Raw genomic sequence first — 54983 nt, forward strand, 5'->3', positions numbered from 1 at the left:
CCTGTGAAAGCTTAGTGGGCGATCACAGGGGGCGGCGGGGGTAGCCATTTCATTATTCCGAATGTGCGAAGTACAAAAAAACCCCATGATCGCTCATGGGGTTTTGTGTTTTCAGCGTCGGGTTTTATGCCGGGGCCGACGTCCGGATCAAGTGATCGAATGCGCTCAGGGAGGCTTTGGCGCCCTCGCCTACCGCAATCACAATCTGCTTGTACGGCACGGTGGTCACGTCACCGGCAGCGAACACACCTGGCATCGAGGTTTCACCACGGGCATCGACGATGATCTCACCGCGAGGCGACAACTCAATGGTGCCTTTGAGCCAATCAGTGTTGGGCAACAGACCGATCTGTACGAAGATCCCTTCCAGCTCGACGCTACGCAGCTCCTCCGATTGGCGATCCTTGTAACGCAGGCCGTTGACCTTCTGACCGTCGCCCATCACCTCAGTGGTTTGCGCACTGGTGATGACGGTGACGTTCGGCAGGCTGTGCAACTTGCGCTGCAAGACCGCATCGGCGCGCAGCTGTACATCAAACTCCAGTAGCGTTACGTGGGACACGATACCCGCCAGGTCGATGGCCGCTTCGACGCCGGAGTTGCCGCCGCCAATCACCGCCACGCGCTTGCCCTTGAACAGCGGACCGTCACAGTGCGGGCAATACGCCACGCCTTTGTTGCGGTATTGCTGCTCACCCGGGACGTTCATTTCACGCCACCGCGCACCGGTCGCCAGGATCACTGTCTTGGCTTTCAGGGTCGCGCCGCTGGCGAAGTGGACTTCGTGCAACTCGCCGTTTTTACCCGGCACCAACTTGTCGGCGCGTTGCAGGTTCATGATGTCGACGTCGTATTGCTTGACGTGCTCTTCCAGCGCCACAGCCAGTTTTGGCCCTTCGGTTTCCTGCACGGAGATGAAGTTCTCGATGGCCATGGTGTCCAGCACCTGCCCACCAAAACGTTCAGCCGCCACACCGGTGCGAATGCCTTTACGGGCTGCGTAAATCGCGGCCGAAGCACCGGCCGGGCCACCACCGACGACCAGTACGTCAAACGCTTCTTTGGCGCTGATCTTCTCGGCCTGACGCTCGATACCGCTGGTGTCGATTTTGGCGAGGATTTCCTCCAGGCCCATGCGGCCCTGGCCGAAGTTCACGCCGTTCAGGTAAACGCTTGGTACGGCCATGATCTGACGATCATCGACTTCGGCCTGGAACAGTGCGCCGTCGATAGCGACGTGGCGGATGTTCGGGTTGAGCACGGCCATCAAGTTCAACGCCTGGACGACGTCCGGGCAGTTCTGGCAGGACAGCGAGAAGTAAGTCTCGAAGCTGAACTCGCCTTTGAGCGAACGAATCTGTTCGATCACTTCAACGCTGGCTTTCGAAGGGTGGCCGCCGACTTGCAGCAACGCCAGCACCAACGAAGTGAATTCGTGGCCCATCGGGATGCCGGCGAAACGCAGGCTGATGTCGGCACCCGGGCGGTTGATCGAGAACGATGGCTTACGCGCATCGTCACCGTTGTCGAGCAACGTAATCTGGTTGGAAAGACTGGCAACGTCTTTCAGAAGTGCGAGCATTTCCTGGGATTTCGCACCGTCGTCGAGGGAGGCAATGATCTCGATCGGCTGGGTGACCCGTTCCAGGTATGACTTCAACTGGGCTTTAAGATTGGCGTCCAACATACGGGCGATTTCCTTGATTTTGTAAAAAGTCGATTCGAAAAAAAACGCCCGAGCGAATCTCGCCCGGGCGTTTTTTAAAGGGCGGTTGCAGCTTACTTAGGTGCGGAAACCCGCCCTGGTGATGCTTTTGTCACAGACTTAGATCTTGCCGACCAGGTCCAGAGACGGAGCCAGAGTGGCCTCGCCTTCTTTCCACTTGGCTGGGCAAACCTGGCCTGGGTGAGCAGCGACGTACTGAGCTGCCTTGATTTTGCGCAGCAGTTCGGAAGCGTCACGACCCACACCGCCGTCGTTCAGCTCGACGATTTTGATCTGGCCTTCAGGGTTGATCACGAAGGTGCCACGGTCAGCCAGACCTGCTTCTTCGATCAGCACGTCGAAGTTGCGGGAGATGGCGTGAGTCGGGTCGCCGATCATGGTGTACTGGATTTTGCCGATGGCTGGCGAAGTGTTGTGCCAGGCAGCGTGGGCAAAGTGGGTATCGGTGGAAACGCTGTAGATTTCGACGCCCAGCTTCTGGAATGCGTCGTAGTTGTCAGCCAGGTCTTCCAGTTCGGTCGGGCAAACGAAGGTGAAGTCGGCTGGGTAGAAGAACACCACAGACCACTTGCCTTTCAGGTCAGCGTCCGACACTTTTACGAAGTCGCCATTTTTAAAGGCGTCAGCTTTGAACGGTTTAACTTGGCTGTTGATGATAGGCATCGATGACTCTCCGTCAGGGTTGAAAAGTTTGGTTGAGAAGTTGATGGAGTGAATCCTACCGACTCGATTACCGGATGGCTCATTGGCAAAGCTCATGCTGCTCATTGGTTTTCGCTATTAACCGAACGTATTAATAGAAGAAAACTTACTTAGCAGCGCCAATGGTTTTTTCCGCGAGGGGCGTCATCCCGAGAAACGGGCTGGGTTCAACATAGCGCATGGCGGACTTCATATCCTTCCAGCCCACGTAACTCATCAACGACTTCAAGTCCCACCCACTCTGATGGGCCCAGGTGGCAAAACCGCGCCGCAAGGAGTGACTGGTGTAGTGCTCGGCCGGAATGCCGGCGCGCTCCAGCGCCTGGCGCAGTAACGGGATCACGCTGTTGGCGTGCAGCCCCTCCTCGCTCAAGTTGCCCCAACGGTCGATGCCCCGGAATACCGGTCCACGGACCAACGCTGATTCAGTGATCCAGTCGATGTACGCCTGCACCGGGCACAGGCGCTGCAACGCTGGTGTCTGGTACGTTTTGCCGAGGTTTTCGCGGTCGCTTTTGGTTCGCGGCAAATAGAGCGTAATGCCTGAGCCGACAGCGGCTTGAACGTGCTCGATCTGTACCCTGCACAACTCATCGCTACGAAAGCCGCGCCAGAAGCCCAACAGGATCAGCGCCGTGTCTCGCCTGGCCCGCAGGAGTGCAGGTTGATCATTTTGAACCTTTGCTTCTGTAGCCTCCCGCTCCAGCGAGGCAACCACCTGCTCGAGATGCTGAAGCTGCAATGGCTGGGCCTGTTTCTCCTGAGCCGGGTGTAGCGCGCGAATGCCCTTGAAGACTTGGCGCACCACCGGCGCCTTGGTCGGGTCGGGAAAACCCTGGCTTTTGTGCCATTGCGCCAGTGCTGACAAGCGTAACTTCAAGGTATTGATCGACAGCACGCCCGCGTGAGCCACGAGGTAGCGCGCCACACTGTCGCTAGTCGCGGGCAGGAAGCCGCCCCAACTGACTTCGTAATGCTCGATAGCCGCCCGATAGCTGCGACGGGTGTTGTCGCGCGTGGCGGCCTGCAGATATCGATCCAGCTCACTCATCGGCTCAACTCTCTAAAACGTACCGCTTTGGCGGGTGAAAACGCGCTACAGCACTTATCACACGGGGTAATATCAGTATATCCCGTATCAACAACTTACATTTTTTATCTTTCTTCATAGAATGGTACACTGTGTACCTTAGTGGTATGTACCACAGTACGAAATCGTAGGAGAAAACATGGCTCGCGGCGGCGTTAATAAAGCAGTAGTGCAAGCGGCACGTTTGGCGATCCTCGCCCGAGGCGAAAACCCCAGCATCGACGCGGTACGGATCGAGATGGGCAATACCGGCTCAAAAACCACTATCCACCGCTATCTGAAGGAGCTGGATGACGGCAGCGAGTGCGCCGAAACGCCTTCTGAGCCCATTGATGATGAGCTGGCAGGCCTGGTCTCACGCCTGGCGCAACGCCTCAAGGAGCAGGCGCAAGAACCCATCGACCAGGCACGCGCGCAGTTCGACCAGCAGCGAAAAGAGTTGGAAATACAGCTGACCGAAGCCCAACAAGCCAATACCGAATTGCATCAGCAATACGAAATTCAAAGCCTGGCACTGACTCAGGAATCCGAGGCACTGCAAGAAACTCGCTCCATGCTGCAGACCGAGCAAACCCGCAACGCCGGACTGAACCAGGCATTGGCCGATTTCGAGTTACGCTTGAAAGACAAGGACGAGCAGATCCGCTCCCTTGAAGAGAAACACCTGCATGCTCGCGACGCACTGGAACACTACCGCAACGCTGTTAAAGAGCAGCGCGAGCAGGAGCAGCGCCGCCACGAAAGCCAAGTGCAGCAGATTCAGATGGAATTGCGCCTGGCCCAGCAGAGCGCATTGGTGCGCCAGGATGAGATCACGCAACTGCACCGCGACAACGAGCGCTTGTTGACGGAGAACCGTGGCACCTTGAGAGAGCTGAGTCTGCTGCAGGATCAACTCAAACAAACCAATGCTCGACAGGATCAGTTGCTGGAACAGGTCAACCGCATTGACAGCGAACGCACCCTTCTCCAGGAACGCTTGCGCGCGGCTCTGCTGGAAAGCCAGTCGCTGAAGCAGAGCGTCGACGAGCAGTCGCAGATAAATAAAGGGTTGGCAATTGAGTTGCTCAAGGCTCAGGCGAGCCTGGATGAGAGCGTGCGCCTGGCGGCCGTCATTGCGACAGCGCCAGAAGCATCAGCGCCCCAAAAGGACGATTAACCCGCGACCGGCGTGCGCAGGGTGACGAACTCTTCGGCGGCGGTGGGATGCACGCCAATGGTTTCATCGAAATCGCGCTTGGTGGCGCCCGCCTTCAAGGCAATTGCCAGGCCTTGAACAATTTCCCCGGCATCCGGACCGACCATGTGGCATCCCAGAACCTTGTCGGTCTTGGCGTCCACCACCAGTTTCATCAGGGTGCGCTCCTGGCATTCGGTCAGGGTCAGCTTCATTGGACGGAAGCGGCTTTCGAAGATCACCACCTCGTGCCCGGCCTCTCGGGCTTCCTCCTCGGTCAAGCCGACCGTGCCAATGTTCGGCAGGCTGAACACCGCGGTCGGAATCATCTTGTAATCCACCGGGCGATATTGCTCAGGCTTGAACAAGCGTCGCGCCACGGCCATGCCTTCGGCCAGCGCGACTGGTGTCAGCTGAACCCGGCCGATCACATCGCCAAGCGCCAGGATCGACGGTTCGGCGGTCTGATACTGCTCGTCGACCTCGACAAAACCTTTCTTGTCGAGTTTGACGCCGGTGTTTTCCAGCCCAAGATTGTCGAGCATCGGGCGTCGACCCGTGGCGTAGAACACACAATCCGCCTCCAGCACACGGCCATCCTTGAGGGTCACCTTCAGGCTGCCGTCGGACTGCTTGTCGATACGTTCGATATCGGCGTTGAACTGCAGGTCCATGCCGCGCTTGGTCAGCTCTTCCTGCAAGTGCTTGCGCACAGCACCGTCGAATCCACGCAGGAACAGCTCACCGCGATAAAGCAACGTGGTCTCGGCACCCAGACCGTGGAATATCCCGGCGAATTCGACAGCGATGTAACCACCACCCACGACCAGAACACGCTTTGGCAGCTCTTTGAGGAAGAACGCCTGGTTGGAACTGATCGCGTGCTCGTGCCCCGGAATCTCCGGAATCTGCGGCCAGCCGCCGGTAGCAATCAGGATGTTTTTGGCGGTGTAGCGCTCGCCATTAATCTCGACCTGGTGCGGATCAACGATTTTGGCGTGGCCTTCATGCAAGGTCACGCCGCTGTTAATTAGCAGGTTGCGATAGATGCCATTCAAGCGATTGATCTCGCGATCCTTGTTGGCGATCAGCGTCGCCCAATCGAACTTCGCTTCGCCCGGCGTCCAGCCAAAACCTTGCGACTGCTCGAAGTCTTCGGCGAAGTGCGCGCCGTAGACCAACAGCTTCTTCGGTACGCAGCCGACATTCACACAAGTGCCACCCAGGTAGCGGCTCTCGGCCACAGCCACTTTCGCGCCAAAACCGGCAGCAAAACGCGCAGCCCGCACACCGCCGGAACCGGCGCCAATCACATAAAGGTCAAAATCGTAGGCCATTTTTTCAATCTCCTCGGCAGTCCACAAGCATACCCGCAGACATCCGTTGGGCAAGCACTGCAAACGATATGGGGACAGAAAATGAAAAAGCCACCCGAAGGTGGCTTTTCAATACAAGTGGGTCAGAGGCTATCAATAAGCCTTGCCAGTCTTGTAGAAGTTCTCGAAGCAGAAGTTGGTGGCCTCGATGTAGCCTTCAGCGCCACCGCAGTCAAAACGCTGGCCCTTGAACTTGTAGGCAATCACGCAACCGTTTTTCGCCTGCTTCATCAGGGCGTCGGTGATTTGAATCTCGCCGCCTTTGCCTGGCTCGGTTTGTTTGATCAGCTCGAAAATATCCGGGGTCAGGATGTAACGACCGATGATCGCCAGGTTCGACGGTGCGTCTTCCGGGGCTGGTTTTTCGACCATGTTGCGAACGCGATACAAATCATCAGCGATCAGCTCGCCGGAGATCACGCCGTACTTGTTGGTTTCCTGCGGATCCACTTCCTGGATCGCAACGATGGTGCAGCGATACTGCTCGTACAGCTTGACCATCTGGGTCAGGACGCCGTCGCCTTCGAGGTTGACGCACAAGTCGTCCGCCAGCACTACCGCGAACGGTTCGTCACCGATCAGCGGGCGGCCAGTCAGGATCGCGTGGCCCAAGCCTTTCATTTCGGTCTGACGGGTGTAGGAGAACGAGCACTCGTCCAACAGTTTACGGATGCCGACCAGGTATTTTTCCTTGTCGGTGCCCTTGATCTGGTTTTCCAGCTCATAGCTGATGTCAAAGTGGTCTTCCAGCGCGCGTTTGCCGCGACCGGTGACGATGGAGATTTCGGTCAATCCAGCGTCCAGTGCTTCTTCGACGCCGTACTGGATCAGTGGCTTGTTTACCACCGGCAGCATTTCTTTGGGCATGGCTTTAGTCGCTGGCAGGAAGCGAGTGCCGTAACCGGCTGCTGGGAACAAGCATTTCTTGATCATATAAGTCCTTGAAAGGGCTGTGTGTACGAGTTTCGGCGCAGTCTAATCAGGCGGCGAGCACCTTACAATGCCCCGCACTAGCTAACCAATGCCATCATAGAGAAATATTCTCGCGGATAGTTCCCGAGATAGCTCCGCAGCCTTTATAGATAGCACAGACCACCAGATCTGCACGGCTGCGAATCGCACCACCCTACACCATCAGCCCCCGTTGAGTGCATTTGGCGCTATCATTGCGCAATTGAACCAGCCAACGAGGCAGATAGATGTCGGTAGCAAAAAGTGTCAACGGGTTCCTGATCAATCAGGCGAAAGACGGGCAATGGTGGGTAGACAGCGCCAGCGGCGAGAATATCGCCGGACCTTTCCCTACCGAAGCGTTGGCGATTGAAGTGGCATCCGTATTGGAACTAGAACACCCAACCGTCAAACGACGCGGCAAAGATAATACTTGATCTGAGTCCAACTCTTGACCAAGCCCTGCTGTAACGCAGGGCTTTTTTGTGATTACCTGCAAAGAAGTGGCCATTCGCTATAACCTTTTGATGCCAGCGCTGTCACAGGCTTAGCCCCATCATCCTGACGACGACAACGACATGAATAAATTTTTGCCACTGATTGCGGTACTGACCCTGAGCGGCTGCGCCACTTCCGAAACGACCTACCTGAACAACGGCGAGCAAGCCCTGGCCATCGACTGCTCCGGGGAAGCCAACTCCTGGGCGACCTGCTACGAAAAAGCCGATGCCTCTTGCGCCGGCACCGGCTATCGAATCGTCGGCACCGACGGCACACCTTCGACCAAGGAAAGCGACAAGACACTGGGCGTCGACGTCGGTAACTACAAGAACCGCAGCGTCGTGGTGGTCTGCAAGTAAGGGGAGCCCGCAGGATTCGGAAAAAATCGTACGCTAAAACTTTCGGACGCTAGCGGCGGGACATATTCAAGGCTGTCTTGACCGTATCGATGAGGGGCCAACTCAGGTTGTGAATGCCCATGTCTCACGGGTGATGGCCGTGATGGTGACAGCCAAGGCCTCGGACGGGCCTCCCGCGACTAAGCAACGTTGCCATGGATCTGCCTCAACAACGGCGTTTTTGCCGTCGCTCGCACGACCACGAAGGCTTTGAAACCAGGCGGTGACTCTTCGATTTTTACATCCACTCATAACTGGACGGCAAACCACGATAGCGTAGCGACAGCAGCCGGATCGCATCGTCCAGCTTTTGCGTGGGCTTGAGTTGCTGAGACTGAATCCCCAGCAATTGAGCGATCTTTCGGTCTAACAGGTCGGAACCACCCTTGTTCTCTCCACGGGCCAGCTCCTTGAGTAGATCGTCCAGTGCCCAGCGTGTTTCAGCGTTCGGTGTACAACGAGCAGTCGTCACCTCCCGGCCTGCCAAGTCGCGACCATCGGGTGGCAAATCCCAGTACCAGACGGCAGTTGGTAGTCGATCTACTTTGATGCATGCCGTCTCTGTAGCCAGGGAATTTAAGTGTGGTGATATCGACCAGCACTTGCACTACCGCCCCGAAAAAGAAGCCCCCCGCGATGCTGATCATAATCGTGCGACTCATTTCTGCGGTGGTGGCTGTCAACAGAAATTGCCGCATGCTCTCGTAGTCACCAAGGGCACCAACCAGCAACAAGCCAAACGGAGTCCAGGGCGCGAGCCTGCCCCCTCCAACCATCCCCTGGTGAAGGACCAGGTGAAGTGTTGGACGAGTCCACCGGGGCTCGATTTTTGCCTTGTGCTTACTCAGGATGCCGCTCACTGCTGCGTTGAGTTTTTCTATGTCCAATCCACGCATTATCGATCCTCGCGTGTGTGCCACAGACGTAGCAGATAGATGGTGGAACCCTGTATCTCGTAACGCAACTCGTAGTGGCCGATAATAATTCGGCGCACATCCCGCGGCTCAAACTCTTCAAGCCTTTCGCCAATGCGTGGATTGGTCAGCAACGTACTTGGAGCAGCCGTGAGCTGTTGAACCGTTTGCGCGGCGGCGGGTTGATTCACTGTGGCCAGAAACTCGTACAGCCGGGCAATGTCGGAAAGCGCCTTGCTTGTCCACTTCAACTCCATCAGCGCGGCACCGGCAGCGGGGACTCTGTACTTAGGCTGTCGGCCCAAGCCTGGACAGCTTGGTGGTCAATTACCCGACCGGCGTCCACATCAGCCAAGGCCTCGCGGGTCAGGCGACTGCGTTCTTCTTCTTGGTCAATCCAAGCAGAAAGGGCTTGCTTGACGATCCAGTTCTTGGAACGCTCCAGGCGCTCAGCCATCAAATCGACCTTCTCAGCCAGTTGCACAGGGACGTGAGCCGTGACGGATCGGGTCTTGGCGGTAGTGGCCATGATAATTACTCCAATGCTGCGAAATGCTATTTGTGTGCACTTGGGCGCCAAACGGGCGCGGCGTTCGCAAGCGTCATAGACCGTTGCTTGGTAAACCAAGCATGCCTATCAATTTCAGAGGCAAGCCGCGCAATCTCCAGGTGGACAAGCTATTTAAACCAATGCGGGGCTCGGGTAAACAGGTCGCCGGCATTCTTGATCAAGGCATGAACCAATTGATCCTCGAATCGTATTGACGAAAAGCTCATCAACCAATGCTCCGGTTCTTCCTGAGCATTCATGCAACGACGTTTTCAGCCGCTCAGCCCGACTGGCCCCACCAAAGAAATAAATGACATCCTTTGCAGGCATCAAGACGTTGGTTTTAACAGGCGAGGCCCAAAAGCGGGGTGATGGAACCCCATGTAGTAACCTGGCGCAGCGGGTACCTGAGTATGGTTTGCTTAGCCACACATCTATCTGCACCTCATCTTTCCAATTACCTGCCTTGGTCAACGCGTCTTGGGCTGATATGAGTAAGTCGTCCAGAGTGCCGAAAACCTTTGAGGCAGCCCGTTCGAGCAGCATGGCTTCGGTCTGATTGAAGCGAGTCATCAATGACTTGTCCTTGCCTTTGTGGCGCCGGTCAATATTTTGAATCGCTGCGCATCACTACGATCTAAATCTAATCATAGTTAATAACCTCGGGTCGTCAAGCCTTGATGTCAGATTGGGCTACACCCTAACTTGATGTCAGGCTGCCAAGCGTTTTTCAAGGCAGTTGTCGCGTCAACCGCGGGGCACGTCAACCCGAAGTACGGCAATGAACCTGGACGGCTGTTCTATACCCATATCTCCGACCAGTACGCACCGTTCAGCACCCGCGTGGTGAATGTCGGTGCGGGATTTGACCTACGTGCTCGATGGGCTGCTGTATCACGAGTCAGATCTGCGGATCTAGGAGCACTACACCGACACGGCGGGCTTCACCGATCACGTCTTCGCGCTGATGCACCTGCTGGGGTTTCGCTTTGCCCCGCGCAGCCGTGACCTGGGCGAAACCAAGCTGTATGTGCCACAGAGTGTTCAGGACTACCCGATACTTCGGCCAATGATTGGCGGCACCCTGAACATCAAGCATGTCCGCGCTCACTGGGACGAGATTCTGCGTCTGGCAGCATCGATCAAGCAAGGAACCGTCACCGCCTCGTTGATGCTACGCAAGCTGGGCAGCTATCCACGCCAGAACGGCCTGGCCGTGGCCCTACGGGAGTTGGGCCGGATCGAGCGCACGCTGTTTATCCTGGACTGGCTGCAAAGCGTCGAGCTGCGCCGTCGTGTGCATGCCGGGTTGAACAAGGGTGAGGCGCGAAACGCTCTGGCCAGGGCGGTGTTCTTCAACCGCCTCGGCGAAACCAGGGATAGGAGCTTCGAGCAGCAGCGATACCGGGCCAGCGGTCTCAACCTGGTGACCGCCGCCATTGTGCTCTGGAACACGATCTCTCTGGAGCGGGCAACCCAAAGGCTGACTGACGCCGGAAAGCCGGTGAATACCGACCTGTAGCAATACCTGTCTCCGCTGGGCTGGGCGCACATCAACCTGACCGGCAATTACGTCTGGCGGCAGAGCCGCAAGCTGGAAGACGGGAAACTCAGGCCGCTACGGCAGGTTGGAAAACCTTAGCGTACGATTTTTTCCGAATTCTGTAGGCTCCCACGGCGCCCTGCCCTACATGTGAATTTCGGCGAACTTGATCCCGAGGCCGCGCACCGTCTCGATCAAATCGTCGAGACGACTGAAGGATTCGACTTCATCGTTATCATCGACCAGAAAATAACTGCGCCCGGCGCTCTTCTTGAAAAACACGATCCATTCTCCCGAGTTCGCCGGATTTTGAATGACGTGGGTGGCAGAAATGTGACCCTCTGTATGGCACTCCCGTACCTGCTCTCGCTTCATGCTCGACTCCAGAAATGACAATGCCGCCAAAGCGCTGCTTTGGCGGCATCGGTGCTGACTAGCGACAGTCTATCAGCCGGAAATGCACGCAGTAGCGGCATTGCGTACATCCATTGGGCGCAACGGCACATTGGAGATGCGCTCATGCAACTTGATGCTGCTGCCAGTGGAGCGGTCTTCGATATCAAATACCGCGGCCGGGCCCGAGGAGAACTTCTGCGGCACGATGACTCGCACACCGTCCTTCTGCGGCTCGACTTGCAGGGCTCCCCGGCTGCTGGACAGTTTTTCGGTCAGGCATTGCGCGTACTCGTGAGGTTTCTTGCCTGAAATCACGCTCATGGTGGGCAGCGTCTGATTGATCTCAGAGACACTCGCACAGCCACTCATCGCTATCGCCATAGGCAGGACCAGCACACCCCACTTCATACAAAACCTCCGATAAAGACACTCCGACAGTACAAATGCTGTTTTTCTCCGAGGCTTACTGCGTTTATCGCTCATAGAATTCCGTATAACTGTTTTTAATTGTCAAAGCGGACCCCGACGACCGGATAATAACCCGTTCGGGCTGATAAACTGCGCCAATCGCCCATGCTATCGTTTTGATTTTGTAGAAAAAGCCCTTCTGGAGGCGCCTCATGAAATTTATCCACCAACGCGAGCACCTCAACGAAGACGACATCGTCGTCATTCAATGCTCCCAAACCTGCAACATCCGCTTGATGAACGACGCCAATTTCCGCAGCTTCAAGAATGGTGGTCGCCACACTTACCACGGCGGAGCATTCGACACTTTCCCGGCGCGGATTACTGCACCGAGCACCGGTTTCTGGAACATCACCATCGACACGGTCAACCGCCGGCCGATCAGCGTGACTCGCACACCGACCCTGACTCACACCATCAAGATCATCCGCCGCTCCAGCACGAAACTGAGCTGAGTGACACCCAGCACGAGAACCAGGCAGCTATGACCGTGGCCCAAACGACCAAATACGTCATCAAATACAAACTCAACGGTGAGCGTCGCTTCGAATTTGCCCAGCTTGAAAAAGGCACCGAAGAAGAAGCCAAGGCCGCGCTGGACGCCATTCATGGTTCCAGTGAAGACGTCATCAGCGAAATCAGCGTCAGCAAAGCGCTGTAACGGGATCCGGAGCGACAACAAGGACGTCTGCTCCCCCATCTGAAATTCGACCGCAAGCGCCGGAGTGATCTCCCACTCACCGCGCCCTAGACTGGCCACCTCAACCTTTGGTTAAGGAGTCAGAACATGTCTACTTCCTCGATTCGCTTCATCAACGGCACTTCCAGCCTTGGCGTCTTGCTGCTCGCGTACAGCGCCGAGGGTCTGTGCGCGCTCTCGATGGACTGGACTGGGCCACACTGGAACAGCAACTCGATCAGGATGGCTGCGCGATGATCAAGTCGCTTTTAAGCCACAAGACGTGCGATGAAATCAGCGCACTGTATGCCCGCCCCGAACCGTTTCGCTCGCAAGCGGTCATGGCTCGTCACGGCTTTGGCCGTGGCGAGTACAAATATTTCAGGTACCCGTTGCCGGATGTCGTCGCCCATTTGCGCAGGTCGCTCTACCCTCGACTGGTGCCGATAGCCAATCGCTGGTGCGAGCACATGGACCTGCCGACCCGCTTCCCTGAAACGCATGAAGCGTTCCTCGAACGCTGCCATGCCGCCGGTCAGGAACCCCCGACGCCGTTGTTGCTGCACTATGGACCGCAGGACTACAACTGCTTGCATCAGGATCTGTACGGCGAACACGTCTTCCCGCTGCAAGTGGCGATTCTGCTGTCAGAGCCGGATGACGATTTCACCGGCGGCGAGTTCGTGCTGACCGATCAGCGCCCGCGGATGCAGTCGCGCCCCCAGGTCATTGGCCTGAAGAAAGGCGACGGGCTGATCCTTGCCGTCAATCAACGACCGGTCAAAGGCGTTCGTGGCTGTTACCGGGTCACCCTGCGCCACGGCGTGAGTCGCCTGCACAGTGGAAAACGGCATACCCTTGGAATCATCTTTCACGATGCGTTATGACCCCATGAACCCGACCACCTTCGACTTGTTTGCCGACGCGCAACCCCAGCAGCCACCCAGGCTCGATCGGATCGGCGAACAATCCTGCGTCCTCAGAGGCTTTGCCCTGCCCTGGCTGGATCAGTTGCTGCCCGCACTGGACGCGGTTCTGGCGGCTGCACCGTTTCGACAGATGATCACGCCCGGGGGCTTTACCATGTCGGTAGCCTTGAGCAGTTGCGGCGCGCTGGGTTGGACCACCAATCGCAGCGGTTATCGCTATACCCGCAATGATCCGCAGACCGGTCAACCCTGGCCGAAAATGCCCGACGTGTTTCTCGAACTGGCACAAGCGGCGGCGCGGGAAGCGGGGTTTGCGGATTTCGTGCCTGATTCCTGCCTGATCAACCGTTATGTTCCCGGTGCCAAGATGTCGTTGCACCAGGACAAGGACGAAGTTTCCTACGCTGCACCCATTGTTTCAGTGTCGCTGGGATTGCCGGCGATGTTCTTGTTCGGTGGTTTCGAGCGCAGCGATAAAAGCCAGCGGGTACCGCTGTTACATGGCGACATCGTGGTCTGGGGCGGTGTGGATCGCTTGCGTTATCACGGCGTCTTGCCGATCAAGGACGGCCAACACCCGCGAATGGGCGAACAACGGATCAACTTCACCTTTCGTACCGCTGGATGAAGCTTTCGAATTCGACCGCAAGGCCCAGGGTGCAGCAACCCCGTCGGCTGGTTAATCTGAATGAAACAGGTCAGGACATGAAGCCATGACAAGCCATTCGACAAAGATCGCCACCGAGAATGATCCTCGCTGGGCCGCCGTCGTTGCGCGTGATCCCCGCGCAGACGGACAGTTTGTGTACGCGGTGAAAACGACCGGTATTTACTGCCGCCCCAGCAGCCTGGCGCGTTTGCCGAAACCGCAGAACGTCGAATTCTTCGACACCGCCGAGCAGGCGCAGGCCGCGGGTTATCGCCCCAGCAAACGAGCCGCGAAGGATCAAAGCGACGTCGCCGCGCAACATGCCGCGACCGTGGCCGCCGCGTGCCGCCAGATTGAAACCGCGGAAAATCTACCTGTACTGAGCGAACTGGCCTTCGCTGCCGGCCTCAGCAGCTTTCACTTCCATCGGGTGTTCAAAGCGGTTACCGGCCTGACGCCCAAGGGTTACGCCACCGCCCATCGTTCACGCAGGGTCCGTGAGCGCCTCGCGGACGGAGGTTCAGTGACCGACGCGCTGTATGACGCTGGCTTCAACTCCAACAGTCGTTTCTATGAAGCAGCCGATCAACTATTGGGCATGAAACCCGGTGATTACCGCGCAGCAGGCCAAAACAACGACATTCGTTTTGCCGTCGGCCAATGTTCCCTGGGGGCGATTCTGGTGGCGCAGAGTGAACGGGGAGTTTGCGCGATCCTGCTGGGAGATGATCCGCACCAACTGGTCTGCGATCTGCAGGACAAATTTCGGCGTGCGAATCTGATTGGCGCCGACCACGCGTTCGAGCAACTGATCGCCAAGGTGGTTGGTTTTATCGAAGCGCCGGCCCTGGGCCTGGACTTGCCGCTGGATGTTCGCGGCACCGCTTTTCAAGAGCGGGTCTGGCAAGCCCTGCGGGAGATTCCTGTTGGCGGCACCGCGAGCTACGCCGATATCGCCCAGCGAATCGGCGCGCCAAAAGCGATGCGCGCGGTGGCTCAAGCCTGCGGCGCGAACACTCTGGCGGTGGCGATTCCGTGCCACCGCGTGGTTCGCAGCGACGGCAACCTGTCGGGCTATCGTTGGGGTGTGGAACGCAAACGGCAATTGCTGGAGCGTGAAGCCCAGTAATCAGCGATTCACATCCACCACAACCCGCCCGCGCAATTGCCCCGCAAGCAACCGCGGAGCGGCGTCGATCGCTTCACTCAAACCGATTTCGTGGCTGATCAGCGGCAGCAAAGCGAAGTCGAGATCCTTGGCCAGACGATTCCAGGCCAGTACTCGCTTGGCTTTCGGCTGGGTCACGCTGTTGATCCCGGCCAGGGTCACGCCACGCAAAATGAACGGTGCGACTGAAGCCGGGAAGTCCATGCCTTGCGCCAGGCCACACGCGGCAACAGTGCCGTTGGCCTTCGTGCTGGCACAGGCATTGGCCAGGGTGTGGCTGCCGACCGAGTCGATAACCGCCGCCCAGCGCTCCTTGGCCAAGGGTTTGCCGGGCTCGGACAGCGTGGCGCGGTCGATGATTTCGCTGGCGCCTAGTTGCTTGAGGTAGTCGTGCTCGCAGGTTCGGCCGGTGGACGCGACCACCCGATAGCCGAGCTTGCTCAGCAGTGCGATGGCGAAACTGCCTACACCGCCATTGGCGCCGGTGACCAATACTTCGCCCTGATCGGGCGTCACGCCATTATGTTCCAGCGCCAGGATGCTGAGCATCGCCGTGTAACCCGCCGTGCCGATGGCCATCGCTTGCGCCGCGGTGAACGCCTTGGGTAGCGGAATCAACCAGTCACCGTTCAAGCGAGCCTTCTGCGCCAGTCCACCCCAATGTCCTTCGCCAACACCCCAGCCATTGAGTACGACCTGATCACCGACCTTGTAGTCCGGATGCCCACTGACTTCGACAGTGCCTGCCAGATCGATCCCCGGCACCATCGGGAATTTTCGAACCACCGGGCTCCTGCCGGTAATCGCCAGGCCATCCTTGAAATTCAGCGTGCTGTACGCCACACGCACCGTCACATCGCCCTCGGGCAGTTGATCGTCATTGATCTCTTGCAGTGTGGCCCGGTACCCGCCGTCGTCTTTGTCGATCAAAATGCCTTTGAACATCGCTGCCTCCTAATGGAATCACTCAGTTGTGATGCAGTGGAAATAGCACATAGCAACATTTCGTCGTACTCGACTTTAAGCCAAGAGTGGCACAGAAACTGAAAACTCGACTGGCCCCGCGCCCGTCATTGCTGATACAAATCCGGTGCTACCGTCCCTGCCCAGTTATGACGTCGGAGAACCTTTCAAATGAGCAAATGGCCAGACACTCGCATTCTTGACCTGCTTGGCATTGAGCTGCCGATCATCCAGGCGCCCATGGCTGGCGCAAACGGTTCGGCCATGGTTATCGCAGCCAGCAACGCCGGCGGCCTGGGTTCGATGCCCGCCGCCATGTTGAGCATCGATCAGTTGCGCGAGGAGCTGAAAACGATTCGCCAACAGACTCAGCGCCCGATCAACGTCAACTACTTCTGCCATCAGTCACCCGCCGCCGATGAGCAACGCGCTCGAGACTGGAAGAATCTACTGGAACCTTATTACCGGGAACTTGGCGTGGACTTCGACGCACCGACGCCGGTGTCCAATCGAGCGCCGTTCGATAACGCGGCCTGCGAAGTGATCGAAGAGTTTCGCCCGGAAGTCGTGAGCTTCCACTTCGGACTGCCGGAAAAATCCCTGCTGGATCGCGTGAAAGCCACTGGAGCGAAAGTGCTCTCGTCGGCCACCACCGTCGAAGAGGCCGTTTGGCTCGAGCAACATGGCTGTGACGCTATCATCGCTATGGGGTATGAAGCCGGTGGCCATCGGGGCATGTTCCTCAGTGATGATCTGAGCAGCCAAGTGGGGATCTTTGCGCTGGTGCCCCAGATCGTCGATGCCGTGAAAGTGCCGGTGATTGCTGCCGGCGGTATTGCCGATGCACGAGGCGTCGCGGCAGCTTTTCTGTTGGGCGCTTCGGCGGTGCAAGTGGGCACGGCGTACTTGTTCACGCCGGAGGCCAAGGTCAGCGCGTCTCATCACAAGGCGTTGCGCACCGCCAAGGAAAGTGAGACAGCCGTCACTAACATTTTCACCGGACGCCCGGCGCGTGGAATTCTCAATAGGGTGATGCGCGAACTCGGGCCGATGAGCGCTAAAGCACCGGCCTTCCCGTTGGCGGGTGGTGCGCTAATGCCATTGCGGGCCAAGGGAGAAGCGGATTTCAGCAATCTGTGGGCGGGTCAGGCATTCACGCTGGGCGTGGAAATGACCACGGCTGAATTGACCCGGCGTCTGGCTGAGGAAGGATTGGCCAAGTTGGTTCGTCGGTAACGTATGTTCTTGTAGCAGCTGCCGAACGCAGCCTTCGGCAGCTACAGGTTCATGCGTGGCCTCAATAACGCGCATCCAGCACGTTCCGTTTACAGGCTATTCGCTATATATTCCGCTATATAGCGCTTACCCCCCGCGTTGCACTTCCCTACCACGGAGCCGTTTCATGTCCATTCGTGCCTCACGTATTGCCCCAACCTGCCTGACAACCCTGCTCGCAGTGTTCGCTTTCGGGTCCGCCCAGGCGAATGAAGTCCTGGTTGCCGTCGCCGCCAACTTCACTGCGCCGATTCAGGCGATCGCCGCCGATTTCGAAAAAGACACCGGGCATAAACTGGTCGCTTCCTATGGTGCCACCGGGCAGTTCTACACCCAGATAAAGAATGGCGCACCGTTCGAAGTGTTCCTCTCGGCGGACGACACCACCGCGCAAAAACTCGAAACCGAAGGCGACACGGTCAAAGGTTCGCGCTTCACCTACGCCGTCGGCACCCTGGCGCTGTGGTCGGCCAAGGAAGGTTACGTCGATGCCAAGGGCAAAGTGCTGAGCGACAACCCGTATCAGCATCTGTCCATCGCCAACCCGAAAGCGGCGCCTTATGGCCTGGCCGCCACTCAGGTGCTGGCCAAGCTGGGCCTGACCGACAAGGTCAAAACCAAGATCGTCGAAGGCCAAAACATCACCCAGGCCTACCAATTCGTCTCCACCGGCAACGCCGAACTCGGTTTTGTGGCCTTGTCGCAGATCTACAAAGACGGCAAAGTCACCAGCGGTTCGGCCTGGATCGTTCCGGCCAACCTGCATGACCCGATCAAACAAGACGCGGTGATCCTCAACAAAGGCAAGGACAACCCGGCCGCCGAGGCACTGGTTGACTACCTCAAAGGTCCAAAAGCCGCCGCTGTCATCAAATCCTATGGTTACCAACTCTAAATGACGCTCTCGAGTGCCGACTTTTCCGCCATCTGGCTGACCCTGAAACTGGCGTCACTGACGACGGTTATCCTACTGATCATCGGCACTCCGATTGCGTTATGGCTGTCGCGCACCCGCTCGTGGTTGCGCGGCCCGGTCGGGGCAATCGTCGCCCTGCCCCTGGTACTGCCACCGACGGTGATTGGCTTTTACCTGTTGCTGGCGCTCGGCCCTAACGGGTTTGTCGGCCACTTCACCCAGTCACTGGGGCTCGGCACCCTCACGTTCAGTTTTGCAGGGCTAGTCATCGGCTCGGTGCTCTACTCGATGCCGTTCGTGGTCCAGCCACTGCAAAACGCTTTTTCTGCCATCGGTACTCGCCCATTGGAGGTGGCCGCGACGTTACGCGCCAATCCCTGGGACACGTTTTTTAGCGTGATACTGCCGCTGGCCCGCCCCGGTTTCATCACCGCTGCGATTCTCGGTTTCGCCCACACCGTCGGTGAATTCGGCGTGGTGCTGATGATCGGCGGCAACATTCCCGACAAAACCCGCGTGGTCTCGGTGCAGATCTACGATCACGTTGAAGCGATGGAGTACGCCCAGGCCCATTGGTTGGCCGGGGCGATGGTGGTGTTCTCCTTTGTTGTGTTGCTGGCGCTCTACTCCAGCCGTAAAACCAAATCGGGCTGGAGCTGATCGATGATTCATACGCGTCTGAAACTGAGGTATTCGGGGTTCACCCTGGAGGTGGATTTGCAATTGCCCGGCCGCGGAGTCACTGCACTTTACGGTCATTCCGGTTCGGGCAAGACCACCTGCCTGCGCTGCATCGCCGGCCTGGAGAAGGCCGAGCAGGGTTTCATCCAGGTCAACGATGAAGTCTGGCAGGACAGCGACAAGAAAATTTTCGTACCGCCACACAAACGTGCGCTGGGTTACGTCTTCCAGGAAGCCAGCCTGTTTCCCCATCTGTCGGTGCTGGCCAATCTGGAGTTCGGCCTCAAGCGCATTCCTCGCCAACAGCGCCAGGTCGACATGGCTCACGCGACTGAACTGCTCGGGATCGGCCACCTGCTGGATCGCCCTCCGCAGAATCTTTCGGGCGGTGAACGCCAGCGCATCGGCATCGCCCGGGCCCTGCTCACCAGCCCCAAACTGTTGCTGATGGACGAGCCGCTGGCAGCGTTGGATAGCCAGCGTAAAAACGAAATCCTGCCGTACCTGCAGCGACTCCACGATGAGCTGGACATCCCGGTGCTGTACGTCAGCCACTCCCAGGATGAAGTCGCGCGGCTGGCCGACCACCTCGTCCTGCTCAGTAACGGCAAGGCGCTGGCCAGCGGTCCTATCGGTGAAACCCTGGCCCGTCTTGACCTGCCCTTGGCGCTGGGCGACGACGCCGGCGTGGTGATCGAGGGGCGCGTCAGTGCCCATGACGCCGACTACCAGTTGCTGACGCTGCAACTGCCCGACACGACCCTGAACATTCGAGTGGCTCACTCACCGATGACCCTGGGTCAGGCGCTACGGTGCAAGGTTCAGGCGCGGGATGTCAGTCTGAGCCTGCAAAGCGTCGAGCAAAGCAGCATCCTCAATCGCCTCCCGGTCACCGTGATCAGTGAAATGGGCGCGGACAACGCCGCCCACGTGCTGATCCGTCTGGACGCAGGCGGTACACCGCTGCTGGCGCGGATTACCCGCTACTCCCGGGACCAATTGGGCGTGCACCCCGGCCAGCAACTCTGGGCACAGATCAAGGCAGTGGCGGTGCTGGCATAAATTCGCTGGCACGACTGCAATGGCGTGCGGTCAATGGCTGTAACGGCCCCTGACCCGTCGCCAAGGACTATCGCCATGTCCGATATCGCGCTACCCGATGTGCTGCCGTCCGACCTGCATTACGTCGATGACGCCCAGCCCGGCATCACCCGCAAGAAACTGCGCGGCACGTTCTGTTATTACGACCCTGCGGGTCAGCGCATCACCGACCAAGATGAGATCAAACGCATCAACGCCCTCGCGGTGCCCCCGGCCTACACCGATGTGTGGATCTGTGCCGACCCGCGCGGACATCTGCAAGCCACTGGCCATGATGCCCGAGGTCGCAAGCAATACCGTTATCACCCGCGCTGGCGAGAAGTGCGCGATGCCGACAAATACTCGCGCCTGCGGGACTTCGGCCAGGCCCTGCCGAAACTGCGCAAACAGCTTGAAGCACTGCTGGCGGCTCCCGGCTTCAGCCGCGACAAGGTCATGGCCACGGTCATCACCTTGCTCGATGCGACGCTGATCCGGGTCGGCAACACGCAGTACGCTCGGGATAACCGCTCCTACGGCCTCACTACCCTGCGTAACCGTCACGTCGAGGTCAACGGCAGTGCGATCCTGTTCCAGTTCCGCGGCAAGAGCGGCGTCGAGCATCAGATCACCGTGAAAGACCGGCGCCTGGCGCGGATTATCAAACGCTGCCTGGAAATTCCCGGGCAAAACCTGTTTCAGTACCTGGATGAAAACGGTGAGCGGCACACCGTCAGTTCCTCCGACGTCAACGCCTACCTGCAAACCCTCACCGGCGCCGACTTCACTGCCAAGGATTACCGCACCTGGGCTGGCAGCGCGTTGGCATTGGCGGTTTTGCGGGAACTGCAGTGGGAACCCGAGTCGGATGCGAAGCGGCATGTGGTGGAGATGGTCAAGAACGTCGCCAAACAACTGGGTAACACCCCAGCAGTCTGCCGCAAGTGCTACATCCACCCGGCGGTGCTTGATGGTTTTCTTCTGGGTGCATTGTCTGAGCTGCCCAGGCCACTAGCGCGCAAAGGGCTCAGGGCAGAGGAAGTCGGGCTCGCGGTGTTTTTGGAGATGAGGGCCGCAATGGCTGAGGCGACGAACTGACCCGTCTATTTTTTGCACGATCGCAAATGGCTTCTATAGTTGTTCTGAACACGAATTAGCTGCGGTGACGCCATGGAAGACATTTTCGTTGTGAAGCGTTGCACCAAGATCATCATTCATGGCCGCCGAGCCGGAGAAACCAGCCATCCACCACCAGACGCCGCCTTCTGGTATCGCATCGCCGATACTCGAACCCATGGCTTCATCGGTGACGGTTTCGATCGTGAAGAAGACGCTCAACATGAATGCTGGCATTTAAATGCCAGGTCACAAGTGACGGCCCGACAAGGCTAAGGTCACCTGCCTTTTACGGGTCTATACTGAGAAAGCTGAAGGAACAGCGACCCCATCGGCAGAAAGCTCGCTCCCAGCGGGCTTTTTGCTGCCAAATACAGGTTTCTTGAACGGAGGTGTTTGCCATGTCCGAAAAAGAGTCCATCACCACTCTGCTTACCCTGCTCGACTCCCGTCAGGCTCGCCTGGCAGCGGCGTGCAAGGAAATCGCCGACTGGGTCGATCATCAAGGCGGTCACCCGACGGCCCTCAGAATTCGTGATCGTCTGAACGACATCGAGAAAGACGCGCCACTGATTCGCAATACGCTGTCGTCACTCAAACCTGTCGACCCGCCCCTGCCGCGGTTCAGATGATTCGATCTGGACACCTTCAAGGACACGGCCTGATTCAGGACGCATGAACGGCGACCTTGTCGTCACCGTATGCGTCCTTGCCTGATCGCTTCCTGCTACATCCCCAACCCGGCCTGGCGCTGGGCTTTTTTATGGCTAAGCAGTCTATTTCACACGGCGTTCACAACTCAGGCTCTACATTGACCGGACTCCTTTGAAGAATCCCCTGGCCCGCACGCACGCGGGTCTTTTTTTGCCCATGACGCAGACAACGAACGTCACCGAACGCCGGAGGTCAAACGATTACACGTCACCAAGGAGGCGTCTGATGGTTACTCACTTCAAAGTCGGCGGGCATCTGGCCTGCGGTCACAAAGGCAGCAAACTCGTCTCAACCAGCGAACTTACCCGGGTGAAATGCAGAAGCTGCCGCGAAACCGACGCGTTCAAGGATGCGCGCAAAGACCAGCGCAACGCTGCACGCCGCGCCGCACGCAAAGCCAAAGTTACGCACACTGCCATCGACTGGCGTGCGGCTTGGGTCGAACGGCTCACCGCCATGGATGGACTGCAACGATTGCCTCGTGGTTTTACCGGTCAGCCTTTCGTTTAGCTGACAGCTTCGGCGGCTGAATCGAACTCACTCGATCCAGCCGCTGACGCCATGAGCTGTATGTCTGCTTATATCCCGATACCAGATATCACGCACCGCCCCGATTGAGATAACGGGTGTGCATTAGTTAGACGATGTTCAACTAATGCACACTGAATTTGTTGTTAGTTATCCTGTTGTTTTCATCTACTAACCAAGCCGAAACACCGTCGCTGTGCACGGTATTGCATTCCTTCCCATATTGCTGATACGTCACGCAAATCACATCATTCGCAATAGTCCAGCCTCCCTTCTGCTCGGAATCTTTAGCAATTTGTATTACCGCCATGCCGTCAGGGCTCAGGGCTCAGGGTTTCCCAGAAAGGCTGCCCCTTGGCGGTCTCGCTTTGGAGCTTACGACCAATCAAAATCTGGTGAACCTCATCTACACTCAATTGCTTCACACCTTGAGGTGCGGGAGTATGGGCATCATTGGAAGTCTGAGGCCCGGAAGAACATCCAGACAGGAATAACACTACAGCAATGGCAGTCACTGCCTTACTCACAACTTCCACCTATTTTTTATATTAAGACAACGCAATTTTGACGATTAGATAACCCCAAACTGATCAATATATTATTTGATTCTAAGCTCGATAGCGGCGTCAGTGAGGTGCGCACCTCGCCCTGCCATTTTTTGGCGGTAAACAGATTCCTCGACTAGGGTTCTATCGATCCAACATTGCGCCGACGGTGGTGGCCGCCACTCATCAAGGAGGGGACAGATGACATCAATTCGTAAAACCGAGCAAACCTATCGCGCCTGGTCCAGCCCAATCTTGCTTGAACTCAAGGAGAGAGAACACCAGCTGGACGCTGCTGCTCGCCAGGCCCTTCAAAATGTCTTGGTAGAGAGAAGGCTTGTCAATACCGGCAACCCTTCTGGCGAAGGCCGACGCGAGGCTGATCCAGCGACTAACAACCGCCATCAATAGCTGTGGCCAACAAAATAGCCGGCCAGAAACAAACAAGGGTTTGCATCAGCTTTCGCTCGCAAACCCTTGATTTAAGATGGTGCCCGAAGCCGGAATCGAACCGGCACGCCCTTACGAGCGGGGGATTTTAAGTCCCATGCGTCTACCAGTTTCGCCATTCGGGCGGTAGCGCGGTGAAGCAGTCTGAAGACTGTCAGATAACGATCTGGCAGTTCTGACGCTTGTGCAGCAGAGGGGGAAATATATACATCCCGTCTCGGCGAAGCAAGTTCGCGACTGTCCTTTTCAAGACTAAATCTTGCAGGACAGTGAAAATAAAAAAGCTCCGTAAATCATAGATCTACGGAGCTCGTTTAAAGTGGAGGCCGAGGTCGGAATCGAACCGGCGTAGGTGGATTTGCAATCCACTGCATAACCATTTTGCTACTCGGCCTCAAACATCTGATGTCATGTAGCACAACATCAAACGCGTACAAACTTGGAATCAGATACGCGATCTAACTCCTTGAAAACATTGAGCTTTTTCAGCAGTCAGTGCTTTCGATGGCGTGAATTATGTACTGATTTCCCGAGGCTGGCAACCCCTTGATTTCAAAAAAAGAATTCTGTCAGGCGGTTTCTATGTTTCAACGGGGTTGCTCAGCCCTCCCGGCTGGGATCGTCCGTTACATCTTTTACCGCGATCAACGGTTCAATGCCCCAGTCCCCATGCAGATACCAATCGTCTCCGATCATTTCGGCAGGATGCATTGTCCTGTCGGAGCCATTGCCGCACGCCAGGGAATTGGCTGGGCAGTATCTGTCGCAGCCCCAGCAAATGCGCTCGGGGTGCTTGGGGCTGATGGGAAAATTCTTGGCCATGTCGATCCCCTGTTCGCCTCTAGGATGTGCCTCCAACCTACATCGTTTGCGCAAAAATGCCCTTGATACGGATCAAGACTGAAGTCAAAAGCTCGCACTCAATGTCAGTCTTACAGCTAAGCTTCATCCTGCCGGGAAATCGGCTACGTCATAGCGCTTTTCCGGCCCCTGGGCAGCCACATAAAAACACCTGGAGATGCCTCTTATGCTGGGTAAAAAACCACCTGCCGGAGAACAGAGCCCTGTCCAATTGTCGACCTGGGATGATAAAGGCGCGAAAAAATCACTCGATGCAGAAGCATTTTCCTCCCCCCCCGACTTGACCAACGCAGAACTGGTACACCTTCGTGTTCGGGTGATTGCCCTGGAAAATCTGGTCATTGCATTACTGACACAAGGTTCGGATAAACAGATAGCCGTCGCCCGCGAAATGGCCGCCTACATTTCACCCAGACCCGGTTTCACCCAGCATCCTCTAACGATTCACGCGGCGGCTCAGATGAGCGACAGCGTTGACCGCGCGGAGCGATTTCGAAAGCGTTCCGAGTCATAGCCTTAATCACTGCAAACTTGATAACAATCATTATTATTCGTAAGAAAGCTTCCTACACTCGGGTTCCTACTCGTTAGTGCCCAGGAAGACATCATGCGTACGACCTTTTCGCTGTCACTCGCCCTGCTCTTGCTCACACCGTTGGCTCAGGCCAAGGAATACCCGATCGGCGAACCACAGCTGTGTCCGGGGCTGGAAGTCGGGGCCGTGTATTTGCAGCCGATCGAGATGGCACCTGCCGGAATGATGCGGGCCACTGCAGATTCCGATGTGCATCTGGAAGCCGACATTCGCGCCACGGCGAACAATCGACAAGGCTTTCAGGAAGGCAGTTTCGTGCCGTACCTCAATGTCTCGTTCAATTTGAAAAAACAAGGCAATGAGAACCAACTCAAAGGCGATTTCCACGCCATGGTCGCCAACGACGGTCCGCACTATGGCGACAATGTAAAGCTGCTCGGCCCAGGTAAATATCAGCTGACCTTCACCGTCCTGCCACCCGGCGGTCATGGGTCCCTTGGCCGCCATACCGATAAGGAAACCGGCGTAGCCCCCTGGTTTGAACGCTGCGAACTGCACTATGAGTTCATTTACGCCGGCATCGGTAAAAAAGGCGGCTATTGAATGAAGCGCCTGCGCATTGCCTGGCTGATGCTTGCCACAGCAGTGGTGCCATTGACGGCTTATGCCGAGTTACCCAGCTATGAGCTGAGCCTGCGCGATGGCCACTTCTCCCCCGCCTTGCTGGAGGTTCCGGCCGGACAGCGCTTCAAAATCATCCTGAAAAATATCGGTCAAGGGCCAGCCGAATTCGAGAGCACGCCATTGCGGGTTGAAAAAGTACTGTCGCCGGGAGTGACAACCTTCGTGGTCATTCATCCCCTCCGGCCTGGTCACTATCCCTTCTTCGACGAGTTCAATCCGCAACTGCCCGAGGGCGGCATCCTCGCGAAATAACCCGTTCAAATACGGAGCTTCCATGAATCAATCAATGTTCATTGTCTGGCGCGAAAGCGTCGAGGCGCTGCTGGTGATCGGCATTCTCCAGGCGTGGGTCAGCCAGCAGCATCAGGGAGATCGACTCGCGAAGTACGTGTGGGCCGGTGTCGTGCTGGGGTTGATGCTTTCGGGCCTGCTGGCGGTGTTGATTCTGTTTGCCGGTGAGGCCATGAGCGGCTCAGCCAGTGAGTGGTTCCAGGCCGCACTCGCGCTGGTTGCCAGCCTGCTGATTGTGCAGATGGTCGGCTGGATGCACCGCCACGGGCGCACGCTCAAGCACGATTTGCAACGACACGCCGATAGTCACCTGGCCCGGCAAGGTGGCACAGGTCTGTTACTGCTGGCCATGCTCGCCGTCAGCCGCGAAGGCAGTGAAACGGTGGTCTTTCTCTATGGCGCCGGTGCTCAGTTACGAGGTCCACAGCTCGGTTTGTTTGCCGCCGGCGGCGCATTGGGATTGGCGTTGTCGGTGCTGACGATTGCGCTGCTGCACAGCAGTCGCCGGTTTATTTCGTGGCAGCAATTCTTTGCCATCAGCGAAGCTGTTTTGCTGATGCTCGGCGCGGCATTGCTGGTCAGCGGCACCGAGCGAATCGGCGGTCAATTACTCGCCCTGGATTTGCCGGAGGTGATGTACAGCCTCGTTGGCGAAGCGCTTTGGGACAGCAGCGCATTACTCAGCGACAGCCATGGACTGGGTGGTTTTCTTGCCGGTTTTGCCGGTTATCGCGCGACGCCCAGCGGCACGACGTTACTAGTGCTGGCAAGTTATTGGCTGGCTGTCGGCGGTTGGCTGCGCCAGCGTGCTGCGGAAAAAGTCCCATGCCTGAGCTGAGTCGTCGCAATCAATGGCTGCAGCGCATGGGCGATGGAATGCGTCGCCATGCGCGGGTCATTCGTGCCGTGCAGTGGGCCGTTGTACTGTTCTATGCGTTGCTGTTGGTGATCCCGGCGGTGTTGCCGCTGCCGGACAGCCAGGCACGACTGCTCGACAACCTGACCCTGTTCGCGCAGTTTTTGTTCTGGGGTATTTGGTGGCCGTTCGTGCTGCTGTCGATCGTGCTGTTCGGCCGACTCTGGTGTGGCGTTCTGTGTCCGGAAGGCTCACTCAGCGAATGGGCCAGCCATTACGGCAAAGGTTTGGGTGTACCGCGCTGGTTGCGCTGGGGCGGCTGGCCAACCTTGGCGTTCTGCCTCACAACCCTTTACGGCCAATTGATCAGCGTCTATGACTACGCCCAGGCGGCGTTATTGATTCTGGGTGGCTCGACTGTCGCGGCGGTTGCCGTCGGTCTGCTGTTCGCCCGAGGCAAGCGAGTCTGGTGTCGTTACCTATGCCCGGTCAGCGGCGTCTTCGCCCTGCTCGCCCGCCTGGCGCCCATGCATTTTCAGGTAGACGAACAACGCTGGATAGAAAATGCCGCGCCGCGCCTGCCGCCGCCCAACTGCGCGCCCTTGCTCGACATCCGTCGACTGCAAGGCGCCAGCGACTGCCACGCCTGCGGACGCTGCAGTGGACAACGCGGCGCCGTTCAGCTGATCGCCCGCTCCAGCAACCAAGAGATTCTTCACGCGACCGCGCAGACGCTTTCACCGTGGGACGCGCGTTTACTGCTGTTCGGTGTAATTGGCCTGGCGATGGGCGCGTTTCAGTGGACGGTCAGCCCCTGGTTTGTCGCCCTCAAACAAACCCTTGCCCAATCGCTGGTCGAGCACGACCAACTCTGGGCGCTGCAGGACAACGCGCCCTGGTGGCTGCTGACCCATTACCCGCAGCTCAACGACAGCTTCAGTTGGCTCGATGGTTTCAGCATCGTTGCTTACTTGAGTTTGAGTTCGATGGTGTTGGGCACGGCGTTGATGATTCTTCTGCGCCTGACGGCTCGACTGGCGCAAGACCGCGCACTGTATTGGCCAATGGCACTGACCCTCACGCCCCTGGGTGGTGCAGGATTGTTTCTCGGGCTGTCGGCCACAACGGTGAAATTACTGCGCTATGAAGGGTTGCTGCTGGAATGGGTACAACCGGCCAGAGCTTGTTTGTTAATAGCCGTGATGGGCTGGAGCCTGTTGCTGGGGTGGGAACGGCTGGACCGCGAAGGCATTTCCCTGGCTCGACGCTGCGCTGGCAGCACTTGCCTGTTACTCGGCATCAGCTTGGTAGGGTTTGGCTGGTGGTTGCAATTCTGGGGCTGGGCTTGATCGCCTCAGCGCCCTCCTCCAACCACCAGGCCGGAACCCTCAGACTTTAAAACGTGCCACTGTCTGGTGCAGCGCCCCTGCCATCTGCGCCAGATCGTGACCCGCGGTGTGAGTATGTTGGGCACCCAACAAGACCTGCTCGGACAAGTTTCGAATCCCCATCAGATTGCGATCCACCTCACGCGCCACCAACGCCTGCTCTTCCGTGGCGCTGGCGATCATCATGTTGCGCTCATTGATCTGCGAGATTGACCGGGTGATTTCATCCAATGCAACGCCCGACCGTTGCGCCACTTCAAGGGTGGTCCGAACCAGGTTGCTGCTGCTTTGCATGGCCGTTACCGCATGGCCGGTATCCAGACGAATGTTGCCAATCATCTGCTCGATCTCTTGGGTGGACTCTTGGGTGCGATGGGCCAAGGCGCGCACTTCATCGGCGACCACGGCAAAACCGCGTCCGGCATCCCCGGCGCGGGCCGCTTCAATGGCCGCGTTGAGGGCCAGCAAATTGGTCTGCTCGGCGATGCTGCGAATCACATCCAGGACCTTGCTGATGTCCTGCACCCTGCCCGCCAGTTGCTCGATGCGTTGCGAGGTATCGGTGACGCCATTCGCCAGTTCGCCGATTGAAACCACGGTTTCCTGAACCTGTTCACGCCCGCGCTGCGCGGTTTGTTCGGACTGCCGGGAAGCCTCGGAGGTGCTCACCGCATTGCGCGCCACCTCGTCGACCGCAGCGGTCATCTGGTTCACAGCGGTAGCCGCCTGCTCGATCTCCAGCCCCTGCAATTGCAGATTGCTGCTGGTCTGGCTGCTGACCGCACTCAGTTCTTCGGAGGAACTGGCCACCTGGTCAACCGAGGCCGCGATGTGTCTGACCATGGCATTCAGACTTTGCTGCATCTGATGCATGTTCATCATCACGCTGCCGCCGTCACTTGAGCTCACGGGCACCTGAATCGTCAGGTCGCCCTGAGCCATTTGACTCAAAAACCGTGCGGCATCATCCGGCTCGCCACCCAGTGGCCGGGTCACACTGCGCGTGACGATCACCGCGGCGGCGATGACCAGCGCCACACAGAACAAAAATAACCCGAGCATATTGCGCCGGGCATCGCTGTACAGTGCCTGCGCCGACTGTTCACGGTCGGCGAATATTTTGCCTTGCAGCGCCATCAACTCATCCAGGCTTCGATAGACCTGGAGTTCGGCCGGCACGACTTTTTGTTTCAGCTGTGCCATAGCGTCATCGAAGGCCCCTTGCCTGATCAACACCTGCACTTGAGTGAACGCCGCAACGTAGGCTTCGCGATTCTTTTTCAGCGCGGCATAAGCGGTTTTGCCCTCTGGCAAATAGAACAACGGTTCAAGCGTTTCGAGCGCCTGAGTGATCCGTTTCTTGGTGGCGTCGATCGACTGCTGCACTTGCTGATTGTCTTTATCGATCAGCAAATCCCGGGTGTTCCTGGCGTTATCGCGCACGCCGGTGGCGATGACCATGATCGGGTCGATCTTCGGCCAGTCCTGCTTGACGATGACCACCGCCTGCTCCTTGAGCGTGGCCAGATCGTGCAATGCGTAAAACGCTATGCCCATCAGCGCCAGCGGTGCGATTGCAAAGCCGATGACGATACGATGTGCCGTACTTAATAATTTGGCCATATCAAATGCTCCCCGTTTGATACCTGCCCGATAGGCAGCGCATTTGAAAACCTAATGGTGGATGTCACCGCTAAACGTTAAACCTCAGCCTCGGTTACCCCCGTAACACGAAGGCTGGAAACAACTCGCGCATGGCCTCCCACAGCTCAGATAGCAAGGCTTGTGCCGAAACACTCGGCAACAGCGGATCGAACATCCGTTCAGTGCGAACCAGCTGCACGGCGAAGCGTTTGACGCCGAGCTCGTTCAGACGCTGTGCCAGGATCAGCAGACGCGCCGGCTCGAACAGATGCCAATGCACGGTGGTGCGACATTCATAGTCGACACCGCTGGCCAGCAGATGCTCAAGGCTGCGCCAGTTGGCGGTTCCGCTACCCTCGACCCGAGTGATGGCCTGGCAATCCTCGGGCAACGCCTTCACATCGAAGCCGACCCAATCGGCCCCGGTCAGTGCCTTGGCGAACGCTGCGGGTTTAATGCCGGCGCTGTGTAAACCGATGCGAAACCCCATCGCCCGCACCTCATCCATGGCGCCGAGCAAACCGTCTTGCAAGGTGGGCTCGCCGCCACTGAACACCACGGCATCGAGCAGGTCCTGACGCCGTTGCAGAAACGCCAACACCCGCCGCCAATCCACTTCGTCTGTGCCTCGAGGCGGGATCAACTGCGGGTTATGGCAGTAACGACAACGCCAGGCGCAACCCTGGCAAAACAACACGCAGGCAAGCTGTCCCGGATAGTCGATAGTGGTCAGGGGCACCATGCCCCCGACCCGAAGCATTGGACTCATTGGCGCCCGGCCAATGCCGCGCCTTCAGTGAAGTGCACCCGCTCGCGATGCTCCGACTGTTTACCCGGATTGAACGCCGACACAGGGCGGTGATAGCCCATTACCCGAGTCCAGACTTCGCAGCGTTGACGTTGGGCCTGGGGCAATGTTTGCGATGCAGTCATGGTGAAGCTCCTTGCAGTTGAGTGGATCGAAATCAATGAACGGTGCCGGCTTTCTGTTCTTTCAGCAGCAGGACCTCGTCGCATTTGGGGCAGAACTCGTGCTCGCCATCGAGGTAACCGTGCACCGGGCAGATGGAGAACGTCGGGGTCACGGTCAGGTAAGGCAGGCGGAAGCGGCCAAGGGCCTTGCGCACCAGTTGCTTGCAGGCCTGAGTCGAAGAAATCCGCTCGGCCATGTACAGGTGCAAGACCGTGCCGCCGGTGTATTTGCATTGCAGCTCGTCTTGAAGTTCCAGCGCCTCGAAAGGGTCTTCGGTGTAGCCCACGGGCAGTTGCGAGGAGTTGGTGTAATACGGCGCTTGCATGCTGCCGGCCTGGAGAATATCGGGGTAGCGCTTGAGGTCTTCCTTGGCGAAGCGGTAGGTCGTGCCCTCGGCCGGTGTCGCTTCCAGGTTGTACATGTGGCCGGTTTCTTCTTGAAAACGCAGCAGCGTGGCGCGCACATGGTCCAGCATCTTCAGGGCAAACTGCCGACCGTGGTCGGTGTGCATGCCCTCCTCGTCACCGGTGAAATTGCGCAGCATTTCATGCATGCCGTTGAGGCCGATGGTGGAAAAATGGTTGCGCAGGGTTCCCAGGTAACGCTTGGTGTACGGGTACAAACCGGCATCCATGTGGTGCTGAATCACCTTGCGCTTTACCTCCAGGCTTTCCATCGCCAGTTCCATCAATGTGTCCAGACGCTGCAGCAAACCGCTGGTATCACCCTTGAACACATAGCCCAGACGCGCACAGTTGATGGTCACCACGCCGAGCGATCCGGTCTGTTCCGCCGAGCCGAACAAACCGCCGCCACGCTTGAGCAACTCGCGAACATCCAGCTGCAAGCGGCAGCACATCGAGCGCACCTGATTGGGCTGCAGATCCGAATTGAGAAAGTTCTGGAAGTACGGCAAGCCGTAACGCGCGGTCATCTCGAACAGACGGTCGGCGTTTTCACTGTCCCACGGAAAGTCATGGGTGATGTTGTAGGTCGGGATCGGAAAGGTGAACACCCGCCCTTTCGCATCACCGGCCTGCATCACCTCGATATAGGCGCGGTTGAGCAAGTCCATTTCGACCTGCAGGTCGCCGTAGGCAAACGGCATTTCCTCACCGCCGATGCAGGGAATCTGCTCACGCAAATCCTGCGGACAGACCCAGTCGAACGTCAGGTTGGTAAAGGGCGTCTGAGTGCCCCAGCGCGAGGGAACGTTAAGGTTGTAGATGAACTCCTGAATCGCTTGGCGCACTTCCTGGTAGCTCAGCTTGTCCTGACGCACATAGGGCGCCAGGTAGGTGTCGAACGAGCTGAACGCCTGGGCGCCTGCCCATTCGTTTTGCAAGGTGCCGAGGAAATTCACCATCTGCCCCAGGGCGCTGCTCAGGTGTTTCGGCGGGCCGGCTTCGACACGCCCCGGCACACCATTGAGCCCTTCGTGCAACAGGGTGCGCAGCGACCAGCCGGCGCAGTATCCGGCGAGCATGTCCAGATCGTGCACATGCAAATCCGCCTCGCGGTGGGCCTTGCCGATGGCCTCGCTGTAGACCTCGTCCAGCCAATAGTTAGCGGTGACCTTGCCCGACACGTTCAGCACCAGACCGCCCAATGAGTAACCCTGATTGGCATTGGCCTGGACGCGCCAGTCTTCACGGTCCAGGTACTCGTTCATCGAGGTCGCCACCTCGACCATGGTCCGACGGTCGCGACGCAAACGCCCGTGCTGTTCGCGGTAAACGATGTAGGCACGCATAGCGAGGAAAAAACCGGCGTCCATCAACACCCGTTCAACACGGTCCTGGATTTGCTCGACATGCAGCCTCGGCAAACCTTCAAGTCTGGCCAATACCGCGTGAAGCAACCCTTCGACCTCAACCTCGCCATACTCCCCCGTCGCCTTGCCGGCGGCGATCAATGCCTGACGGATTTTGTCGGCATCGAAGGCGACCTGACTGCCATCGCGCTTGTGCAAGCGGTTACATCCTACTGCGATCAGCGTGCTCTGCATTTGGCCTCCAGACACTACATATAGATGTTTAACTGAAAATAGACACAACATGCGGTGAAGGCTACGGACAAACTGCAGATATGCAATTGATCGATATCAAGATTTACCGGCAAAAAAAACCGCCCAGATGCGGGGCGGATAAAAAATACTTTGGTCAGCGACGATCCAATGTGGGAGCGAGCTTGCTCCGGGCGGCGTTCCGACGATGACTGCAGTACATTCAACATTGATGTTGGCTGTTCTACCGCTATCGCGAGCAAGCTCGCTCCCACATTGGTTCTCGGTGTTTTACAGAATGCACAGATCAGCTCAACCGCCACTCATGTTCATGAATCGCACAATCTGCACCTCCCCGTCGGGGCTGAAGTCATGGCGCAGTGGTTTGCCACGCAGCGCTCTCTGCACCGCGTTGATCACGGGTTGGTCATCCAGCGGATAACGCCGCAGCAATCCGCGTAAATCCAGGGCATCGTCCTGGCCCAGACACAGCAACAGCTTCCCTTCAACAGTCATCCGCACCCGATTACAGCTGCCACAAAAGTTGTGGCTGTTGGGCGAAATGAATCCGATCCGGGTCTCGGCATGGCGTTCCAGACGCACATAGCGCGCCGGTCCGCCGCTGTTTTCGGTGCTGTCGAGCAACCGATGCTGGCTGGCGATCAGCGTGCGCACTTCGTCGCTGGAACAAAACGACTCGCCCCGGGAACGACCGACGTCGCCCAAGGGCATTTCTTCGATAAAACTGATATCGATGCGCTGATCGATGGCGTATTGCACCAATCCCAGGACTTCATCGAAATTGCGTCCTTTCATCACCACACAGTTGAGTTTGATCCGCTCAAACCCTGCGTCCCGCGCCGCTTCGATGCCGTTGAGCACTTGATCGAGGTCGCCGTTACGGGTGATCGCCCGAAACTTCTGCCCGTCCAGGCTATCGAGGCTGATGTTCATCCGCTTGACCCCGGCGTCGACCAATGGCCGGGCCAGACGGCCCAGCTGCGAGCCGTTGCTGGTCATTACCAGTTCGCGCAAACCGGGCAAGGCAGCGATGTTGCGGCACAGTCCGACAATGCCGGGACGGATCAGCGGCTCACCGCCGGTCAGACGGATTTTGCGCACACCCAGGCCGACGAACAGTGTCGCCAAGCGCTGCAATTCCTCCAGGGTGAGCACCTGCTGACGCGGCAGGAAGGTCATGTTTTTCGCCATGCAATACACGCAACGAAAATCACACCGGTCCGTGACCGACATCCGCAGGTAATCGATCTGCCGCCCAAAACCATCCTGCATCACAACGTTCATCACTTCTCCCGGTTTACGCAATGCTCACTGCACCAGCGGTGAGTCGGCGCCCTGTAAGTGGATGCCGCGAATGTCGGCCGCACCGATCAGGGTTTGCAGGTATTGCACCAGCGCTTTCTGCCACACGCCTTGCTGCAACTGCGTGCGGATCGCCGTCGACACCACTTCATAGGGTAATGGCATGCCTTCGATCCGCTGATCGACACTGACCACATGCCAGCCGTAACGGCTTTCCAGTGGTTTGCTGGCCAGGCCCGGAGCCAGGGTGAACAGCTGACGTTCCAGTTCGGGCACGGTCTGGCCCTTGCTGATTTGTCCCAAAGAACCGCCTTGAGCCTTCGACGGGCAGGCCGAATATTTCACCGCCAGCTCGGCAAAACTACCGGGGAATTCTTCCAGGCGCTGCAGCAGGATTTGTGCCTGATCATGCGCCAGCTCGCGGGCCTCGACATCGTCCGGTGCACATTCGAGCAGGATGTGCCGCACCGCCAGCAACGGCGCGCTGTGGAAGCGTCCGCGATTGTTTTCGTAGTAACGAAGACTCGTTTCCTCGTCGCATTGAGGCACTTTCACCTCACGTTCGAGCAGCAAGCGAGTAGCCGCTTCCTCTTCATTCTCACCGGCGCCGATCTCCAACGACACACCGAGTTCGGTGATGCGCTGCTGCAACAACTCGCGGATCACCAGTGCCTTGGCAGCCAGATAGACTGCCTCCTCACGGCTTTCGGCCGGGTGGTATTGCAGCTCCTGGGCCATCGCCTCCGGGGTGATCGACACCTCGTTGACGCTGATGATCGGCCATTCCTGTTCACTGCTGGCGATCAACTGCGCCGGGGCGTCATTGGCCGCGGCGGGCTCAACCGGCAGTGCTTCAAACTGCGCCTCTGCGACCGGCGCGATGTCGAAAACGTCCTCGGCTTTTTTTGAAGAACCGCAGCCACCGCTGCCCCCGTTACCACCACCACATCCACATCCACCTGACATGATTGTCTCCTCAGTACTTCTGACGAACGATTTGATAACGACGGCCCAGGTACCAGATCGGTGCACTGATCATGTGTACGAGACGGGTGAAGGGGAACAGCACGAACAGGGTCAAACCGAGAAACACATGCAACTTGTAGATCAGCCCGACCGGCGCGATGGACGCCGCCGCTTCCACCGGACGCAACAGCACGGTGTTCTGCGCCCAATCGGCGAGCATCACCATCACCGAGCCGTCCATGTGCCCGGTGGACGCAACGATGGTCAGCAGACCGAGCAGCAATTGCGCCAGCAGTACCAACAAAATCAGGATGTCCGAAGGACTGGAGGTGGCGCGTACTCGTGGGTCGGTGAGGCGCCGGTTGACCAGCATCAGCAGGCCAATCAGGCACAACAGACCGAAGAACCCGCCGGAAACCATCGCCAGCAACTGCTTGTTCTCAGTACTGATCACATGGTGATAAATCGATGCCGGGGTCAGCAGGCCGACGAAGTGCCCGGCCAGCACGAACAACACACCGATGTGGAAGAAGTTGCTCGCCACGCGCATACCGCGCTGGTTGAGCATCTGGCTCGAACCTGCCTTCCAGGTGTACTGCGACAAATCGAAGCGCGCCCAACTGCCAATCAGGCAAACCGCCAGGGCCACGTAGGGATAGACCCCGAACAACAACAGGTTCCATTTAGACATTGCCCACCTCCTTGGCTGGCACGGCGGCCAGCCCTTCATGCTGAAAATCCACCCAGTGCAACGGCACCGCGCTTTCTTCCCGGGCCCTGCCCGGTGCGCTTGGCAGCGAACTGCAACGGTCCTGCTGTTCGGCCTGGAGAAAGTCCACGGCCTCCTCTTCCCAGATCTTGTCGAGGGCTTCGAGGGAGTCATCGCGAGGTTCCGCCGCGACCTGCGCTCGCAGGTCGGCCACCGCTTGATGCGGCTCAGCCCCGGCAATTTGCAGCAGCGCCCGGAAGCAGCTGGCATAGGCGCTCTCGCGCTCTTCCAGACGTGCGGCGAGCAAGGCCAGCAAGTGCGAAACATCCGCCAGGCCCTCGCGGGCCTCGATGTCTGCGCGGGTGGACAGGAACTCCAGGTACAGCGGGATGTAATCGGGCAGCTCTTTGACGCCGATGGCAAAACCGGCTTCTTCGTATTGCGCCATCATGTCGACCATCGCCTGGCCACGGTCGCGGGATTCACCGTGCACATGCTCGAACAACAGCAGCGACAGTGAGCGCCCCCGACCGAACAGCGCACCGTAGTGCTCCTGCCCATCCATCAGGTCATTGGCGCAGATCAGCTCGAGCAATTCGAACAACGCACCGCGCTGCGTCGGGCTGATTTCCCGTGACTGGATGATCGCTTGCTCCAGCTCGTCGCGACCGCCAATCAGCGTCTCGGTCGGGTAATCGAGCAGCAGCGAAATCACTTTGAGAATTTGCATGCTCATTCCTCCCACAACTGGACGGTTTTCAGGATGTCGCGGCGGTTGGCTTTCTTGGCGCCGAACATGTTGGTGTCGGAGCTGCCGCTACAGCCGCTGCCGAAACTGAAGCCACACCCGGAACGCTCAGCGAAGGCGTCGCTCATGGCGTCTTCACGGTGGGCGCTCGGTACAACAAAGCGGTCTTCGTAGTTGGCGATTGCCAGGTAGCGATACATCTCCTCAACCTGGGCCACGCTCAGGCCGACATCCGCCAGCACTTGCAGGTCTTGAACACCGTCGACTTGCTCGGAACGTTTGTAGGCGCGCATCGCCAGCAAGCGTTTAAGCGCACGCTTGACCGGTTTTTCATCGCCCGCCGTCAACAGGTTGGCCAGGTACTTCAATGGAATGCGCAGGCTGTCGACGTCCGGGATCACCCCGTTCATGCCCACGGTGCCAGCGGTGGCCGCGTTCTGGATCGGCGACAGCGGCGGTACGTACCAAACCATCGGCAAGGTGCGGTATTCCGGGTGCAGCGGCAGTGCGAGTTTCCAGTCCACGGCCATTTTGTAGACCGGCGAACGTTGCGCGGAGTCGATCACCGATTGCGGGACGCCATCTTCCAGAGCCTGACGAATCACCGCCGGGTCATTCGGATCGAGGAAGATCTCCAGTTGTTTCTCGTACAGATCCTGCTCATTGGCGGTGCTCGCCACTTCGCTGATGCGGTCGGCGTCATACAAAAGCACACCAAGGTAGCGGATGCGCCCGACACAGGTTTCGGCACAAACGGTCGGCATCCCCGCTTCAATACGCGGGTAGCAGAAAATGCATTTCTCGGACTTGCCGCTTTTCCAGTTGAAGTAGATTTTCTTGTACGGGCAGCCGCTGATGCACATCCGCCAGCCACGGCATTTCTCTTGGTCAATCAGGACGATGCCGTCTTCTTCACGCTTGTAGATCGCCCCGCTCGGGCAAGCCGCTGCACAAGTGGGGTTGAGGCAGTGCTCGCACAGGCGCGGCAAATACATCATGAAGGTGTTTTCGTACTCGCCGTAGATGTCCGCCTGAATCTTGTCGAAGTTCTTGTCCTTGCGGCGCTTGGCGAATTCGGTGCCGAGGATTTCTTCCCAGTTCGGGCCCCACTCGATTTTTTCCATGCGCTTGCCGGAGATCAGCGAACGCGGGCGCGCGGTAGGCTGATGCTCGCCCAGCGGCGCGGTGTGCAGGTGCTGGTAATCGAAGTCGAACGGTTCGTAGTAGTCGTCGAGGCTCGGCAGGTCCGGGTTGGCGAAAATGTTCGCCAACACGCGGAATTTACCGCCGATGCGCGGGTTGATCGTGCCATTGGCATTGCGGATCCAGCCGCCCTTCCACTTGTCCTGGTTCTCCCATTCTTTCGGGTAGCCGATCCCGGGTTTCGATTCGACGTTGTTGAACCAGGCGTATTCCATGCCTTCGCGGCTGGTCCAGACGTTTTTGCAGGTGATCGAACAGGTGTGGCAACCGATGCATTTGTCCAGGTTCAGAACCATGCCGATTTGTGAGCGAATCTTCATCTCAGTTCTCCTCGATATCGGTCGGCAGGGGACGCGGCAGGTCATCGCCGGACGAACCATCGAGCCAGTCGACTTTGGACATTTTGCGCACCACGACAAATTCGTCGCGGTTGCAACCGACCGTGCCGTAATAGTTGAAACCGTAGGCTTGCTGGGCGTAGCCGCCGATCATGTGGGTCGGCTTGAGCACCACCCGGGTGACCGAGTTGTGGTGGCCGCCACGGGTCTTGGTGGTTTCCGAACCGGGCACGTTCACGATCCGTTCCTGAGCGTGGTACATCATCACCATGCCGTCCTTGACCCGTTGGCTGACCACCGCGCGGGCGGTCAGTGCACCGTTGATGTTGAAGCACTCGATCCAGTCGTTGTCCTCGATACCGGCGCGTTTCGCATCGTTCTCCGAGAGCCAGACAATCGGCCCGCCACGGCTGAGGGTGAGCATTAGCAAGTTGTCGCTGTAGGTGCTGTGGATGCCCCATTTCTGGTGCGGGGTGATCCAGTTCAGGACGATTTCGATCTCGCCGTTGCTGCGCTTGCCTTTCACCCCTTCGATGGTGCGGGTGTTGACGGGCGGGCGATAACTCATCAGTTGCTCGCCGAACGCCTGCATCCACGGGTGATCCTGGTAGAACTGCTGGCGACCGGTGATGGTGCGCCACGGGATCCCTTCGTGAACGTTGGTGTAGCCGGCGTTGTAGCTGACGTGATCGTCTTCGAGACCCGACCAGGTCGGGCTGGAAATGATCTTGCGCGGCTGTGCCTGAATGTCGCGGAAGCGGATCGCTTCGTGGGCCTTGGACAGCGCCAGGTGACTGTGGTCGATGCCGGTGAATTCCGACAGCGCGGCCCAGGCTTTGACGGCGACCTGGCCGTTGGTTTCCGGCGCGAGGGACAGAATCACTTCAGCAGCATCGATCGCCGTGTCGATTTTCGGCCGACCCTGGCTGATACCGGCATCGCCTTCTTTGTGATTGAGTTCACCGAGGAATTTCACTTCGTCTTCGGTGTTCCAGTTGATGCCTTTGCCACCGTTGCCGTGTTTCTCCAGCAATGGTCCGAGGGACGAGAACTGTTTGTAGATGTTCGGGTAGTCACGCTCCACCACGTGCAGGTTCGGCGCGTTTTTGCCTGGCTCCGGTGCCACGCCGGCGCTTTTCCAGTCGGTGCCGCCAAACGGTTGGGCCAATTCGCCGACGCTGTCGTGCATCAACGGGATCGTTACCAAGTCCTTCTCAACGCCCAGATGCCCTTCGGACATGCTGGAAAACGCCTTGGCGATGCCTTTGTAGATTTCCCAGTCGGAACGCGATTCCCACGCCGGGTCGATGGCGGCCGACAACGGGTGAATGAACGGGTGCATGTCCGAGGTGTTCATGTCGTCTTTTTCGTACCAGGTTGCCGTCGGCAGCACGATGTCGGAATAGACGCAGGTCGAGGACATGCGGAAGTCCAGCGTGGTGACCAGATCGAGCTTGCCAATGGCACCCTCGTCCACCCATTCGGCTTCTTCCGGTTTGCAGTCGCCGACCTGGCCGATGTCTTCGTTCATCACCCCGTTCTTGGTGCCGAGCAGGTACTTGAGCATGTACTCGTGGCCCTTGCCCGAGGAGCCCAACAGGTTGGAACGCCAGATAAACATGTTGCGCGGGAAGTTGACCGGGCTGTCCGGCTGTTCGCAGGAGAAGCGCAGCGAACCGTCCTGCAGCGACTTGACCACGTAGTCTTTAGGGTCCATGCCGGCCGCCGCCGCGTCGCGGCAGATGTGCAAAGGGTTAGTGTTGAGCTGCGGTGCGCTGGGCAACCAGCCGGCGCGTTCGGCGCGGATGTTGTAGTCCAGGGCATGCTCGGGGAACTGTGATTTATCGGCCAGCGGCGAGAGCACGTCGTGCATGCTCATTTTCTCGTGACGCCATTGCGAACTGTGGGCGTAGAAGAAGCTGGTGCCGTTCATTTGGCGAGGCGGACGGTTCCAGTCCAGGCCGAACGCCAATGGCAGCCAGCCGCATTGCGGACGGAGTTTTTCCTGACCGACGTAATGCGCCCAACCGCCACCGGTCTGGCCGACACACCCGCAGAGCATGAGCATGTTGATCAGCCCGCGGTAGTTCATGTCCATGTGGTACCAGTGATTCATCGCCGCGCCGACGATGATCATCGAGCGGCCCTTGGTCTTGTCGGCGTTGTCGGCGAACTCACGGGCAATCTGGATGGCTTTCTCGCGGCTGACGCCGGTGATCTGTTCCTGCCAGGCCGGAGTGCCAGGCACCGAGGCGTCGTCGTAATCCTTGGCCACGTTAGCGCCGCCGAGGCCGCGATCGATCGCCAGGTTGGCGGCCGACAGGTCAAACACAGTGGCGACTTTGGCCACGCTGCCGTCCGCCAGCACCACGTTGTGCACCGGCACGCGGCGGTATTGCACGGCATCGCCGGCCACGTGCTGGAAGTGCTCGTGGGACTCACCGGCAAAATACGGGAAGGCCACTTCGGCGACGTCATCACCGATCAGGCTCAGCTTCAGATCGATCTCACGGCCTTCGCCACCTTCACGGGGAAGGATGTTCCACTTGCCCTTCTCGCCCCAGCGATAACCGATGGAACCCTGAGGGGAGACCAGTTCGCCACTGACATCCAGGGCGATGGTTTTCCATTCCGGATTGTTTTCCTGGCCAAGGTTGTCGGTCAGGTCACTGGCGCGCAAAAAGCGGTCCGGCTGATAACCGGCGCCCGGAGCCTTGTCGACCATTTGCTTGAGCAGCACCAGCACCGGCAGATCTGTGAAGCGCTTGGCGTAGTCGGTGAAATAGGCGCTCGGTTTGTCCAGGTGAAATTCTTTGAAGATCACATGGTTGAACGCTTGGGCCAGCGCCGCATCGGTGCCCTGCTTGGGGTTCAGCCACAGATCGGTGAGCTTGGCGACTTCCGAGTAGTCCGGAGTGATCGCGACCGTCTTGGTGCCCTTGTAACGGACTTCGGTAAAGAAGTGCGCATCCGGGGTGCGGGTCTGCGGGACGTTGGAGCCCCAGGCAATGATGTAGTTGGAGTTATACCAGTCGGCCGATTCCGGCACGTCGGTCTGCTCGCCCCAGACCATCGGCGAGGCCGGTGGCAAGTCGCAGTACCAGTCGTAGAAACTCAGGCAGGCGCCGCCGATCAGTGACAGGTAACGCGAGCCTGCGGCATAGCTGACCATCGACATGGCCGGAATCGGCGAGAAACCGACGATCCGGTCCGGACCGTATTGCTTGATGGTGTAGACGTTGGCCGCGGCAATGATCTCGTTGACTTCCTCCCAGTTGGAACGAATGAAGCCACCCATGCCGCGCTTGCTTTTATAGGAGTCGGCCTTGGCCTTGTCCTCGACGATGCTGGCCCAGGCTTCGACCGGCGCCATGGTCTGCCGCGCATCGCGCCAGAGTTTGAGCAATGGCTTGCGAATTTTCGGGTACTTGAGCCGGTTGGCGCTGTAGATGTACCAGCTGTAACTGGCACCACGGGGACAGCCACGGGGCTCATGGTTAGGCAGATCGTTACGGGTACGCGGGTAGTCGGTCTGCTGGGTTTCCCAGGTGATCAGGCCGTTCTTGACGTAAATTTTCCACGAGCAGGAACCGGTGCAGTTCACCCCGTGGGTGGAACGCACGATCTTGTCGTACTGCCAGCGTGAACGGTAGACGTTCTCCCAGTCGCGAGACTCTTTGCGGGTCTCGCCATGACCGTCGGAAAACTCGTTTTGCTTGCGATTGAAAAACTTCAGTTGATCCAGTAAATGACTCACGGTGTAGTCCTCTCAGGCTTGCTGCGGGGTTCTGTGCCCCGCCCACGCAATGGTTGGATTCGGGTCGTCTTAGCAGGGTGTCGCCGCGCCTTTGCGCGCGTACCACCACCAGGTCACCACGATGCAGCTCAGGTAAAAGCCGACGAACATGTAGAAGGCCATCTCGGGGCCGCCGGTCTGGGCCATCGAAGTACCGAAGGATTTGGGAATGAAGAACGCACCGAAGGCGCCCATGGCGGAACTGAAGCCCAGGACGGCGGCCGACTCTTTGCCGGCGTTCTTCAGTGCTTGTTCACGTACAGCGGGTGGTTTGCCGACACAGGCTTTTTCATGCTGTGTGCGGAAGATCACCGGGATCATGCGGAAGGTGGAGCCGTTGCCGATGCCAGTGGTAATGAACAGCAGCATGAACATGCCGAGATAGCCGTAGAAGTTGCCGCCCGAGCCGTTCTGCGGCAGGAAGTGCATGACGCCGAAGACCATCACGATCATCGCCACGAAGTTCCACAAGGTCACCTTCGCGCCACCGAGCTTGTCCGCCAGCCAGCCGCCCAATGGGCGCACCAGCGCGCCAACCAACGGGCCGAGGAAGGCGAATTTCAAGGCGATGACGTCAGGGAAGGAGGTTTTGATCAGCAGCGGAAACGCCGCGGAGAAACCGATAAACGAACCGAAGGTCGCCAGGTACAACCAGCACATCAGCCAGTTGTGTTTGCGTTTGAAGATCACCGCCTGTTCGCTGAACGAGGCCCGGGCACTGGACAGGTCATTCATGCCGAACCAGGCCAGCACCGTCACCAAGACAATGAACGGCACCCAGATGAAACCGGCGTTCTGCAACCACAATTGGCCGCCATCCGGCAGTGCTTGCGGCGAGCCGCCCATGAAGCCGAACACACCGAAGGTGATCACCAGCGGCACACAGAACTGCATCACCGAGACGCCCAGGTTACCCAGCCCGGCATTGAGACCAAGGGCTGTGCCCTGCTGCGACTTGGGATAGAAGAAGCTGATGTTGGACATGCTCGAGGCGAAGTTGCCGCCACCAAAACCGCAGAGCAAGGCAATCAACACGAACACGCTATACGAGGTGCTCGGGTCCTGCACGGCGAAGCCCATCCAGATCGATGGCAACAAAAGCGACGCGGTGCTCAGGGCAGTCCAGCGACGGCCACCGAAGATCGGCACCATAAAGGAATAGAAGACGCGCAAGGTCGCACCGGACAACCCCGGCAACGCCGCCAGCCAGAACAGCTGGTCGGTGGTGAAGCTGAAGCCGATGGCGTTCAAACGTACAATCACCGTGCTCCAGACCATCCACACCGCAAAGGCCAGCAGCAGCGCAGGAATGGAAATCCACAAGTTGCGCGTGGCAGTCTGTTTGCCGCTACTTCCCCAGAACGCTGGGTCCTCGGGGCGCCAGTCATGAATGACCGGGCCTTTTTCAGGCTTTTGCAGAACGGACATGTTCTTCTCCTAGGGCAATGCTGGAAATCGGGGATGGGGTCAGCAGCGGCGCTTTACCCAGCACCGGGCTTTTGCGTATTTCGCTGAAGTACATCCAGGTGAGGGAGACCCAGACCACGCCGTACATCAACATGAAGCAGGAAGAGCGCACGCCGGTGAGGTCCACCAGGGCGCCGAACAGGATTGGCAACACGAAACCGCCCAAGCCACCCGCGAGGCCGACGATGCCGGACACGGCCCCCATGTTTTTCGGGTAGTCATTGGCGATGTATTTAAAGACCGAGGCCTTGCCGAACGCAAAGGCGATGCCCATGACGAACAGCAGCACGGTGAACAGCGCGGGATTGAGGCCGATGTGGAAGTCCACTGGGCCGTTGATCGTTTGCACTTGCAGTTGGGTCTGGGGATACGAGAGCAGGAACAGGCAGAACCAGCTGACCCACAACACCCACCAGGTCACACTTTGCGCACCCCAGCGATCCGACATCCAGCCGCCGACGGCACGCAGCACGCCACCGGGCAGGGAAAAACAGGCCGCCAGCAGCGCCGCGCTTTGCAGACTGAAACCGTACTCCTGCACGTAGTACTTGGTCATCCACAGCGCGAGGGCGACATAACCGCCGAAAACGATCGAGTAGTACTGGCAGTAGCGCCACACCGCGGGATCCTTCAGCGAGCTCAATTGCTCACGCAACGTGGCGCCGGTGGCACTGCGGTGGTCCTTGTTTTCGGCGCTGAAGAACCAGAACAACAGCGCAGTAATAAAGAGGATCGCGCTGAAGACTTTCGGCACCAGCTGCCAACTGCCGGCAGCGATCAGTGCCGGGGCGAGAAACTTGGTCACCGCGGCCCCGGCGTTACCGGCGCCGAAGATGCCCATCGCAAAACCCTGATTCTCCTTGTCGAACCATTTGGCGACGTAGGCAATCCCGACCGAAAACGAGCCGCCAGCGAGGCCGACGAACAAGCCCAGCACCAGGAACTGCCAGTAAGCGGTGGCGTGACTGATCAGGTACAGCGGCGCCACGCAGGCCAGCATCAGCAGGAAGAACACACTGCGCCCGCCAAAACGGTCGGTCAGCAGACCCAGTGGCAAACGCACCAGCGAGCCGGTCAGTACCGGGGTCGCGGCCAGCAGGCCGAACTGGGTTTCGTTGAGCTGGAGCAGATCCTTGATCGGCACCCCAAGCACGGCAAACATCATCCAGACCATGAAACAGACTGTGAAGGCCAGCGTGCTCATGCCCAGCACCAAGCCTTGTCGTACTTGCGGTTGGTTCACAATGCTCTCCAGTCAGTTAGCCATGGCGGCAGACTAGAGAGGCCAACCCCGCAAAAACTTGATCCATGTCAACGAAGCCCATGGGCGCATAGGCCTATGCTTGTGCGGTCTACCTCTAAGGAGGTAGTTCAACGAAACCCTGAAGTTGTTTGTTTATCAGCGTCTTAGGGATTTCTACCAATGTTTTTGCTGACAAGGATCAGTCGACAACTCTTTAGAGGTAGCGCGCCCGGGATCGGCGGCAAAACCCCACCCTGGAGCTCCACGTGCTCTGTTTTCCTGATTTTTTCCCGGACCTGCGCTGATGATGCGCTGGTTACGCAGCTCCTTGCCCGCTCGCGCCGGGGTGGCGGTGATCCTGATCGCCGTGCTCGCCCTCGCCAGTTCATTGAGCGCCGGACTGATCGCCTGGTTCAGCCAGGGCGATGCCGCCGCCATCAACACCGCAGGCTCGGTGCGCATGGAGACCTACCACCTGAGCTGGAAACTGGCGGCTGGCGCCACCGGCGAAGAAATTGCCGCCGTCACCGACAGCCTGCAAACCCGACTCAACAGCCAGTCACTCAAGGCGGTGCTGGAAGATGGCCCGACCACCGCGCTGCAAATCAGCTATGGGCAAATCCAACAGCGATGGAACGAGGATTTGCGCCCGGCACTTGAGCGCGGCGATGCCGCCTATTTTCAGGTCCAGGCCCTGCCCTTCGTTGAACAACTGAACCAGTTCGTCAACCTGTTGCAGCGCGAAAGCGAACAAAAGCAAGGCTGGCAACAGGTGATCCAGGGCCTGGCCTTGTTCACCACCATGATTGTCCTGCTGCTTGGGCTTTACGAGCTGCAGTGCGGCGTAATCACGCCCTTGAAAGAGTTGGTGGACGCGACCCAGCGCTTTCGTCGCGGCGATTTCAAGGTGCGGGTCAACCATCAGTCCCAGGACGAACTGGGCCAGTTGGCCACAAGCTTCAACGCCATGGCCGAGACCATCGAAGACTCGCACCGCACCCTGGAGAGTCAGGTCCAGCAAAAAACCCTGAACCTGCAACAAGCCAATGCCGCTCTCGAACTGCTGTACCAAAGCAGTCGAAGCCTGGCCACACGCCTGGCCAATGCCGAAGGCTTGGATGAGTTGATCCGGCGCTTCCAACAACGCCTGCCTGGCTTGCGCCTGTCGCTGTGTCTGCAAGGACAATTGCAGGCACCGGCCCAGCAGCTGCTCGCCTTGCATGGCGCGAACATCCGGGAAGTCTGCGCCAGCAGCGACTGCGCCACGTGCCAGAAACACCATAAAGCCAGTCCACAAACATTCAGCATCAGCAATCAGGGCAGCGAACTGGGCGAACTCAAGGCGCATTTTGTCGACGGACACCCGACGCAAGCCTGGGAAACCCAACTGATCCAGGCCCTGGCCAACCTCATCGGCACGTCGCTGTCGCTCAAACGTCAACGGGAACAGGACCATCGCCTGCTGTTGCTCGACGAACGCACCATCATTGCCCGGGAGTTGCACGACTCACTGGCCCAGGCCTTGTCCTACATGAAGTTGCAAGTCAGTCGCCTGCAGACCCTGATGCGCCGTGGCGAACCGGTTGAAATCCTGGAAAACGTCACCGCCGAATTGCGCGAAGGGCTGAACAATGCCTACCGCCAGTTACGCGAGTTGCTGACCACCTTTCGCTTGCAGATTCACGACGCGGGACTGGTGCAGGAACTCAAGGACACCGCCGAGGAGTTCTCCCGGCGCGGGGAATTTCAGGTGCACCTGCACGTCGACGCGCTGGCCTTTCAGTTATCGGCCAGCGAACAAATCCACATTTTGCAGATCACCCGCGAGGCGCTCTCCAATTGCCTGCGCCACGCCCACGCACAAAACGCCTGGCTCGAACTGCGTCAGGACGGTGAAACCGTCAGGCTCATCGTCGAAGACGATGGGCGCGGGTTCAGCGGCAACGTCGACCAACGCGAACACCATGGCTTGAACATCATGGATGAGCGGGCCCGCAGCTTGCGCGGCCAGCTGCAGATATTTTCCAGGGAGCCGCAAGGCACCCGCGTCCAGCTGGAATTCCAACCGGAGTTTCTCGGGCAGCAAACAGAAGGTAGCGTCACATGAACCCGTCCCCGCAACACACAATCCTGCTGGTCGACGACCATCCGATGATGCGTCACGGCATCCGCCAGATGCTCGAACTCGAAGATGATTTCCTGATCGTCGGCGAAGCCGGCAACGGTGAAGAAGCACTCATTCTGATCGAGCCGTTGAAACCGGATCTGGTATTGCTCGATAACAACATGCCGCAGATGAATGGCATTGAGACCCTGCGCCAATTACGGGCGATGCACTACACCGGCAAGGTGCTGCTGTTCACGGTCTCGGACGCTGAAGACGATATTCGCGACGCACTGCGTCTGGATGCCGACGGCTATCTGCTCAAGGACATGGAGCCCGAACTGTTGGTTCAGTACATCCGCGATGCCTTGAACGGCGCACTGGTGATCAGCCCGGGCCTGACCCAAGTCATGGCCCAGGCGCTGCGCTCACCGCAACGCCAGACCGTGGTGGAACTGACCGAGCGTGAGCGTCAGGTGCTGAAAACCATCGCCAGCGGTTTCAGCAACAAAATCATCGGGCACAAGCTGGGCATCACCGAAGGGACGGTCAAGGTTCACGTCAAAAACCTGCTGCACAAACTCGGCTTGCGCTCGCGGGTAGAGGCGGCCGTGTGGGCCATGGAGCATCTGCGCAATGCGGGCTGAGGGGCATGCCTCTTTGGAGGTAGGCCGGCAGAGGCATAGGTCATCCGGCCGGCGCTCTCTACTATGAGCGTCAGCGGAGGTACGCCATGCTGACCCACCCTTCCATCGTTTTAACATTGCGCCGTCATCATCTGTTCAGCCAACTGCCGGAGAAGATCTTCGAGGAAGTCTGCGGCCTGGCCATGCTCAAGCGTCTGACCTGTCACAACACGCTCATGCATCAAGGGGATCCGGCCAAGCGATTTTTCCTGCTGGTCAGCGGTCAGATCAAGTTGTACCGCCTCACGGGCGAAGGTCAGGAGAACCTGGTGGAAATCATTCAGCCGGGCCAGACCTTTGCCGAAGCCTTGCTGTTCAGCCAGGCCCGTCTCTACCCGGTGAGCGCCACGGCGCTGAAGGACAGCGTGCTGGTGAGTATCGAGGGCAACCATTACCGCAATGCACTCGAAGACCAGCCGAAGGTTTGCCTGGCCATTCTGGCGAGCATGAGCGTTCACCTGCACCTGCGTCTGCGCGACATCGACACCTTGACCATGGCCAGCGCGAGCCGTCGGGTGATCAATTTTCTGTTCCAGGAGCGCAACCCGATCAGCGGTTTGATTGTCTTGCAGGTGTCCAAGCGCCTGGTCGCCTCGAAGCTGGGTATTCAGCCGGAAACCTTTTCGCGGATCTTGCACCGTCTGGTGGACAGCGGCCTGATCGCCATGGAACGACGCAATATCAGCATCCTCGCCGAAGAGGATCTCGCGGCGTTCCAATAGACTGAATTGACCGCAGTCAATGCGCATCGCCACCGGCCTTGCACACTGAAGAAGTCCATCCATGGAGAGTGCTCATGCCCCGTTCAACCTTGCCTCTGATTTACTCCTGCTCGGGCTGCTCCAACGTCGCCCAACTGGCCAATACCCTGGCAGTGCGACTGGATCGCAGCGGACTGGCCGAGATGTCCTGCATCGTCGGCGTCGGCGGGCATGTGGCGGCGCTGGTCAACAAGGCGCGTTCGGGACGACGGATCTTCGCGCTGGACGGTTGCCCGCTGGAATGCGTCGAGAACTGCCTGAAGCAACAGGGTCTGCATGCGGATGTGCACTTGATTCTTAGCCATTACGGGCTGCGCAAACGCAATGGCGAGGACTGCACGGAGGCGCAAGGTGATGAGTTGTTTGAAGCGATCAAACAGTTGATTGCGAGTGATGCTCGGCAGCATGAAAGCCTGCAGGAAACGATGGCCTGAGGAACAACGAAAACCCATTGTGGGAGCGAGCCTGCTCGCTCCCACAGAGTGTTGCAGTGTTCAGATCCGGCGGCAGCGTTTTGGAGTGGCTGCCGGGTGGATTCAACTTAGATGCCGAACCGGTCACGCAGCGCGTAGTACGCGGCGCCCATGGCGGTGAGTGGGGCCTGGAAGGTGCGGCCGCCGATCATGGGCATGTGTGGCAGGGAGGCGAAGGCGTCGAAGCGTTCGGCGTCGCCGCGGATCATTTCCGAGATGAGTTTGCCGGCCAGGTGCGAGCAGGTGACGCCGTGGCCGCTGTAGCCTTGCATGTAGTAGGCGTTTTTCTCGATGCGGCCGAACTGCGGCATGCGTGACATGGTCAGCAGGAAGTTGCCGGTCCAGCGGTAGTCGATCTTCACGTCCTTCAGTTGCGGGAAGGTTTTGAGGATTTTCGGTTTGATCAGTTGCTCGATGTCGTCCGGTTCGCGGGCACCGTAGACCACGCCGCCGCCGTACAGCAGGCGGTTGTCGGCGGTGAGGCGGTAGTAGTCGAGCAGGTAGTTGCAGTCTTCGACGCAGTAGTTGTTTTTGATCAGGCTGCGCGCAACTTTTTCGGACAACGGCTCGGTGACGACGATTTGCGAACCGCACGGCATGCTTTTGCGCGTGACTCGGTTGTCGAGGTCTTGAGGCAGGTAGGCGTTGCCGGCGATCAGCAGGTACTTGGCGCGGACCAGGCCTTTGGCGGTGCGCACGGTGATCGGCTCGCCGTAGGTGATTTCCACTGCGGCCGATTGCTCGTAGATTTTGCCGCCGAGGCCGATGATCGCCGAGGCTTCGCCGAGGGCCAGGTTCAGCGGGTGGATGTGGCCGCCCTGCATGTCGAGCAGGCCGCCAACGTAGTTGTCGCAACCGACTTCGCGCTGGATGTCCGCCGCGTCGAGCATTTTCAGGTTCTTGTTGCCGTAACGTTCCCAGTTGCTTTTCTGCTCGGCCAGGCCTTTGAGCTGCTTTTTGTTCAGCGCGGCAAAGATGCCGCCCGGACGGTAGTCGCACTGGATGTCGTAGTGCTGTATGCGCTGACGGATGATGTCGGCGCCTTCGAAGATCATGCTGCCGAGGACTTCGGCGGTCTTGTCACCGTAACGTTCTTCGATGACATCGACGTCGCGACTGTAGGAGTTGACCAGTTGACCGCCGTTGCGACCGCTGGCGCCGAAACCGACTTTGGCGGCTTCGAGCACGGTGACGCTGTAGCCTGCTTCGGCGAGGAACAGTGCCGAGGACAAACCGGTGTAGCCGGCGCCGATCACGCAGACGTCGCAGTCCACCGCTTGTTCGAGGACCGGGAAGTCGCCGGTGAAGTTGCGGGTGGCGGCGTAGTAGCTGTTTACATGATTTTGTTTAACAGAGCTTTGTTTCATAGGTTTCTCCGATGGCCGCTGGCACGTGCCGACGGCCGCCGTTGTAGAGGTGTTAGAGCTTGATCCAGGTCGCTTTGAGTTCGGTGTATTTGTCGAACGCATGCAGCGATTTGTCCCGACCGTTACCCGACTGCTTGAACCCGCCGAACGGCGCAGTCATGTCGCCGCCGTCGTACTGGTTGACCCAGACGCTACCGGCGCGCAAGCCGCGAGCGAAGGTGTGGGCCTTGCTCAGGTTGCTGGTCCAGACGCCCGCGGCCAGGCCGAAGATGCTGTCGTTGGCAATCGCCAGCGCTTCTTCCTCGGTGTCGAAGGTGATCAGCGACAGTACCGGGCCGAAGATTTCTTCCCGGGCGATGGTCATGGCGTTGGTCACGCCGTCGAAAATCGCCGGTTCCACGTACAGGCCACCGGTGCTTTCGAGGGTACGGCTGCCGCCCGCGATCAACTGCGCGCCCTGGTCTTTGCCGACCTGGATGTAGCGCAGCACGTTGTCCAGTTGACGCTGATCGACGACTGCGCCGACGGTGGTTTCTGGATCGAGGGCGTGCCCCGGTTTCCAGGCTTGCAGTGCTTCCACCAGCAGCGGGATGAATTGCTCGCGAATCGAGCGTTCCACCAGCAAGCGCGAACCAGCGGTGCAGACTTCGCCCTGGTTGAAGGCAATCGCACCGGCCGCCGCTTGTGCTGCCGCGCGCAGATCCGGCGCGTCGGCGAACACCACGTTTGGACTCTTCCCCCCTGCTTCGAGCCAGACGCGTTTCATGTTGCTTTGCCCGGCGTAGATCAGCAGTTGCTTGGCAATCACGGTCGAGCCGGTGAAGGCCAGCACGTCGACGTCCATGTGCAACGCCAGCGCCTTGCCGACGGTGTGACCGTAGCCTGGCAGAACGTTGAACACGCCTTTCGGGATGCCCGCCTCCAGAGCAAGCTGGGCGATGCGGATGGCGGTCAGCGGTGACTTTTCCGAAGGCTTGAGGATGAACGAGTTGCCGGCGGCCAGGGCTGGGGCGAACTTCCAGCTGGCCATGATCAACGGGAAGTTCCACGGCACAATGGCGGCGACCACGCCGGCAGGTTCGCGGGTGATGAGGCCGAGTTGGTCGTGCGGTGTGGCGGCGACTTCGTCGTAGATCTTGTCGATGGCTTCGGCGCTCCAGCGGATCGCGTTGGCGGTCGCCGGGATGTCGATGTTCATCGAGTCGCTGATCGGCTTGCCCATGTCGAGGGTTTCGAGCAGGGCGAGTTCTTCCTGGTTGGCCAGGATGAGATCGGCGAAACGGATCAGGATACGCTTGCGCTCGGCCGGGGCGAGTTTGGCCCAGATGCCGGATTCGAAGGTGCGGCGCGCGACGGCGACTGCCGCATTGGCGTCGGCTTCGTCGGTGCTGGCGACGTTGACCAGGAAGCGGCCGTCGACCGGGCTCATGCATTCAAAGGTGTCGCCGCTGAGTGCCGAGCAGTATTGGCCGTCGATGAATGCACGGCCTTCGATTGTTAAGGACTGAAAGCGTTGCTCCCAGTCGCTGCGAGTGTTTGTCATTGTTGTGACTCGACGCAGAAAATTAGTGATCGTTGGAATGAATGCCCCTGTAGGAGCTGCCGAAGGCAGCTCCTACAAGGTTACTCACCAGCCGTCAGACTGTGTGCAGATACCAGTTGTACTCAAGGTCCGAGATGGAGTTCTCGAACTCGGCCAGCTCGCTTTCCTTGCACGCCACGAACACGTCGATGTACAGCGGGTCGATATAGCGCGACATGACTTCGCTGTCGGCCAGTTCGCGCAGTGCATCACGCAGGTTGTTCGGCAGGCTCTGCTCATTCTGCTCGTAGCTGTTGCCTTCAACCGGTGCGCCCGGCTCGATCTGGTTGGTCAGGCCGTGGTGAATACCGGCCAGCACCGACGCCATCAGCAAGTACGGGTTGGCATCAGCGCCCGCCACGCGGTGTTCGATACGCACGGAGTCCGACGAACCGGTCGGCACACGTACCGCGACGGTACGGTTGTCGATGCCCCAGCTCGGCGAGTTGGGCACATAGAACTGTGCGCCGAAGCGACGGTACGAGTTGACGTTCGGGCAGAGGAACGCCATCTGCGCCGGCAGGGTCTCGAGCACACCGCCGATCGCGTGTCGCAGCGCGGCGTTCTGCTCGGGATCCTCGCTGGCAAAGATGTTGTTGCCTTCTTTGTCGAGAATCGAAATGTGCACGTGCAAACCATTGCCCGCCTGGCCCGGATACGGCTTGGCCATGAAGGTGGTGTCCATCTCGTGGTCGTAGGCGATGTTCTTCACCAGACGCTTGAGCAACACCGCGTAGTCGCAGGCCTTGATCGGGTCATTGACGTGATGCAGGTTCACTTCAAACTGCGCCGGGGCGCTTTCCTTGACGATGGCGTCAGCAGGAATGCCTTGCTCTTTCGCGCCTTCGAGGATGTCTTGCAGGCAATCGACGTATTCGTCCAGGTCGTCGATCAGGTAGACCTGAGTCGACATCGGACGTTTGCCCGACACCGGCGAGCGTGGCGATTGCGGACGACCGTTCACGTTGTCCTGGTCGATCAGATAGAACTCGAGTTCGAACGCGGCGCAGATGGTCAGGCCCATTGCATCGAACTTGCTCACGACCTGACGCAGCACTTCGCGAGGGTCAGCGAAGAACGGCTGGCCTTCGAGTTCGTGCATGGTCATTAACAGTTGCGCAGTAGGGCGCTTCTGCCAAGGCTCGATGCTGAGCGTATTAGGGATGGGAAAGCAGATTCGGTCTGAGTCACCGATGTCCAGACCCAGGCCGGTGCTTTCCACCGTAGAACCATTGATGTCCAGAGCAAACAGTGACGCCGGGAGGTTGATACCTTTTTCGTAAACCTTATGAAGACTGGTGCGCTCGATGCGCTTACCGCGCACCACACCGTTCATATCCGCAATCAGAAGGTCGACGTACAAAACCTCAGGATATTTCTTAAGGAATGCGTTTGCTTCGTTGAGTTGAACGGCACGCAGAGGGACCGACATGATGCACCTATTAGCTGTTAATTATTATGTTCACTACCCTTTCACGAGCCCAGTCAACCCGAACGGCAAAGTGAAGTCAATAGCGAACACTTGGCCTTTCAACCTTTATTTTCTGGCCTTTTTAGGGCACGAGAGTGCCAGACAAGTCTTGCACGCCGCATAAACCCTCAAGATCAGACGTGCGGCGTTTAGAATTTTTTACATGAGAGTTGTTAATTAAAATCAACAAGGCTAAGCTCTGGAAAAGCTCGTTCAAGTGTGAAACTTCGAGGTGATAAAAATGGCATTCAAGCCATTGATCGGCGTTACTGCGTGCGTCAAACAGATTGGCCTGCACCCCTACCATGTCAGCGGCGACAAGTACTTGCGTGCTGTCAGCGTCGCGGCTTTGGGGCTGCCGGTCATCATTCCTTCCTTAGGCGAACTGACCGAGATTGAAGATGTGCTCGCGCATCTCGACGGTCTGCTGCTGACCGGCTCGCCCTCGAATGTGGAACCCTTCCACTATCAAGGCCCCGACAGCGCCCCCGGTACGGATCACGATCCGCAACGGGACGCCACCACCCTTCCCTTATTGCGTGCGGCCATTGCGGCCGGCGTGCCGGTGCTCGGCATCTGCCGCGGCTTTCAGGAAATGAACGTGGCGTTCGGGGGCAGCCTTTATCAAAAGGTCCACGAACTGCCCGGCATGCTGGATCACCGGGAAGCGAATCATCCGGACCTGGCCGTGCAGTACGCAGCGGCTCACCCGGTCAACGTGCAACCGGGCGGTGTGTTCGAGGCGCTGGATTTGCCGCAGGTGTTCCAGGTCAATTCGATTCACAGCCAAGGCATCGACCGGCTGGCTCCCGGCCTGCGCGCCGAAGCTGTCGCGCCGGATGGCTTGATCGAGGCGATTTCGGTCGAGCACAGCAAGGCTTTCGCCGTCGGCGTGCAATGGCACCCGGAATGGCAGGTGCTTTCGAACCCTCCTTATTTGAGTATTTTCCACGCGTTTGGCGAGGCGTGCCGGCAACGGGCGGCGCTTCGTAATACGCGCTGACTTAACACTCGATTAATCAATTTACTGCCCCCGTGAGGGGCTGGCGCGCCGTTGTGCGCCAGTCCTTCACGACAACAACAAACGCGATAACAACAAGTACGAACAGGCAGCCAGGACGGCGGCGCCGAATAAGCCCGACCGGGCTTGCAATCCACTATTAAGTCAGGCCGCGTTGGCCCGACGACTGAAACCTGTTGGGAGTTTCACATGGCAAACGCCTCCAGCATCTACAGGAAGGCTCTTGAAGGTCACCAGTCACCGAAAAAGGTACTGGTGAAAGTCGATCGCGTCACCAAGAAATTCGACGAAACCACCGCTGTTGACGATGTCTCGCTTGAGATTCATCAAGGCGAAATCTTCGCCCTGCTCGGTGGTTCCGGCTCCGGTAAATCGACCCTGCTGCGCATGCTCGCAGGCTTCGAGCGCCCGACCGAAGGACGAATTCTGCTCGACGGTGTCGACATCACCGACATGCCGCCGTACGAACGGCCGATCAACATGATGTTCCAGTCCTACGCCTTGTTCCCGCACATGACGGTGGCGCAGAACATCGCCTTCGGCCTGAAGCAGGATCGGCTCTCCAACAGCGAAATCGACGCTCGCGTTGAAGAGATGCTGCGGCTGGTGCACATGACCCAGTACGCCAAGCGCAAGCCGCATCAACTGTCTGGCGGTCAGCGTCAACGTGTGGCATTGGCTCGCTCCCTGGCCAAACGTCCGAAGCTGTTACTGCTCGACGAACCGATGGGCGCGCTGGATAAAAAACTTCGCTCGCAGATGCAACTGGAGTTGGTCGAGATCATCGAGCGCGTTGGCGTGACCTGCGTGATGGTGACCCACGATCAGGAAGAGGCCATGACCATGGCCCAACGCATCGCCATCATGCACCTCGGCTGGATCGCGCAGATCGGCAGCCCGGTGGACATTTATGAGGCGCCGGTCAGCCGCTTGGTCTGCGAATTCATCGGCAACGTGAACGCCTTCGACGGCACCGTTGTGGAAGACCTCGAGGGGCACGCGA

The 54983-nt window shown here is 58.5% G+C and carries 57 protein-coding genes, 2 tRNA genes and 1 pseudogene (1 of these 60 running past the window's edge); 30 read left to right on the forward strand and 30 right to left on the reverse strand.

What is annotated here, in order from left to right; genetic code table 11:
* Positions 1–124 precede the first annotated feature (124 nt).
* From ahpF to QK293_RS04070, 3 genes are all read right to left on the reverse strand, one after another.
* Positions 125–1687 (reverse strand): alkyl hydroperoxide reductase subunit F, encoded by a 1563-nt coding sequence (ahpF, locus tag QK293_RS04060; RefSeq protein ID WP_282375769.1) that lies wholly within the window; start codon positions 1685–1687, stop codon positions 125–127.
* A 138-nt stretch (positions 1688–1825) separates the two neighbouring features.
* A complete protein-coding gene (gene ahpC, locus QK293_RS04065; protein WP_007975937.1) occupies positions 1826–2389 on the reverse strand; it encodes an alkyl hydroperoxide reductase subunit C in 564 nt (187 codons plus the stop codon).
* A 145-nt stretch (positions 2390–2534) separates the two neighbouring features.
* On the reverse strand, positions 2535–3479 hold the full coding sequence (locus QK293_RS04070) for a site-specific integrase (protein WP_282375771.1): 945 nt from the start codon (positions 3477–3479) through the stop codon (positions 2535–2537).
* A 178-nt stretch (positions 3480–3657) separates the two neighbouring features.
* Between QK293_RS04070 and QK293_RS04075 the strand changes: the two genes are divergently transcribed.
* Complete coding sequence (locus QK293_RS04075) at positions 3658–4677, forward strand: DNA-binding protein (protein WP_282375772.1); 1020 nt, start codon at positions 3658–3660, stop codon at positions 4675–4677.
* Here QK293_RS04075 and gorA read toward each other — a convergent pair.
* A complete protein-coding gene (gene gorA / locus QK293_RS04080; protein WP_282375773.1) occupies positions 4674–6032 on the reverse strand; it encodes a glutathione-disulfide reductase in 1359 nt (452 codons plus the stop codon). The two genes, QK293_RS04075 and gorA, sit on opposite strands and share 4 nt — an antisense overlap.
* Positions 6033–6164: 132 nt before the next feature.
* On the reverse strand, positions 6165–7004 hold the full coding sequence (gene galU / locus QK293_RS04085; protein WP_282375774.1) for a UTP--glucose-1-phosphate uridylyltransferase GalU: 840 nt from the start codon (positions 7002–7004) through the stop codon (positions 6165–6167).
* Between the two features lie 266 nt (positions 7005–7270).
* Here galU and QK293_RS04090 point away from each other — a divergent pair, with 266 nt between their 5' ends.
* Positions 7271–7459, forward strand: coding sequence for a hypothetical protein (locus QK293_RS04090; RefSeq protein ID WP_282375775.1), 189 nt, complete (start codon positions 7271–7273; stop codon positions 7457–7459).
* Positions 7460–7600: 141 nt separating this feature from the next.
* Positions 7601–7882, forward strand: coding sequence for a hypothetical protein (locus tag QK293_RS04095; RefSeq protein WP_282375776.1), 282 nt, complete (start codon positions 7601–7603; stop codon positions 7880–7882).
* 277 nt (positions 7883–8159) lie between these two features.
* On the opposite strand, the gene QK293_RS04100 is transcribed toward QK293_RS04095, so the two are convergent.
* The 4 genes from QK293_RS04100 to QK293_RS04115 all read right to left on the reverse strand — a co-directional run bounded on the left by QK293_RS04100 (position 8160) and on the right by QK293_RS04115 (position 9958).
* A complete protein-coding gene (locus QK293_RS04100; RefSeq protein WP_282375777.1) occupies positions 8160–8393 on the reverse strand; it encodes a hypothetical protein in 234 nt (77 codons plus the stop codon).
* Between the two features lie 423 nt (positions 8394–8816).
* Entirely contained in the window at positions 8817–9092 is a 276-nt protein-coding gene (locus QK293_RS04105; RefSeq protein ID WP_282375778.1) for a type II toxin-antitoxin system RelE/ParE family toxin, read from the reverse strand.
* Complete coding sequence (locus tag QK293_RS04110; protein ID WP_277528272.1) at positions 9092–9364, reverse strand: ribbon-helix-helix domain-containing protein; 273 nt, start codon at positions 9362–9364, stop codon at positions 9092–9094. The genes QK293_RS04105 and QK293_RS04110 overlap by 1 nt, the downstream gene beginning before the upstream one ends.
* 153 nt (positions 9365–9517) lie before the next feature.
* A complete protein-coding gene (locus tag QK293_RS04115) occupies positions 9518–9958 on the reverse strand; it encodes a hypothetical protein (protein WP_282375783.1) in 441 nt (146 codons plus the stop codon).
* Between the two features lie 183 nt (positions 9959–10141).
* Between QK293_RS04115 and QK293_RS04120 the strand changes: the two are divergent.
* Positions 10142–11027, forward strand: a pseudogene (locus QK293_RS04120) (Tn3 family transposase); the annotation flags it as partial.
* A gap of 45 nt (positions 11028–11072) precedes the next feature.
* Here the strand turns inward: QK293_RS04120 and QK293_RS04125 are convergent.
* Positions 11073–11303, reverse strand: coding sequence for a hypothetical protein (locus QK293_RS04125; RefSeq protein WP_282375784.1), 231 nt, complete (start codon positions 11301–11303; stop codon positions 11073–11075).
* Positions 11304–11375: 72 nt separating this feature from the next.
* Entirely contained in the window at positions 11376–11732 is a 357-nt protein-coding gene (locus QK293_RS04130) for a hypothetical protein (protein WP_282375785.1), read from the reverse strand.
* A gap of 212 nt (positions 11733–11944) precedes the next feature.
* Between QK293_RS04130 and QK293_RS04135 the strand changes: the two genes are divergently transcribed.
* The 6 genes from QK293_RS04135 to ada all read left to right on the forward strand — a co-directional run bounded on the left by QK293_RS04135 (position 11945) and on the right by ada (position 15178).
* A complete protein-coding gene (locus QK293_RS04135) occupies positions 11945–12247 on the forward strand; it encodes a DUF1883 domain-containing protein (RefSeq protein ID WP_282375786.1) in 303 nt (100 codons plus the stop codon).
* A gap of 29 nt (positions 12248–12276) precedes the next feature.
* Positions 12277–12453: a hypothetical protein gene (locus tag QK293_RS04140; protein WP_282375787.1), complete on the forward strand. Its 177-nt coding sequence runs from the start codon at positions 12277–12279 to the stop codon at positions 12451–12453.
* A 126-nt stretch (positions 12454–12579) separates the two neighbouring features.
* Entirely contained in the window at positions 12580–12729 is a 150-nt protein-coding gene (locus QK293_RS04145; protein WP_282375788.1) for a hypothetical protein, read from the forward strand.
* Positions 12726–13358, forward strand: a complete 633-nt coding sequence (locus tag QK293_RS04150) for a 2OG-Fe(II) oxygenase (protein WP_282375789.1) — start codon at positions 12726–12728, stop codon at positions 13356–13358. Before QK293_RS04145 ends, QK293_RS04150 begins: the two co-directional genes overlap by 4 nt.
* Positions 13348–14028, forward strand: a complete 681-nt coding sequence (gene alkB, locus QK293_RS04155) for a DNA oxidative demethylase AlkB (RefSeq protein WP_282375790.1) — start codon at positions 13348–13350, stop codon at positions 14026–14028. Before QK293_RS04150 ends, alkB begins: the two co-directional genes overlap by 11 nt.
* Positions 14029–14113: 85 nt before the next feature.
* Positions 14114–15178, forward strand: coding sequence for a bifunctional DNA-binding transcriptional regulator/O6-methylguanine-DNA methyltransferase Ada (gene ada, locus QK293_RS04160; RefSeq protein WP_282375791.1), 1065 nt, complete (start codon positions 14114–14116; stop codon positions 15176–15178).
* Here ada and QK293_RS04165 read toward each other — a convergent pair whose 3' ends face one another.
* Positions 15179–16162 carry an MDR family oxidoreductase gene (locus tag QK293_RS04165; protein WP_282375792.1) on the reverse strand — a complete coding sequence of 328 codons (984 nt, stop codon included), beginning with the start codon at positions 16160–16162 and terminating at the stop codon, positions 15179–15181.
* Positions 16163–16351: 189 nt separating this feature from the next.
* Between QK293_RS04165 and QK293_RS04170 the strand changes: the two genes are divergently transcribed.
* The 9 genes from QK293_RS04170 (at position 16352) to QK293_RS04210 (ending at position 23446) form a co-directional block, all read left to right on the forward strand.
* Entirely contained in the window at positions 16352–17416 is a 1065-nt protein-coding gene (locus QK293_RS04170) for a nitronate monooxygenase (protein ID WP_282375793.1), read from the forward strand.
* A 166-nt stretch (positions 17417–17582) separates the two neighbouring features.
* The gene (gene modA, locus QK293_RS04175) at positions 17583–18350 is read left to right on the forward strand and encodes a molybdate ABC transporter substrate-binding protein (protein ID WP_282375794.1); all 768 of its coding nucleotides are present in this window, start codon (positions 17583–17585) and stop codon (positions 18348–18350) included.
* Positions 18351–19031 carry a molybdate ABC transporter permease subunit gene (modB, locus tag QK293_RS04180; RefSeq protein ID WP_282375795.1) on the forward strand — a complete coding sequence of 227 codons (681 nt, stop codon included), beginning with the start codon at positions 18351–18353 and terminating at the stop codon, positions 19029–19031.
* Positions 19032–19034: 3 nt separating this feature from the next.
* Positions 19035–20114 carry a molybdenum ABC transporter ATP-binding protein gene (gene modC / locus QK293_RS04185; RefSeq protein WP_282375796.1) on the forward strand — a complete coding sequence of 360 codons (1080 nt, stop codon included), beginning with the start codon at positions 19035–19037 and terminating at the stop codon, positions 20112–20114.
* Between the two features lie 75 nt (positions 20115–20189).
* Positions 20190–21230, forward strand: a complete 1041-nt coding sequence (locus QK293_RS04190) for a DNA topoisomerase IB (protein WP_282375797.1) — start codon at positions 20190–20192, stop codon at positions 21228–21230.
* A 72-nt stretch (positions 21231–21302) separates the two neighbouring features.
* Entirely contained in the window at positions 21303–21524 is a 222-nt protein-coding gene (locus QK293_RS04195; RefSeq protein WP_282375798.1) for a hypothetical protein, read from the forward strand.
* A gap of 125 nt (positions 21525–21649) precedes the next feature.
* Positions 21650–21880 carry a hypothetical protein gene (locus QK293_RS04200; RefSeq protein ID WP_010460746.1) on the forward strand — a complete coding sequence of 77 codons (231 nt, stop codon included), beginning with the start codon at positions 21650–21652 and terminating at the stop codon, positions 21878–21880.
* A 307-nt stretch (positions 21881–22187) separates the two neighbouring features.
* A complete protein-coding gene (locus tag QK293_RS04205) occupies positions 22188–22472 on the forward strand; it encodes a hypothetical protein (protein ID WP_282375799.1) in 285 nt (94 codons plus the stop codon).
* A gap of 764 nt (positions 22473–23236) precedes the next feature.
* Positions 23237–23446: a hypothetical protein gene (locus tag QK293_RS04210; protein ID WP_282375800.1), complete on the forward strand. Its 210-nt coding sequence runs from the start codon at positions 23237–23239 to the stop codon at positions 23444–23446.
* Between the two features lie 77 nt (positions 23447–23523).
* Here QK293_RS04210 and QK293_RS04215 read toward each other — a convergent pair.
* The 3 genes from QK293_RS04215 to QK293_RS04225 all read right to left on the reverse strand — a co-directional run bounded on the left by QK293_RS04215 (position 23524) and on the right by QK293_RS04225 (position 24307).
* Positions 23524–23610 (reverse strand) — tRNA-Leu (locus tag QK293_RS04215).
* Positions 23611–23805: 195 nt separating this feature from the next.
* Positions 23806–23879, reverse strand: a tRNA-Cys gene (locus tag QK293_RS04220).
* A gap of 206 nt (positions 23880–24085) precedes the next feature.
* Positions 24086–24307 (reverse strand): DUF3079 domain-containing protein, encoded by a 222-nt coding sequence (locus QK293_RS04225; protein ID WP_282375801.1) that lies wholly within the window; start codon positions 24305–24307, stop codon positions 24086–24088.
* A gap of 205 nt (positions 24308–24512) precedes the next feature.
* Here QK293_RS04225 and QK293_RS04230 point away from each other — a divergent pair, with 205 nt between their 5' ends.
* The 5 genes from QK293_RS04230 to QK293_RS04250 all read left to right on the forward strand — a co-directional run bounded on the left by QK293_RS04230 (position 24513) and on the right by QK293_RS04250 (position 28061).
* Positions 24513–24860, forward strand: coding sequence for a hypothetical protein (locus QK293_RS04230; RefSeq protein ID WP_282375802.1), 348 nt, complete (start codon positions 24513–24515; stop codon positions 24858–24860).
* A 93-nt stretch (positions 24861–24953) separates the two neighbouring features.
* Positions 24954–25484 (forward strand): iron transporter, encoded by a 531-nt coding sequence (locus QK293_RS04235; protein ID WP_282375803.1) that lies wholly within the window; start codon positions 24954–24956, stop codon positions 25482–25484.
* On the forward strand, positions 25485–25817 hold the full coding sequence (locus QK293_RS04240) for a cupredoxin domain-containing protein (protein WP_282375805.1): 333 nt from the start codon (positions 25485–25487) through the stop codon (positions 25815–25817). It abuts the gene before it with no gap.
* 22 nt (positions 25818–25839) lie between these two features.
* Positions 25840–26694 carry an FTR1 family protein gene (locus QK293_RS04245; RefSeq protein WP_282375806.1) on the forward strand — a complete coding sequence of 285 codons (855 nt, stop codon included), beginning with the start codon at positions 25840–25842 and terminating at the stop codon, positions 26692–26694.
* Complete coding sequence (locus QK293_RS04250) at positions 26682–28061, forward strand: 4Fe-4S binding protein (protein WP_282375807.1); 1380 nt, start codon at positions 26682–26684, stop codon at positions 28059–28061. The genes QK293_RS04245 and QK293_RS04250 overlap by 13 nt, the downstream gene beginning before the upstream one ends.
* 39 nt (positions 28062–28100) lie before the next feature.
* Here QK293_RS04250 and QK293_RS04255 read toward each other — a convergent pair whose 3' ends face one another.
* The 12 genes from QK293_RS04255 to QK293_RS04310 form a co-directional block, all read right to left on the reverse strand.
* Positions 28101–29723 carry a methyl-accepting chemotaxis protein gene (locus QK293_RS04255; RefSeq protein WP_282375808.1) on the reverse strand — a complete coding sequence of 541 codons (1623 nt, stop codon included), beginning with the start codon at positions 29721–29723 and terminating at the stop codon, positions 28101–28103.
* A 94-nt stretch (positions 29724–29817) separates the two neighbouring features.
* On the reverse strand, positions 29818–30513 hold the full coding sequence (locus QK293_RS04260; RefSeq protein ID WP_282375809.1) for an anaerobic ribonucleoside-triphosphate reductase activating protein: 696 nt from the start codon (positions 30511–30513) through the stop codon (positions 29818–29820).
* Complete coding sequence (nrdD, locus tag QK293_RS04265; RefSeq protein ID WP_008153595.1) at positions 30510–30677, reverse strand: anaerobic ribonucleoside-triphosphate reductase; 168 nt, start codon at positions 30675–30677, stop codon at positions 30510–30512. The genes QK293_RS04260 and nrdD overlap by 4 nt, the downstream gene beginning before the upstream one ends.
* 32 nt (positions 30678–30709) lie before the next feature.
* The gene (locus QK293_RS04270) at positions 30710–32725 is read right to left on the reverse strand and encodes a ribonucleoside triphosphate reductase (RefSeq protein WP_282375813.1); all 2016 of its coding nucleotides are present in this window, start codon (positions 32723–32725) and stop codon (positions 30710–30712) included.
* A 309-nt stretch (positions 32726–33034) separates the two neighbouring features.
* Complete coding sequence (gene moaA / locus QK293_RS04275) at positions 33035–34027, reverse strand: GTP 3',8-cyclase MoaA (RefSeq protein ID WP_282375814.1); 993 nt, start codon at positions 34025–34027, stop codon at positions 33035–33037.
* Positions 34028–34051: 24 nt separating this feature from the next.
* Positions 34052–35011 (reverse strand): peptidylprolyl isomerase, encoded by a 960-nt coding sequence (locus QK293_RS04280; RefSeq protein ID WP_282375815.1) that lies wholly within the window; start codon positions 35009–35011, stop codon positions 34052–34054.
* 10 nt (positions 35012–35021) lie between these two features.
* On the reverse strand, positions 35022–35702 hold the full coding sequence (gene narI, locus QK293_RS04285) for a respiratory nitrate reductase subunit gamma (RefSeq protein WP_282375816.1): 681 nt from the start codon (positions 35700–35702) through the stop codon (positions 35022–35024).
* Positions 35695–36450, reverse strand: a complete 756-nt coding sequence (gene narJ, locus QK293_RS04290; RefSeq protein ID WP_282375818.1) for a nitrate reductase molybdenum cofactor assembly chaperone — start codon at positions 36448–36450, stop codon at positions 35695–35697. The genes narI and narJ overlap by 8 nt, the downstream gene beginning before the upstream one ends.
* 2 nt (positions 36451–36452) lie before the next feature.
* Positions 36453–37991 (reverse strand): nitrate reductase subunit beta, encoded by a 1539-nt coding sequence (gene narH / locus QK293_RS04295; protein ID WP_123366640.1) that lies wholly within the window; start codon positions 37989–37991, stop codon positions 36453–36455.
* Position 37992: 1 nt separating this feature from the next.
* Entirely contained in the window at positions 37993–41766 is a 3774-nt protein-coding gene (locus tag QK293_RS04300; protein ID WP_282375820.1) for a nitrate reductase subunit alpha, read from the reverse strand.
* Between the two features lie 69 nt (positions 41767–41835).
* A complete protein-coding gene (locus QK293_RS04305) occupies positions 41836–43233 on the reverse strand; it encodes a NarK family nitrate/nitrite MFS transporter (RefSeq protein ID WP_282375821.1) in 1398 nt (465 codons plus the stop codon).
* Positions 43211–44515: a nitrate/nitrite transporter gene (locus QK293_RS04310; RefSeq protein WP_282375822.1), complete on the reverse strand. Its 1305-nt coding sequence runs from the start codon at positions 44513–44515 to the stop codon at positions 43211–43213. Before QK293_RS04310 ends, QK293_RS04305 begins: the two co-directional genes overlap by 23 nt.
* Positions 44516–44819: 304 nt before the next feature.
* Between QK293_RS04310 and QK293_RS04315 the strand changes: the two genes are divergently transcribed.
* The 4 genes from QK293_RS04315 to QK293_RS04330 all read left to right on the forward strand — a co-directional run bounded on the left by QK293_RS04315 (position 44820) and on the right by QK293_RS04330 (position 48500).
* Entirely contained in the window at positions 44820–46622 is a 1803-nt protein-coding gene (locus QK293_RS04315) for a HAMP domain-containing protein (RefSeq protein ID WP_282375823.1), read from the forward strand.
* Positions 46619–47266, forward strand: a complete 648-nt coding sequence (gene narL, locus QK293_RS04320; protein WP_282375824.1) for a two-component system response regulator NarL — start codon at positions 46619–46621, stop codon at positions 47264–47266. The genes QK293_RS04315 and narL overlap by 4 nt, the downstream gene beginning before the upstream one ends.
* Positions 47267–47352: 86 nt before the next feature.
* Positions 47353–48027 (forward strand): Crp/Fnr family transcriptional regulator, encoded by a 675-nt coding sequence (locus QK293_RS04325; protein ID WP_282375825.1) that lies wholly within the window; start codon positions 47353–47355, stop codon positions 48025–48027.
* Between the two features lie 74 nt (positions 48028–48101).
* Complete coding sequence (locus QK293_RS04330) at positions 48102–48500, forward strand: putative zinc-binding protein (RefSeq protein ID WP_282375827.1); 399 nt, start codon at positions 48102–48104, stop codon at positions 48498–48500.
* A 107-nt stretch (positions 48501–48607) separates the two neighbouring features.
* Here the strand turns inward: QK293_RS04330 and QK293_RS04335 are convergent, their stop codons facing one another.
* The 3 genes from QK293_RS04335 to QK293_RS04345 all read right to left on the reverse strand — a co-directional run bounded on the left by QK293_RS04335 (position 48608) and on the right by QK293_RS04345 (position 52920).
* Positions 48608–49906 carry an FAD-binding oxidoreductase gene (locus tag QK293_RS04335; protein ID WP_282375829.1) on the reverse strand — a complete coding sequence of 433 codons (1299 nt, stop codon included), beginning with the start codon at positions 49904–49906 and terminating at the stop codon, positions 48608–48610.
* A 52-nt stretch (positions 49907–49958) separates the two neighbouring features.
* A complete protein-coding gene (locus QK293_RS04340; RefSeq protein WP_282375831.1) occupies positions 49959–51449 on the reverse strand; it encodes an aldehyde dehydrogenase in 1491 nt (496 codons plus the stop codon).
* A 94-nt stretch (positions 51450–51543) separates the two neighbouring features.
* Entirely contained in the window at positions 51544–52920 is a 1377-nt protein-coding gene (locus QK293_RS04345) for a glutamine synthetase family protein (RefSeq protein WP_282375832.1), read from the reverse strand.
* Positions 52921–53200: 280 nt separating this feature from the next.
* On the opposite strand from QK293_RS04345, the gene QK293_RS04350 reads away from it, so the two are divergent.
* Positions 53201–53962 (forward strand): gamma-glutamyl-gamma-aminobutyrate hydrolase family protein, encoded by a 762-nt coding sequence (locus QK293_RS04350; RefSeq protein WP_282375834.1) that lies wholly within the window; start codon positions 53201–53203, stop codon positions 53960–53962.
* A gap of 207 nt (positions 53963–54169) precedes the next feature.
* Positions 54170–54983, forward strand: partial view of a polyamine ABC transporter ATP-binding protein gene (potA, locus tag QK293_RS04355; RefSeq protein WP_282375836.1) — the 5' portion only. It continues 329 nt past the right edge of the window; the window shows 814 of its 1143 coding nt (coding positions 1–814); its start codon is at positions 54170–54172; its stop codon lies beyond the right edge, outside the window.

The sequence above is a fragment of the Pseudomonas sp. AL03 genome, from assembly GCF_029960815.1.
Taxonomy (GTDB): domain Bacteria; phylum Pseudomonadota; class Gammaproteobacteria; order Pseudomonadales; family Pseudomonadaceae; genus Aquipseudomonas.

What these genes read in the sequence shown, in the direction of transcription:
- QK293_RS04125 (WP_282375784.1), bottom strand. Translation starts at nt 11,303, where the DNA reads ATGAAGCGAGAGCAGGTACGGGAGTGCCATACAGAGGGTCACATTTCT.
- modA (WP_282375794.1), top strand. Translation starts at nt 17,583, where the DNA reads ATGTCCATTCGTGCCTCACGTATTGCCCCAACCTGCCTGACAACCCTG.
- QK293_RS04190 (WP_282375797.1), top strand. Translation starts at nt 20,190, where the DNA reads ATGTCCGATATCGCGCTACCCGATGTGCTGCCGTCCGACCTGCATTAC.
- QK293_RS04250 (WP_282375807.1), top strand. Translation starts at nt 26,682, where the DNA reads ATGCCTGAGCTGAGTCGTCGCAATCAATGGCTGCAGCGCATGGGCGAT.
- QK293_RS04200 (WP_010460746.1), top strand. Translation starts at nt 21,650, where the DNA reads ATGTCCGAAAAAGAGTCCATCACCACTCTGCTTACCCTGCTCGACTCC.
- gorA (WP_282375773.1), bottom strand. Translation starts at nt 6,032, where the DNA reads ATGGCCTACGATTTTGACCTTTATGTGATTGGCGCCGGTTCCGGCGGT.
- narH (WP_123366640.1), bottom strand. Translation starts at nt 37,991, where the DNA reads ATGAAGATTCGCTCACAAATCGGCATGGTTCTGAACCTGGACAAATGC.
- QK293_RS04115 (WP_282375783.1), bottom strand. Translation starts at nt 9,958, where the DNA reads ATGACTCGCTTCAATCAGACCGAAGCCATGCTGCTCGAACGGGCTGCC.
- QK293_RS04270 (WP_282375813.1), bottom strand. Translation starts at nt 32,725, where the DNA reads ATGCAGAGCACGCTGATCGCAGTAGGATGTAACCGCTTGCACAAGCGC.
- QK293_RS04090 (WP_282375775.1), top strand. Translation starts at nt 7,271, where the DNA reads ATGTCGGTAGCAAAAAGTGTCAACGGGTTCCTGATCAATCAGGCGAAA.
- QK293_RS04305 (WP_282375821.1), bottom strand. Translation starts at nt 43,233, where the DNA reads ATGTCCGTTCTGCAAAAGCCTGAAAAAGGCCCGGTCATTCATGACTGG.
- nrdD (WP_008153595.1), bottom strand. Translation starts at nt 30,677, where the DNA reads ATGACTGCATCGCAAACATTGCCCCAGGCCCAACGTCAACGCTGCGAA.
- QK293_RS04255 (WP_282375808.1), bottom strand. Translation starts at nt 29,723, where the DNA reads ATGGCCAAATTATTAAGTACGGCACATCGTATCGTCATCGGCTTTGCA.
- ahpF (WP_282375769.1), bottom strand. Translation starts at nt 1,687, where the DNA reads ATGTTGGACGCCAATCTTAAAGCCCAGTTGAAGTCATACCTGGAACGG.
- narL (WP_282375824.1), top strand. Translation starts at nt 46,619, where the DNA reads ATGAACCCGTCCCCGCAACACACAATCCTGCTGGTCGACGACCATCCG.
- QK293_RS04210 (WP_282375800.1), top strand. Translation starts at nt 23,237, where the DNA reads ATGACATCAATTCGTAAAACCGAGCAAACCTATCGCGCCTGGTCCAGC.
- QK293_RS04195 (WP_282375798.1), top strand. Translation starts at nt 21,303, where the DNA reads ATGGAAGACATTTTCGTTGTGAAGCGTTGCACCAAGATCATCATTCAT.
- QK293_RS04345 (WP_282375832.1), bottom strand. Translation starts at nt 52,920, where the DNA reads ATGTCGGTCCCTCTGCGTGCCGTTCAACTCAACGAAGCAAACGCATTC.
- QK293_RS04150 (WP_282375789.1), top strand. Translation starts at nt 12,726, where the DNA reads ATGATCAAGTCGCTTTTAAGCCACAAGACGTGCGATGAAATCAGCGCA.
- QK293_RS04070 (WP_282375771.1), bottom strand. Translation starts at nt 3,479, where the DNA reads ATGAGTGAGCTGGATCGATATCTGCAGGCCGCCACGCGCGACAACACC.
- QK293_RS04240 (WP_282375805.1), top strand. Translation starts at nt 25,485, where the DNA reads ATGAAGCGCCTGCGCATTGCCTGGCTGATGCTTGCCACAGCAGTGGTG.
- QK293_RS04170 (WP_282375793.1), top strand. Translation starts at nt 16,352, where the DNA reads ATGAGCAAATGGCCAGACACTCGCATTCTTGACCTGCTTGGCATTGAG.
- QK293_RS04245 (WP_282375806.1), top strand. Translation starts at nt 25,840, where the DNA reads ATGAATCAATCAATGTTCATTGTCTGGCGCGAAAGCGTCGAGGCGCTG.
- QK293_RS04315 (WP_282375823.1), top strand. Translation starts at nt 44,820, where the DNA reads ATGATGCGCTGGTTACGCAGCTCCTTGCCCGCTCGCGCCGGGGTGGCG.
- QK293_RS04225 (WP_282375801.1), bottom strand. Translation starts at nt 24,307, where the DNA reads ATGGCCAAGAATTTTCCCATCAGCCCCAAGCACCCCGAGCGCATTTGC.
- QK293_RS04280 (WP_282375815.1), bottom strand. Translation starts at nt 35,011, where the DNA reads ATGTCAGGTGGATGTGGATGTGGTGGTGGTAACGGGGGCAGCGGTGGC.
- QK293_RS04145 (WP_282375788.1), top strand. Translation starts at nt 12,580, where the DNA reads ATGTCTACTTCCTCGATTCGCTTCATCAACGGCACTTCCAGCCTTGGC.
- narI (WP_282375816.1), bottom strand. Translation starts at nt 35,702, where the DNA reads ATGTCTAAATGGAACCTGTTGTTGTTCGGGGTCTATCCCTACGTGGCC.
- QK293_RS04350 (WP_282375834.1), top strand. Translation starts at nt 53,201, where the DNA reads ATGGCATTCAAGCCATTGATCGGCGTTACTGCGTGCGTCAAACAGATT.
- ahpC (WP_007975937.1), bottom strand. Translation starts at nt 2,389, where the DNA reads ATGCCTATCATCAACAGCCAAGTTAAACCGTTCAAAGCTGACGCCTTT.
- QK293_RS04135 (WP_282375786.1), top strand. Translation starts at nt 11,945, where the DNA reads ATGAAATTTATCCACCAACGCGAGCACCTCAACGAAGACGACATCGTC.
- ada (WP_282375791.1), top strand. Translation starts at nt 14,114, where the DNA reads ATGACAAGCCATTCGACAAAGATCGCCACCGAGAATGATCCTCGCTGG.
- QK293_RS04105 (WP_282375778.1), bottom strand. Translation starts at nt 9,092, where the DNA reads ATGGAGTTGAAGTGGACAAGCAAGGCGCTTTCCGACATTGCCCGGCTG.
- QK293_RS04330 (WP_282375827.1), top strand. Translation starts at nt 48,102, where the DNA reads ATGCCCCGTTCAACCTTGCCTCTGATTTACTCCTGCTCGGGCTGCTCC.
- QK293_RS04235 (WP_282375803.1), top strand. Translation starts at nt 24,954, where the DNA reads ATGCGTACGACCTTTTCGCTGTCACTCGCCCTGCTCTTGCTCACACCG.
- QK293_RS04205 (WP_282375799.1), top strand. Translation starts at nt 22,188, where the DNA reads ATGGTTACTCACTTCAAAGTCGGCGGGCATCTGGCCTGCGGTCACAAA.
- alkB (WP_282375790.1), top strand. Translation starts at nt 13,348, where the DNA reads ATGCGTTATGACCCCATGAACCCGACCACCTTCGACTTGTTTGCCGAC.
- QK293_RS04335 (WP_282375829.1), bottom strand. Translation starts at nt 49,906, where the DNA reads ATGAAACAAAGCTCTGTTAAACAAAATCATGTAAACAGCTACTACGCC.
- modB (WP_282375795.1), top strand. Translation starts at nt 18,351, where the DNA reads ATGACGCTCTCGAGTGCCGACTTTTCCGCCATCTGGCTGACCCTGAAA.
- moaA (WP_282375814.1), bottom strand. Translation starts at nt 34,027, where the DNA reads ATGAACGTTGTGATGCAGGATGGTTTTGGGCGGCAGATCGATTACCTG.
- QK293_RS04260 (WP_282375809.1), bottom strand. Translation starts at nt 30,513, where the DNA reads ATGAGTCCAATGCTTCGGGTCGGGGGCATGGTGCCCCTGACCACTATC.
- QK293_RS04110 (WP_277528272.1), bottom strand. Translation starts at nt 9,364, where the DNA reads ATGGCCACTACCGCCAAGACCCGATCCGTCACGGCTCACGTCCCTGTG.
- QK293_RS04075 (WP_282375772.1), top strand. Translation starts at nt 3,658, where the DNA reads ATGGCTCGCGGCGGCGTTAATAAAGCAGTAGTGCAAGCGGCACGTTTG.
- QK293_RS04165 (WP_282375792.1), bottom strand. Translation starts at nt 16,162, where the DNA reads ATGTTCAAAGGCATTTTGATCGACAAAGACGACGGCGGGTACCGGGCC.
- modC (WP_282375796.1), top strand. Translation starts at nt 19,035, where the DNA reads ATGATTCATACGCGTCTGAAACTGAGGTATTCGGGGTTCACCCTGGAG.
- QK293_RS04340 (WP_282375831.1), bottom strand. Translation starts at nt 51,449, where the DNA reads ATGACAAACACTCGCAGCGACTGGGAGCAACGCTTTCAGTCCTTAACA.
- QK293_RS04140 (WP_282375787.1), top strand. Translation starts at nt 12,277, where the DNA reads ATGACCGTGGCCCAAACGACCAAATACGTCATCAAATACAAACTCAAC.
- QK293_RS04325 (WP_282375825.1), top strand. Translation starts at nt 47,353, where the DNA reads ATGCTGACCCACCCTTCCATCGTTTTAACATTGCGCCGTCATCATCTG.
- QK293_RS04230 (WP_282375802.1), top strand. Translation starts at nt 24,513, where the DNA reads ATGCTGGGTAAAAAACCACCTGCCGGAGAACAGAGCCCTGTCCAATTG.
- QK293_RS04130 (WP_282375785.1), bottom strand. Translation starts at nt 11,732, where the DNA reads ATGAAGTGGGGTGTGCTGGTCCTGCCTATGGCGATAGCGATGAGTGGC.
- narJ (WP_282375818.1), bottom strand. Translation starts at nt 36,450, where the DNA reads ATGCAAATTCTCAAAGTGATTTCGCTGCTGCTCGATTACCCGACCGAG.
- QK293_RS04095 (WP_282375776.1), top strand. Translation starts at nt 7,601, where the DNA reads ATGAATAAATTTTTGCCACTGATTGCGGTACTGACCCTGAGCGGCTGC.
- galU (WP_282375774.1), bottom strand. Translation starts at nt 7,004, where the DNA reads ATGATCAAGAAATGCTTGTTCCCAGCAGCCGGTTACGGCACTCGCTTC.